This is a genomic window from Microcoleus sp. T3_D1, from assembly GCF_036700405.1.
In the GTDB taxonomy this organism is placed as follows: domain Bacteria; phylum Cyanobacteriota; class Cyanobacteriia; order Cyanobacteriales; family Microcoleaceae; genus Microcoleus.
This window is the reverse complement of sequence record NZ_JAUBOV010000049.1, coordinates 1-56,592: the sequence shown is the minus strand read 5'-3', so window position 1 is coordinate 56,592 and position 56,592 is coordinate 1. Positions and strand designations below refer to the sequence as shown.

Here is a 56,592-nt window from a genome sequence, read left to right as displayed (position 1 = left end):
TGATATTTAAAGCACAGGCAAGATGCCTGTTCCACAAAGATTGAATTTTCTTGTGGCACAGACATCTTGGCTGTTGACATTTAAAGCACAGGCAAGATGCCTGTGCCACAAAGATTGAATTTTCTTGTGGAACAGGCATCTTGCCTGTTCACAAAAGGTTTTGACACTAAGCGCTATAATCAAAAAGCTTTATTTTTAGTCCCTAACCCCCAACCATGAGAACTTACTACTGCGGCGAACTGCGAAGCGAACACATCGGAGAGACTGTCACCCTTTACGGCTGGGTGGATCGCCGCCGCGATCATGGCGGGGTGATTTTTCTGGATGTGCGCGATCGATCGGGTATCGTGCAAATTGTCAGCGATCCTGAACGTACCCCCGATTCCTATCACGGGGCTGAGGCTTTACGCAGCGAATACGTGGTTAAAATTACTGGGCGAGTCACCAACCGCCCCCAAGATTCCCTAAACCCGAAATTGCCTACGGGTGAGGTGGAAATTTATGCTGACGAAATTGAGTTGTTGAATGCGGTTCGCAAACAGTTACCGTTTCAGGTGGCGACGGCGGAAAATGAAAGTGTGCGGGAAGATTTGCGCCTGAAGTATCGCTATTTGGACTTGCGGCGCGATCGCATGAGTCGCAATTTGCAGCTTCGCCACCAAGTAGTCAAAGCTATGCGCCGCCACCTGGAAGATGTGGGAGGTTTTATTGAAGTTGAAACACCGATTTTAACGCGATCGACTCCTGAAGGTGCGAGAGATTATTTAGTTCCCAGCCGCGTCAATTTGGGCGAATGGTACGCTTTGCCGCAGTCGCCGCAGTTGTTCAAACAATTGTTAATGGTTTCGGGTTTGGACAGATATTATCAAATTGCCCGCTGTTTCCGCGATGAAGATTTGCGCGCCGACAGACAGCCGGAATTCACACAATTAGACATGGAAATGAGTTTCATGTCTTTAGAAGAAGTTCTCGAATTAAACGAAGGTTTAGTCTCGCACATTTTCCAAAGTGTCAAAGGCGTAGAATTGCCTCGTCCTTTTCCGCGCTTGACTTACGCTGAAGCAATGGATCGCTACGGTAGCGACAAACCAGACACTCGCTTCGGTTTGGAATTAGTCGATGTTTCCGATTTGATGAAAGATTCGGGATTTAAGGTATTTTCCGGGGCGGTTGCTGCGGGCGGAATTGTGAAAGTTTTGCCGATTCCGGGCGGGAATGATGCCATTTCTAATGTGCGAATTAAACCGGCCGGCGATTTGTTTAGGGAAGCCAGCGAAGCCGGTGCGAAGGGATTGGCTTACATCCGCGTGCGGGATAACGGCGAAATTGATACGATCGGCGCTATTAAGGATAATTTGACGGAAGCACAAAAACAGGAATTGCTCGATCGCACGGGCGCGCAACCAGGTCATTTGTTGTTATTCGCAGCGGCTGATGTGACAACTGTCAATAAGACTTTGGATAGATTGCGTTTGTTCGTCGGTAACGAATTGGGATTGATTGATAAAGACAAGATGAATCTGCTGTGGGTGACAGATTTCCCGATGTTTGAATGGAACGCTGACGAGAAGCGTTTGGAAGCATTGCACCACCCGTTTACTGCGCCGCATCCCGACGATATTAATGATTTGAAAACTGCGAGAGCTCAAGCTTACGATTTGGTGTTAAACGGTACAGAAATCGGCGGCGGTTCTCTGCGGATTTATCAGCGGGAAGTTCAGGAAAAGGTGTTTGAGGCGATCGGCTTATCGACTGAGGAAGCTTACAATAAGTTTGGCTTTTTGTTGGATGCGTTTGAGTATGGAACTCCGCCCCACGGAGGCATTGCTTACGGTTTGGATCGGTTGGTGATGCTGTTGGCTGGTGAGGAATCGATTCGCGATGTGATTGCGTTTCCGAAGACGCAGCAGGCTGGTTGTTTGCTGACGAATGCGCCGGCTGGGGTGGATGAGAAGCAGTTGAAGGAGTTGCAAGTGCGATCGACTTATACACCCAAGTCATAAGTATGTAAAATACCTTGACCATTCTCAATAATCCTTTCAGGGCGGGTTCGCGTGCCCACCGCACAATAAAATTCATCTGTTGTGGAACAGGCATCTTGCCTGTTCTTGAGAATGGTGCAAGATGTGTGATAAAATAGAGTTAGAACAAAAAAAAGTTTTCGTATTAACACTTTTTTTAACGGCTATGGCAATAATTATGATTCAAGTTGATGAAAATATTAAGACAGCTTTTGAAGAAGCTAGTCCTAAGACTCAGCAAGAGTTAAGTTCGATTATTCAATTGTTTTTTAGACAAAATTTACACAATAAAACATTAACGGAGGTGATGGCAGAAATTTCCGATCGGGCTATGCAGCGAGGCTTAACGCCTGAAATTTTACAAGACATTTTAGCAGATAATAATGACGAATAGATTTGTCATTGATACGAATGTTTTAATCAGTGCTTTACTGTTTAAAACCTCAGTCCCATTTCGGGCGATTGAGTTGGCAGAAACACAAGGAATAATTTTATATTCTGAAACGACTTTAAATGAATTAGAGCAAGTTTTGAATCGTAAAAAGTTTAACAAGTATCTTTCTTTGGAAGATCGGCAGTTATTTTTACTAAAATTTATCAGTTCATCCCAATTAGTTTCTATTACAGAAAACATCACTGTTTGTCGAGATGAAAAAGATAATAGGTTTTTAGAGTTGGCTGTTAGTGGTAATGCCAATGTAATTGTTACGGGTGATTTGGATTTATTGGTATTAACTCCTTTTCAAGGAGTCGAAATTGTTACTCCCGATATGTTTATTGAGAGATTTAGTTAATGCCATAATTATATGGCACGTCTTTAGACTAAAAACACTATAATTATCATAGATGTCCTTGCGTTTCCGAAGACGCAGCAGGCGGGTTGTTTGCTGACGAATGCGCCGGCTGATGTGGATGAGAAGCAGTTGAAGAAGTTGCAAGTGCGATCGACTTATACGCCCAAGTCATAATTATGAAACACCTTGACAATTTAACCATTCATAGGTTCCGAGGTCTGCGAGATTTGAACTTGCAGGGTTTGGGCCAAATTAACATATTGGTGGGCGGGAATAACTCAGGAAAAACCAGTGTTTTAGAGGCGATATCAACCTATTGTCGCCCCTTAGATATCGGAGAATGGCTGAAAACAGCAGAGCGTCGAGAAATCAAGGCTTCTCCCACGCTTCCATTAAATGCTTTCAAATGGTTATTTCCTCAAAAAAATGAAGTACCTAAACCCATTCTTTACGTAGGAGAAACCTATATTTCGGGGAATGGTAGCTTCCAAGTTGTAGAATCTAGAGCAATCTACAACGAGATGGAACTGCTATATCAATCAGAAAAAGATCTGGAAGATAGTGCTGAAGATTGGCTAGAATCTTATGACTATACTGAATATAAGAGTTCGCACGGTGCTGAAATAGAACTCAAAGCAATATTTCGCGATCCACCAGGAGGTGATGCACGTGTCTTGGGTCGTGAATTCTCAAAAAAAATTGAATTATGGTCTAATCAAAGGCTGAGTAGAGGTGATTTTCGCAAACATCACTTCTACCCAGAATTGCCAATTGATATGGTAACACCTGTTTCTCACAGGCAGGAAAAATTAGAGTCCTATCTTCTGTCACAGGCAATACTAAGGGGATTAAAAAATGAGGTAATTAAATTACTTCAGATTGTAGATGTAGAAATAATTGACTTGGAAATTTTGTCACTTGAAGAACCTCGCCCTAGTATCTATATCAACCATAAATTATTAGGATTTTCACCTTTAAGTGCTTTTGGTGATGGAGTGCGGCGTTTGCTATTCATTGCTTTATCTATGGCAAAAGTCCGAGGTGGAGTTTTACTAATTGATGAAATAGAAACAGCAATTCATACTGAAGCACTTCGCAGTTCCTTTGCTTCCATTGTGCAGTGGTGCAAGCTGATGGATGTGCAGTTATTTGCAACGACGCACAGTTTAGAAGCGATTGATGCGATGTTGGATGCTAGCGATGCGGAGACGGACTTAGTTCTTTATCGTTTAGAGAAACGCGAGTCACAAACTAAAGCAGTTAGAATAGAACGGGAAAGATTGCAAAGATTGCGGGAGGATTTGGGTCAGGAGGTGCGCGTGTGAAATACGCCATTATTGGAGTAGAAGGACCTCACGACCAGGCATTTACAGGCAAGGTTCTCAAGCTTTTGGGTTTTAAAGATTTTCGAGAAGAGTTGAAAGGATTAAAGTCCGATTTAGACCCCTTCTGGCGCAAATTTATTCCTGTTTATCCTAAAAAAGGAAATTTGTACAAACGTCTTGATATGCCTTATATTCTGTTTAATGATACTATCTCAGTCGCAATTTATGCAGGTGAAGGAAGCAATCTTGTGACCAATTTGGATGACATTTTATTCGCAAATTCTGAGTATCAAACAAATTTGGCAGCATTCGGGATAGTTGCCGATTGCGATAAATCAACTCCCGCTCAAGTTGTTGTAAAATATAGTAATTGCTTCCGAAAATACTTTCCTAATTTTCCCAACCAAGCAGGTGTTGTAGACGACATCAATATCCCCAGAACAGGAATTTATGTGTTGCCAGATAATGCTTCACAAGGTGTGCTTGATACTTTGCTGTGCAGTTGCGGAGAGATAGCTTATCCCGCGTACATGAAGAGAGCTAATTCTTATCTAGATTCTTATCTAGATGAGTTTTCCGATCAAGATGAATTTTCTCAAAAAGAGAGGAAATCTTTAAACTGGAAAAATTTCGATCGAGAAAAAGCTTTAGTTGCTACTGTTGTAAGTGTTCTCAAACCTGGAAAGACTAATACAACAAGTATTGCTGATAATAATTGGGTCAGCGAACAGACACAGCAGCAGGTTCCTGCTTTGGCAAATTTTATTGAGTTTTTGAGCCAACTTTTGGAAGTGAGTTAATGGACGATCGCACTTCACAACAAAAAAAGTGCGATCGCCCTCAACAATTACTCTTTCCAGTAACGGGTTAAAATCCGAATTACCTCACCCGCTATCGGCGATGGTAGAGGCGGGCTCCATTCCCCAACTTCTGCAAAACCTAAAACGTGCAACAGATTAACGATGCTGTCTACCGCTTTGGGAACGCCACACAACAGCAAACGAATCGGTTGCTTACCTTGAGGTACATCAGGAATTTCTTCCCGGAGCAGTTCAGGAACTGATTTTGGCTGTGATATCATACAGTTTCTCCTAAATATGGGAGTTCAAGCCCCCACCGAACGATCGTGAGTCTGAGCGGTGGGGGTTTGGTTTTGTGTTAACTCTAAAGTATCACGGTATGCACTCCGAGTCAACCCTTGAGGGTGAAATTGATACTGTAGAGGTCAAAAAAAGGTACAATAGGGCAGTAAAAGCACACATAACAGCCTTGCCCGCAAAACTCCCCAGAATAGTTGTATATCTTCCAGAAGAACTTAAAGCAGACCTAGAGCGGTTAGCCAAATCGCATCATCGGCCGGTCTCGAATATGGTATTGACATTAATTCAAGAAGCAGTCGATGAGGCTAAATCTGAGGGGAGAATTCAAAGCGACGATCGATCGCAGCAACAGAAAATCGACAGCGACGAGTAATATCATTTAAGGTTGTTTCGGAAGGATTTAACCGCAGAGGACGCAGAGAGCACAGAGGAAGAGAAGAGAGAAATGTCTATTTCCTGCTTCAGCTCGGTTGGTCAAATTCAGCAACCTGTTTTTGACCAATAGAGGTAATTGCTAAGACTAAAACACTTAACGTAAGGCCTAAAATCGCATAACTCGGTAGTGAAAAAATAGTTACTTTAAACAAATAAGGCAATTCCCCCCCCTTCCAGTTCCACCGCTTTCCTAGAAACACCAACAGCCCGCCATGAATCACAGCGGTTTGCACCATGACACAGCCAACGCCCAATAACCAAACCGACATTCTTTGCCTAGAGAAGGCACAATTTTTAATCTGAAAGCATAAATCATTCAGCAAAAAAACCACCGCCGGTGCTAACATCACAGAACTGGTGGGCTGAGAATAGTTGATAGCAATACTCAAAGTAGAAATTAGCACCATTTCAGATAAGTCAACTTTTTTTGACCAAGCATTGCGAGATTGTTTTTTGTAAAAATACCAACTCACTAAACCAACTAGCACCAAAATAATCAAGTCAGAAAATAGCTTCGCCACGAAGGGACTATCGGGGAAAAATCTCGGCCCCATAACCCTTAAATCAAGGCGACTCATAGAAATATAAGCATTATTCGATGGATCGTTGAGCCAGAGTGGAAATCCACGAGTCGCATCCTGTATAAATCCTGTTAAAGAATTGCCCGTTACAGCTAGACCTATAACTGCCAAAAAAGTTACCGTCACTATAGATATAAAAACTAGCTTAAACCGTCTTTTGATTAAAAAATAAGGAAGAAACAATATAACTAAAGTTGGTTTAAAAAGGGCAATTCCTAAGAAAATTCCTGCAATTACATCCCGATCGTTTCTAGCATAAATCAACATCCATAACAGCAGAACCGCAATAAAAGTTGCCACATTGCCAACTTGAAGATCGAAGACAAAACCGTAGAGGAATGCAACTGATATACTACAAATAGTCCGAAAAGCTCGTGAGTGCGACACCAACAAGATATTCGCTCCCCATAAAACAAAACCTGTGGCAATAAGATGCAGCCAAGTCCAGATTGTGAATGCAGTCTTCATCGGGAAATAGCCCAAAAACCACAGCAGAGGAATGATATTAGGTGGATAAACAAAAGATGGAATAAACCCACACACTTTTGTGATGCTACAGAAACCGATGTTAAACACCTCCACATTAAAGGGACTCAAATGCTGATGGGCTAATCTACTCGCTACATAAAACCACTTAAAATCCCAGTAAGGCGGATCGGGCCGAGTAGTCAGATTGTAAACCAACCAACCGCTATAACAGAGAAATCGGGTGAGAACTAATACAATAACTGCTTGCAAAATAAAGTTAACGATAGGTTGACGACAACACTGAGTCAACCTGTGGATCGAAGGATGTTTTAAAAACAAAGAATCTTGCCATGCTGTTTTTTCGGTATCTAATCGCCAATTAAATTTGAGAAACAAAGCAACTGCAATTATAATAATTATATTCCAGACTCCAAAGCTAATCATAGGTAATAATTTTATTAAAATTACTCTTTGATGATATCACAACCAGAAATTTGATCGTGTCCGATAGATCAACCATAATATCCCGGTCGGGGCGGGTTTTTGAGATAGTAAATTATTAACAGGTATTGTTGGTGAACCCGCCCCTACAAAAATCGCGGTTGCTCGACCGGACATGATATTATCAACTAAAAATCAGCCTTTGAACCTAGAATCTAGACGTTTATTCCTGGTTTCAACCTAACTCTCTTTTCTCTCTTTTCTCTGCGTCCTCTGCGCCCTCTGCGGTGAAAAAAAGAAATCTTATTCACAAACGAAATAACATTGCCATCCAAAAGCCCGATCGCACTTTAGCCCCTTATAACCCTGTTCACCCCCAAACATATGCGTTAACCTAGTTGACTACAACTTGTACCGCACTCCCCAACTAAATTCATGCTTCCCCGCATCCAAGAATTAGCCGCCACCCTAGCACCCCGCTTAATCGAAATACGCCGCCACATCCACTCCCACCCCGAACTCAGCGGCCAAGAATATCAAACCGCCGCCTACGTAGCCGGAGTTCTCGCATCCAGTGGAGTTCACGCCATCGAAGGAATCGGCAAAACAGGAGTGCTCGGCGAACTCAAAGGCAACAGCAGCGAGTCCCGGTGGCTGGCAATTCGCACCGATATGGACGCTTTGCCGATTCAAGAACGCACAAACTTAGAATTTGCCTCTCGCAACGAGGGAGTGATGCACGCCTGCGGCCACGACATCCACACCACCGTCGGTTTGGGCGCAGCAATGATATTGTCTCAGCTAGGGGAAAAATTGCCCGGTCACGTCCGCTTCTTGTTTCAGCCGGCAGAAGAGATTGCCCAAGGTGCTCAATGGATGATTAAAGACGGGGCGATGCAAGATGTTGACGGCATCCTCGGAGTGCACGTTTTCCCGACGATTCCCGGCGGTTGCGTCGGTATCCGCCACGGGGCACTGACGGCTGCGGCAGATGACCTAGAATTGATTGTGATGGGCGAATCCGGCCACGGTGCGCGCCCCCACGAGGCGATCGACGCAATTTGGATTGCTTCTCAGATAATTACCACTTTGCAGCAGGCAATTAGCCGCACGCAAAATCCTTTGAGGCCACTGGTTTTGACGATCGGGCAAATTAACGGCGGACGAGCGCCGAACGTGATTGCCGATCGAGTAAAATTATTGGGAACCGTGCGATCGCTGCATCCCGAAACCCACGAAAACCTGCCGGCTTGGATCGAACAAATTGTTTCCAGCGTTTGCGGGACTTACGGCGCTAAGTACGAACTCACCTACAAGCGCGGCGTGCCGGGAGTCCAAAACGACCCAAAACTCACGCAATTAGTCGAAACTGCGGCTTTAGAAGCTTTAGGTCGATCGCGCGTCCAGATTTTACCAGAACCATCCCTCGGCGCGGAAGATTTTTCGATGTACTTAGAACACGCACCGGGAACCATGTTTCGCTTAGGAGTGGGACTGACTGACAAACCGAACTATCCCCTCCATCACCCGCAATTTGAGGTCGATGAAGCAGCTATAGTTACGGGCGCTGTCACCTTAGCCTATGCCGCCTACCAATATTGGAAACACCAGTAACTATGTCAGGAGCGAAAATACACAAGCTTGTAGGATGCCTAATGGCATAACGATTTTAGATTTTAGATTTAGGTCTAGGGTGCGTCCGGGATAAAATTTGCTCGGTGTAAAGTTTATTTGCGCCTACCTACCTACTTAGGAGAATTCTGCCAATTAAACCAGCCTCTCTTTCGGAATCCCGCTCTAGCAGCCGCCAAATGTGCTAACGTACAATCAAAAATCCCCAAATTTCAACTATCGGGAGATAGATAACTGTGTCCGCTCAAGCACCTCCAACTCCCCATTACAAATGGTTTAGCTGCATATCTAGCACTGTTTTCAGCGCATTGTGCCTGTTGCCTCTTTTGGGCGCTGCGGGATACGCCCAAACTCCCCAAAATAGACCCATCAAAATCGGCGTAGTGCAGCGGTTTGGCACCAAAGCAACCGACAAACTGACGCTGAAAGCATTACCGGGCGACAGCTTAACTTTGCGTTACAAAACTCCTCAAGGCATAGAAACCAAAACTGCTGCTAGCGTCAAGTTAGAAATAGCCCCGAAACCTCTGGAATCGCCCTTAGTAGAAGAACGAGTTGTTCTGAGCTCCCACCGCAGTTTCGAGAGTGCAGAAGATAGCGCCAATCAGTGGCGCGCCCAGGGAATTGAGGTAGAAATTGCTCAACCTTTTCGCTGGCAAGTTTGGGCAAAAAGAGATGTTTACAACTCTCCTTTGGTGCGGCGCTGGCTGTTGCAAAGTTTGCAAGCTCAAGGGAACACAACAGCTTTTTTGGATTCCAAAGTTTTAAAACAAATACCCCAGGCATTTTGGGTTTTAAACGGCTTTCGTTTCAACCGCAATGAGTTGGATGTGACGGCCGGGAAAAATGTGATTGAGGTATTGGAACAAACCACCCAAGAGGCGACAGCTATTGAACCAGAAAAAGCAATTCAACAAACTCACCGTTATGGCGGCAGTTTGCACCTGCAAAAAAATGCTTACGGCACTTATACTTTGGTAAATAAAGTGCTGACCGAAACTTATTTGCGGGGTGTTGTTCCTCACGAAATTGGGGCTTTTTCGCCTTACGCTTCGATTGTCGCTCAAACTATTTTAGCGAGAACCTACGCCCTGAGAAATTTGCGCCGGTTTGCTGTGGATAATTATGAGTTGTGCGCTGATGTTAACTGTCAAGTTTATAAGGGTTTGACGGAGGTTTACCCGCAAAGTGATAAGGCGATCGCCCAAACGAGCGGTTTGGTGCTAACTTACGAAAATCAGCTAGTAGACGCGCTCTATTCCGCGTCTAGCGGCGGCGTGACAGCCTCTTTTAACGATGTGTGGGAGGGCGCGGAACGTCCATATTTGCGATCGATCGTCGATTCGCCTAATAATATTTGGGATTTGTCCAAGCAGAGTTTGTCTGACGAAAACAATTTCCGCCGCTTTATCAGTTTGCAAAAAGGGTTTAATGAGGAAAAACAAGACACTTTTCGGTGGCGCGAACCTGCTTCTTTGACAGCGATTGGTGGATTTCTCAAACAGTATCTTCAGAAGAAACAGCACCCGCTGGCTAATTTGAAAACTGTCACTCAGGTGGAAGTTGTGGAAAGGTCGCCCGCAGGTCGAGTTTTGAAAATGAAGGTTCAAACTGACTTGGGCCCTATCGATATCAACAAAGACGAGATTCGCAATGCTTTTTACCCGCCGATTAGCACGCTTTTTTACCTAGAACCAATTTACAATCCCGACAAAACTCTCAACGGTTATGCTTTTGTCGGAGGCGGTTTCGGGCACGGAGTGGGAATGAGTCAGACTGGTTCTTACAATTTGGCTAATTTGGGCTGGAATGGATCTCAAATTCTGGGCTTTTATTTTCCCGGCGCTCAAGTTGTGCCGCTCAGCGATAACATTACATTTTGGCAACCATAAAATTAAACTCCCAAAATTCAGTGAGGACTTGCGTAAAAACTATCGAATGCAAGCAGGAGCAATGCAATCTCAATCCCGGATTTTTCCGAATCTTTAGCGCAAGTCCTAAAATTTTGAGATTTTAGATTTTAGATTCTAGACAGGATTTTACGAGTTAACTAAAATCTGCTATCTAAAATCTAAAATTATTCGGTCAGCTATCGCCTCAAACTGCTATTAATCAATAGCTTGGAGTTAGAGCAGATGACTGACGGCCCCCTTTTTAGTACAGCTCTTCTTCTTTGTGAGTTTCTATCGTACAGTCAGACTGGGGATAGGCGACGCAGGTGAGGATCATTCCGGCCTCGATTTGGTCGTCGTCCAAGAAAGATTGGTCGGATTGGTCAATTGTGCCTGATATAAGTTTGCCGGCGCAGGTGGAGCAAGCTCCAGCGCGACAAGAGTAGGGGAGGTCTAGTCCTGCTTCTTCCGCAGCATCGAGAATGTAAGTATCGTCCTCAACGTCAATGGTCGTGTTAAGTCCTTCGGCTTCGCTGATGAGGGTAACTTTGTAAGTTGCCATGCACTAAATCCTCTCAAAAATTCAACAAGATTGATAATTTTTCCTAATGCAACCTTCAAGGCTCTATGAGCTTTGAGGTTAGGCATTAGGTTCGTTCCCTCTATGATAGTAGGGGATAGAAGCCCGGTTGCAACACTCATTTACAAAAAATTTGAATCGGATTAGTTATCACTTTTTTTAATTTCATCTTTATTACTTATACCTACTAAAGTCGGCGATTTAAATCATCGGCACTACACAAACAAAGTCCGCGCAACGCGAGACTAAATATCAGTCGTAAAACTTTTAGATTTTAGACTTGGGATTCTAGATTGGTTTCACAGTTAATCTAAAATCTGCCATCTAAAATCTAAAATTATTTGGTCAGCTATCTGCTCAAAGAGTTACGAATTTCTAGCTGGGAGTGACAGACTGATACTTTTAATCCAGACAATCTCCGACAACCTGCGAGAATCCAAATATAGCACACTCGTCAGACAGGTCGGAGAGTATGGTGGTATCCCACAAAGCTTTAAGGAAAATCCCTAAAGCGCTACTCAAACGGGGTGTTTTCTAACCACAGTTGGGGCCTTTAAAAATTTTAGAGCCACCTAACTTTTATGGCTCTCACCGTATTTTGCACAAATTTTGGAGGTGTATTCTTCACTGGTTTTGACCAACCTCGAACCGCAAGGATTACAGAGATGCTCTCACGCCAAAGCTTGAGAGAAGTGAGAGAAAGTCCAAGTCATCATTACTGATGGTGTTATGCAGGCTACTTCAGTCTACACCAATTGTCATGAGTATTAAGTAAAAGTCTAGGAAAATATCATCCTAGTAATTGCTCCTAGGGGATTGTTTCAGTCTTAGATACAGAAACCCGGTTTCTTAACATAATTGCCGTATTTCAGCTTAATTCTGGAAACGAGCAACCGGGTTTCTTAAGGTATCGCGCGGAGCGTCCTTTTTTAGTACAGCTCTTCTTCTTTGTGAGTTTCGATCGTACAGTCAGACTGGGGATAGGCGACGCAGGTGAGGACAAATCCGGCCTCTAGTTGGTCGTCATCTAAGAAAGATTGGTCGGATTGGTCAACTTTGCCTGCTGTGATTTTGCCGGCGCAGGTGGAGCAAGCTCCAGCGCGGCAAGAGTAGGGAAGGTCGAGTCCTGCTTCTTCAGCAGCATCAAGAATGTAAGTATCGTCATCAACGTCAATGGTCTGGTTAATTCCTTCGGCTTCGCTGATGAGGGTAACTTTGTAAGTCGCCATGCACTAATCCTCTCAAAAATTCAACAAGATTGATAATTTTTCCTAATGCAACCTTCAAGGCTCTATTAGCTTTGAGGTTAGCTCTTAGGTTTGTTCCCTCTATGATAGTAGGGGAAAGAAGCAAGGTTGCAACACTTATTTACAAAAAATTTGAATGGGATTAGTTATAACTTTTTCTAATTTCATCTTTATTACTTATACCTATGTTGGGTTCAGCCTTGTGATACTGTTGCCGCAAGACTTGCGCTAAACCACCGGGTTTCTAGGAAAAATCCTATTTTGAGCCCTACAGCACAAAAACCGGGTTGTTGGTATGCCGTGTGTCGATCGAGTTTCAGCAAGACTGGCTGCAAGGCAAGTCCCTGCCGGCGTTGAAATGTATAGTTAGAATCGCATCAAGACTTGGGTGTTGAAGGCTCGATCGAATAAATCGCACCACAACCACAGCTTAAAATCGGGGCGATAGAACCCTAAAGCCCTGCACCGCAAGTCTGTAACTATCTAAAATCTTAAATCTCAAATCCCATGACTAATATTGATACTCGCTTTGGTTTTTCGGTTAATTCTCCAATTCGCGTGGGGATTGTGGGTACTGGTTTTGCCGCTAAGTTGAGGGCGGAGACAATTCAAGCTGATGGGCGATCGAACTTGGTAGCAGTTGCGGGCCACTCCCCGGATAAAACCGCAGCATTTTGTCAAAGGTTCGGGGCAGAAGCTGCGGTTTCCTGGCGCAAGCTAGTAGAAAGAGACGATTTGGATTTGGTAATTGTGTGTACGGTGAACCAGGATCACGGGGCGATCGTCCTGGCCGCGCTCGAAAATGACAAGCACGTTGTGGTGGAATATCCTCTATCTTTAGACGTATCTGAAGCCGAAAGGGCGATCGAACTTGCCACCCAAAAGCAAAAACTCCTCCACATCGAACACATCGAACTGTTAGGCGGTTTGCACCAAGCCATCAAAGAATCTTTGCCATTAGTCGGTAAAGTTTTTTACGCCCGCTACATTACTATTACTCCTCAACATCCAGCGCCACAGCGGTGGACTTATCAACATTCCCTCTTTGGCTTTCCGTTAGTTGGTGCAATTTCGCGACTGCACCGATTTACCGATTTGTTCGGGGAAGTGGCAAGCGTTAACTGTCAAGCTCAATTTTGGGACAGTCAGCCGGATTTCTACAAAGCTTGTTTGTGCAATGCACAGTTGCGCTTTGCCAATGGCCTTGTCGCTGAAGCTGTTTATGGAAAAGGAGAGACTTTTTGGCAGTCGGAAAACATTTTCACCATCTACGGAGAAGCAGGAACGCTGGTTTTCACTCCCGAATCCGGTCAATTAATTCAGGGAGAAAATCGCCGGAACCTCAAAGTAGGAACGCGGCGCGGTTTGTTTGCCAAAGACACCGATATGGTGTTGGAATCTTTGTCAAAGGGTACACCTTTGTACGTGGATAAGGCTAGTAGCTTGTACGCTTTGAAGGTGGCCGATGCTGCGAGGCGATCGAGCGAGAGTCGGCAAAATGTGGTTCTTGTAAATTCGTAAAAAGCTAGCGAGAACAAGGTTATTTAATTGGCGGAATAATCCAATATAATTAAGATTTTGCACCCTTCTCAATTACCTATTTAGTAACGGGCCATAGAGCTTGTTACACAATAAAATTCCTTCTTTGTGGAACAGGGCCGAAAGCGTGTTATTGAGAAGGGTGCAAGATTTGAGATACAGCGGTTTCCGCTGTTATGAGGTACACTAAAATATCATTGTTGTAGTCAAACCTAATGCAAGCGTATTCTCTCGCTCTCCGGCAAAAAATAGTCAAGGCTCATGGGGCAGAAAAGATGTCAACCGAGGAAAGTAGCTACTAGATTTGGGGTCAGTAAAAGTTTAGTCCAAAACTGGTGAATCTTCAAAAAACCGAGGCTAATTTACAGCCGAAACAGAGAGGCAAACCGCAATTGAGTCATCTGACAAATGCCGAACTATTCGTCAAAGCACTGGTGGCCAACCATCCAGATGGCACTGGGGTAGAGTTGTGTGAAGTATTTGCTCATCAGACTGGAAATTGGGTGAGCAGAACGGCCATGTGTCGGTATTTGCAAAAGTTAGGATTAAATCGTAAAAAAAAGCATGGTATAGTAGCCACGCCGCAACAGAAAGAGTCCAAAAATTAAGAGTAGAATATTGAGAAACGATCAAACATATTGAGCCAGAAAACCTGGTATTTTCGGATGAAACTGGGAGTTTACGCTCGCTTTACCAGAACTCATGCCCGTTCGCAACCGGGGACAAGAGTATCCTTATTTAAACCATTTTATCGAGCCGCAAAGATTACAGCTATAGGTGCAATTAGTATCAACAAAATGCGGGCAGTAATTACAATAAATGATTTAATGGATGGAGCAGCATTAGCCGTATTCATTGATAAATCTTTGTGTCCTGAATTATGGGCAGGAGCAGTAGTAGTGAAGCATAATTTACCGCTGATAAACTAGCATCAATTGTACCATTGATTGAAGCTGTAGGCGCGAGTGTTATTTGTTTATCTCCTTACTATCGCCTAGTTTAACCCTATTGAACTCTGGTGGTCACCACTCAAATCTTTTTTGCGGAGATTCGCTCCAAATAACGCATCTATGATTGATACAATAATAGCAGTTGCCCTCAATTTAATAAATCCTCAACCTTTAATAAATTGGGAAAGCAAGCTGTTGCTATTGTACCTCATAACAGCGGGAAGCGCTGTATCTGGATGACACATTAGTGCGGTTTAGTCTAGTGTCCGGCGAGTAAAGAAAGCGATCGCCCAAACAAATCCTTTTTTAGGAAAAATGACCGCGATCGCCTATTTCCTCCCCATAGTTTCTCCCACTTAATTTAGGCAGACCAAGCTTCGCGAAAGTCAGCATAGAGGGTCAATCCACCATCAATATAGAGCGTTTGTCCCGTAATGTAAGCCGCTTCATCTGATGCGAGAAAGGCAACAGATGCCGCCATTTCCTCCGATGTGCCTGCCCGTCCCATTGGGATATGGCTTTCGACTACTGCCTTTTGTTCTGGATTGTCAGTCCAGCTTTCATTAATCGGTGTAATTGTTGCACCGGGCGCAATAGCATTGACGCGGATGCCTCGGTTTGCGTATTCCAACGCTAGGGTTTTAGTCAGATTTCCCATGCCGCCTTTGCTGATGGAATAGCTGATATACATCGGGCGGGGGATGATTTCATGCACACTGGAAATATTGATAATCACCCCAGGGCGCTGCTGCTCTAACAGATGCTTAATGGTTTCCCGCGCACAGAGATATGCACCTCGCAAATTGACGGCAATTATGCGATCGAATTCATCGGTTGGCACTTCATGGGATGCGCTTTCTGTTTGAATCCCAGCATTATTAATCAGGATATCCAGACTACCAAATTTATCAATAACAGTATTCACCATACGAAGGATGTCGTCTTCTTTGGAGACATCTCCCTGAACTAATAGCGTTTCAACCCCGCATTCCGATGCTTGTCCACAGGCTTTTTGCAGAGCTATTTCTTCAGTATCTTCTGCCTCTTCTAGGCTTTTGCGATAGTTAACGGCAATGTTGCAACCTTCTTGAGCGAGACGAATGGCGATCGCCTGCCCAATGCCTGAACTCGCTCCAGTAATGAGTGCGTTTTTTCCCTTTAAACCTTTCATAATTTCTCTCCCAGAGATTCAAAAAAAAATGTTGTAATCGAAACCTCAAGCCAACTAGCTTCAACATCAACCAGAAGGTTGTTGTGTCTTTCCCCCAGGTATTTTATCAATATCCAGGAGGCTGATTATTACGCCTGCGATCGGGATCGACAGAAAAACTCTGACCAATCCAGCGACTCGCAGCCCCACTAATAGCGCAAAGAACATAATGACTGGATTTATATTAATGGAGCCTTGCATAATACGGGGCATGAGTAAGTTTTCTTCAACCTGCTGTAAGACAATGCAACCCACTCAAACTTTCAAGCTGAGCAGAATTCCTTGAGGCAGAATAATCAGGCAGATGAGGCTAATCTCAATCGTTGCGCCAATACCGGGAATCAGGTCAAATGCGCCTGCCACTGCAGCCATGAGCCGTGCATAGGGAATATCCAGCCAAATAAACACCAGAAAGGTAGAAAGGCCGAAGAAGAGTGATAATAGCAACCTACCCCAAAAGAAACCCAAAAAATTCTTTTGAACTGCCCTGGTCAAATCATCGCGTAAGCCGGGTGGAAATAGCCTCATTATCAGATTCCATAGTAGTCTACCATCTAGCAGCGTAAAGAAGCCAACCACCGCAATCACAATCACATCTAGCAAGTTGAATAACACATTTTGCTGGAACAACCCCTGCCACTGATGCCGAGGGCTTGTTCGCGCAGTTGTGTCTCAAAGGTGCTGAAATCGACTGTAATATTGCGCTTTTGCAGAAACGATTGGAGTGTTTCCAACAGTGCGATCGCCGAGACTAAAAATTGAGGAGCCTGTTCCAATAACTGCTGTGCTTGGGAAATGATAGCTAGTCCTAACGTTGCCATTAACCCACCTAGAATCAACGAGGCAAGTAAAAACACCAGCACAACCGCTACTTAACGAGGGATGAAACGAGATACAAATTTGACTGGAGAGTTCAGCACAAAGGCGAGAATGGCTGCAAAAATAGAAACAATCAGAACCGTTTCAAAATAGGCCAACACCTGCACGATCGCCCAGCCAAGCGTCCATAGTAGCAGGTAGCGAATGAGTGGAGGATTGTTCAGGTGTTCCCACATCCGATTGGTGTTAATTTTTGGATTGTCAATTACAGCCTGTCAACCTCTCCACCCTTCTTCATCGGCCTGATTCATACCAATTTAATGTGAAGTTGCACATATCTCGCTCCCCCTCGCATACCCCCTACTCCCCCTGATTGTTGGGGGACGAAAGATCGGAATCTTGTCCCCCCTTTGTAGGGGCGGTGCCAAGAGTGCCCGCCCTCTTGGCTAGGGGGGATCGGATTCTACGGAGCCTCATAAAAAATTGGTATAAAGGTTTTGCTATACCTTATTGATTTGATTTATGCTTACCTAATTATTGAAGTTTCCCTACAATCAGACCGACAAGCACAATCAGACCTAATGCTCTACGAAAGTAATTAACTCCTTGAAATAATTCTTCCCAAGCCCAAGTAAACAAAGAGCCAAAGGCTACTAGCTCCAACCCTAAATTAATTTTACCTGTTGTAACAATGAGCGTTAATAAACTAGCTACAATCCCGACACTCAGTGGTAGATTTGGCATCTGAGCTATAACAATTTGGCCTTCGCTGTCGCGGAATGTGCGATCGAACAATGTGTTTTCCATGATTTTCTCGTGTCAATGTAATAAATAGAACCAGGTTAACATTCAATACTGCGGGCATTTTTGGCAACGATACTACAAGCTTTACAGGGCAAGGCTCATAAAAAAGTCAAATTAAATGCAAGTCAGGAGTGGAGATGACATTGATTTAATTATCTGCTGGGGCTCAAAGTATTTAGAAAATCAGCCATCCCGCCCTATAAAAAATGTCCGCACTCTTGAACAGTTAAAGATTTGAGTTAGGCTTGATAAAGTTGGGTTTTTTGATTTCTAATCATAAATTTATTCTGTTGATTTTTTCCCGCCTTCTAAAATTTTTTGCGTTGAATGGTTGTACGGTAGTTTTATAGTAAAATTAAAGAATTTAAATATCCTCTCTCGCTTGGCAGAGTTTAGATTAGAATATTATCTATAATTGGACAGACATAATCGTTTGTCTACTATCGCATCGAGAGCGCTCGACCTGATGCTCAAATCAAAGGTCAGCAATTCACAGCTCTAAACCTTTTCGTGAAGCAGGCTTTAATCTCAGTTAGCAGTGCAGTAATTTCTGTTTGCAGAGCTTGAATAGATTTTGTACCCGCTATTTCTGCTCGATCGCTCTGGGCATCCTGACTCACAAAAAATGTAGCCAGCGTTGCTCTCAAATAACCGCATAGCGCGATCGCACACAACGCCAGCAAAAAACAAAGCACCCGCCCTTGGGCTGTTTTCCGAAAGTCATCAGAGCCGATCGTGCTCATCAACATTCCCGTCAACCACAGCGCAGTGCCATAGTCATTAATGCCACCAGTACCATTAGGAAGTTCGCGCTCAAACGCATAAATTCCAGCCACTCAATTATGGGGACGATCGCTATCAGTTCAGAACCCGCATTTTGAAGCTAGTCCAGGCTTCCGGTGATTCAGCAGACGCACCATACAACCGCTATGTTTAAGCCGTCAAGATAGTAAAAAAGTCCTGCTTATTTACCATTTTTTTGACCAAATGGATCGAAACCAGCAACTTCTGCCAGCGTATAAAGTGGCCGGCCCTTCACCTCCTCATAAATCCGCCCTATATACTGGCCCAAAATCCCAATACTGACCAACTGCACCGCACCCAAAAAGAAAACCGCCATAATCACAATTGTCAAACCAGTTAATGCCGAGCCCGCAGAGAAAAGACGCCAATACAAAACCAAAAAAGCCATCAAAACAGACACGAAAGCCGAAAACAAACCCAAATAAATCGACAGTTGCAGAGGGACTTTTGAAAAAGATACTAAACCATTCATCGCCAAACTTAAAGATTTTCTGAAGGTATACTTAACCTCGCCTGCAAAGCGCGGATCGCGTTCAAACTTAACCGCCGTTTGTTTAAAACCAATCCAAGCCCGCAGTCCCCGAATGTAACGATTGCGTTCTGGCATGGCGTTGAGTACATCCACCACGCACCTATCCATCAAACAAAAATCTCCGGTATCTATCGGAATATCAACATCAGCAAGATGGCGCAAGATGCGATAATACATATAAGCCGGCAACCGCTTAAACCAACCTTCTTGACGGCGTTGAGTGCGTTGAGCGTAAACAACTTGATAGCCCTGCCGCCACTGTTCTACCATATCTATAATTAGCTCTGGCGGGTCTTGCAAATCGCCGTCCATGATGACTACAACTTGACCTCTAGAAAAGTTTAAACCTGCAGTTACAGCTATTTGATGACCGAAATTGCGGGCAAAACTGAGGTAACAAATTCGCGAGTCTTTTTCGTGCAATTCTCGCAAAAGTTCGAGAGAGCGATCGCGACTGCCATCATTGATTAAAATTAATTCTACTGGGCCGTCCATTCGATCCATCACGGCACTAATTCGCCGATACAATTCAGCGAGATTTTCTTCTTCGTTATAGATAGGAATTACCAAGGAATACTTAGGTGTATCGTTCATTGCAGTTTCTGTTTAAAAATCGGCTTGCTTTTCAACCGTTAAATCAAAAGTTTCTTTTTCCCCCAACACGCTGGCTGCTTCACGAGAGAGGTTCGACAGGTAATTTCCCTCTTTGAGCCAGACAACAGCAGCCCACAACATAGCCGCGTACCAAAACTTATCTATTTTCTTAAATCCGAAAAATAAAAGATACCATAAGACTGACGCACAGCGAAAACATCTGTTATCATAGATGTTTAGTTCAGACTATAAAAATAACAATCATAACCCATAGATTCAAAATTGCATGACAAATTCCAATTATCTTTGGCAAGCAAATCAAGACTTAAGCGAAGCTTGTCTGCAACATCCCTTTGTCAGAGGCATTGCTGACGGCAGCCTCCCCCAAAATAGTTTTGCATATTACGTTGCACAAGACGCATTTTTTCTGGGAGCCTTCGCTCGCGCTTACAGTATCGCTGCGGCAAAAGCACCCGACTGGGAGGGGTTTGAAATTCTCCACAATCTCGGCAGCGGTGTTTTAGAAGAACTTCGGTTGCATCAAGGATATGCAGACAAATGGGGTGTAAATTTGCAAGAGGCAAAACCGGGAATTGCTACCCGCCGCTACACAGATTTTTTATTAGCGACAGCCTGGGGAAGCGGTGTCGGTTTGACAGTAGCCGCGATGACTCCTTGCTTGCGGTTGTATGCTTTTTTGGGACAGCAGCTAGCTAAACCTAATATACCGGAACACGCCTTTAGCGACTGGATTTCCACCTATAGCAGCCCGGATTTTGAGATTTTAGCAAAACGGCTGGAAAGTTTAGTCGATCGCTACGCAGAAGCTACGCCGGAAGTAGAAGCAACCTATCACTACGCCATGTTGTGCGAAAGAGACTTTTTTCAGGCAGCTTGGGAAATAGAGTAAATTAAGTTTGGGCAAAAGATATTAAGAGCGATCGCCCCTAAGCTACCCACAGCCAACTAGCAAACCTCACGGAAAAGCGCAGCAGAAATATACCAAACAATCCCATCAACCCGTAACCCCAACGAGGTCTAGCCGCCAATAACAAGCCAACACCTATTGACAGCGGCACAATACCGTAAGCGTAGCGCTCTACAGACTGTAAAGCTCCCGAAGTAACCAGCAGGGCCAAAGAGCAAAAACCGAAGCAAAGGATGGTAATGCTCAACCTTTTTCGTAAATACCACAACAAATAGCAACCGCCAAAAACCATCCCAACTTTAGTAGCAGCGTACAAACTGAAACTGAAAAACTCCTTAAATATCTCCAACCAAGTAGGCTGAACCCATGCTTTTTGGATGTGAATAAATGCTAAAGGATCTTCCAAATTAATAGCACAGTATAAAATAAATGAAAAGAACCCGATCGCGCTAGCAAAACCAGCAGCATAAGCGAGGGGAGGTCTTTTTTCCCTCCAAGCTGTCAGCAAAAAAGTAGGTATCAGGGCTACTCCTGGCCCTCTAGTAGCAGTCGTCAAAGCTCCCCAAAAAGCCGCCCAAATATACTCGCCCCTCTCAAAAGCTCGTAAAGCCGATGCTGTCAGGAACAAAAACAATCCTTCTGTATACATGACAGTGCAAAATAGTGAGAACGGACACCAAGCTAACACAGCAGTTGTCCACTTCGCTGCACCAGCATCGTATCGCTCCTCTACCCAAAAGTACACCAGCACTAAGGCAGCCAAAAACGCCAAAGAGTTGATTAATACCCCTGCTGCGTCGGCTCGCATTCCGAGGGTCATCAGCCCCCGAATTAGTAAGGGAAAAAGCGGATAGAAGGCAACGGAGTGCTGCTGCCCGTCATTTGCATAGCTGTAGCCTAAATGAGCGATTTGGGTGTACCATTTACCGTCCCAGTGCGAAAACAGTTCCCAGCCGCTTTTGGGAAGGAAGCCACTGACTAAACCCAGAACCGGCCAATTGTACACTGGTGGCTCCTTGCAGACTAAAGGGGCAATTACCTGCATCCCGATCGCAATTATCGATCGGCTCAGAAACCACATAGCAATTACAAAAATTAACCCGTCCCGGCTTTTGGAGCGCTCCAGGCGCGGAATTACTTCTAGCCCTAAATCAGTATTTGTCATTGCTCAAACAGCGAAAGACTGTAGATTTAAAATTAAAGTATAGTCCGCTGCCGAGCGATCGCCAAATATATACGTAAGTACAGCCGTACTGCTAATTTTAACGTCCGAGTTTATTGGGAATCCCTTCGCAGCCGCCGGGAATAGTCTCTCTAGACTTCGATCCGCACCAAGCGCAGCAGTAATAGCGCTGATCCTCCGACAGCCGCTTGACACCGGTGAAATCAGCGCGTTCAACTACAGCGCCGGTATGTTCGCCCGTTTGATAGTTGGGAAATTCGGTACGGCTGCGGGGAGATGCAGTTTGTGCCGAGCCGTAGAATAGTGCGGCGGCTCTCATGTCGGCGCGAGCGAGATTGGCGTCGTACAATACAGCGCGCGAGAGGTTGGCTTTCACTAAATCGCACTTGCTGAGATTGGCGCGGACGAGGTTGGCTTCGCTCAAATCCGTCCACCGCAAATCAGTGCCAGCCAGGTCAGCACCCGCTAACATGACATTGAGATCGATAACGCGGATACCGTGATCTCTATCTTCAGCGTAGCCGCCGTCGCCGTCAAGGATGGGGCGGCCTAAAAGCCGATCGCGCTTCAGCGGAGTAACCAATCTCGACTGCGACAAAAACCGCAGAATTTTAGCTTTACCTTCAGCATCTACACTGCTCATAATCGCAGCGGTGCGGCCTTCTGCGATCGCCCTTTCCTGCGGCCAGTCTTCCAAAAACCCTTGTTCGTCAAGGGCTAAGTCCGAAACCCCTTGAAAATAAGCATCGATCGTTTGCTGCTGCGTAATTCGATTTTGCTGAATCGTCAAATCTTTCGAGATCACGTACTGCCGCCAAGCCACGTAAACGCCCAAAATAGCGATCAAAATTTGGCCCAAAGCGCCGATCAGCTCGCCGAGAGCGCCGATGGCGTCCCAGTTGATTTGGATGTTGCGGCTTCCCGGTTCAGTATTACTACCGCTAAGCATCAGCAAGCCCACAATCCCAGCTAAAAGCCCGAAGCAGGCGACGATCAGAGTGCGCCAAGTCGGCGGAATTACCTGCGCCCAGATTTTGCCCCAACTCGGCCACATCAGCCGCAGCGATATGCCGATCGCACCGACAGCGCCCATTAAGCCCAGCCAAATGTTGTCATTGGCGAGCCCAAAAATCATCGCTGCGATCAACCCCAGCGTCAGCACCGATCCCGACTTCTCAGTAGTCGTTTGTTCCGGCTGCTGCGGCAAAAACACCTTGCGAGTTGGAGGCGGCGGCACCGGTTTTTCGGGTTCAGCAGTAGCGACGATTGTCCCTGATTCTGGTGGCACAGTAGGGTTCGCACCGTTCTGACTTTCTACAGTCACGTTAGACTCAGGGCGATTGGGTTGAGAAGAGTTGTTTTCTGGTGTCATGCGTTGAGGCAAATTCTAATTTTAGCCGGTCACTAAAACGATTTTAACTAACCTAGCAGTATTCTAGATAATATTACAATATAAATCTCCACTAATTACCCTCAAAGAGGTAACATACTATGGCCCTGGTACTTCCCAATCTGCAAGCAAAACAAAGGGGTCAAGTTCTTACAACAATCGCCGTCACGAATCGCATCGATCTAGTTATGGCTGAACGGGGATTTATTTCTGCGGAGGAAGTTCGATCTGTTACCCTCGATAACGTTGTTGTCGATACCGGAGCAACTCTGCTTTCCTTGCCAACTCCCCTTATTAGCCAACTAGGTTTAAGACAAGTAGGAGAAAGAGATGTAGAAACATCGGCTGGCATCACAAAAAGTCGAATTTTGGCAGGCGCTCAAATTATTGTAGAGGGGAGAGAAGGCAGATTTGATGGTTTAGAATTGCCCGAAGGCGTTTCTGCTGTTTTGTTGGGCGTGATTCCAATGGAAGAATTAGGATTAGAACCAGATTTGAAAAATCAACGGCTGCGAGTATTGCCGATGAACAATCAGCAAACATATTTGATGGGTTAGTCGATCGGCGTTTACCGTAGCACAAACCTCTGGCCTGTGATTCCTATTATGTCCCGTCAATCGATTTTAGATTTTAGATTTTAGATTTTAGATTTTAGAATTGAAGCATTGACTTGCGCGAGATAAATACGTTCGGCAAGTTTCATCGGCTACAGGTTTTTTATTTCTGGGTACTGAGTCTGCGAAGGAATGAATCCGGGGGCTTATATCCTGGATATTTTCGGTCAATTAGCCGCCCTCAAAAATGTTTGTAATGAGGAATTTAGTCCTCAAAGTTATATGACGACTTTAGTCCTGACTACAAACTAATTTTATTTCGTTGGTAGTGAGGACATAATATCATGGGGTCTTAATTTTTATTAATACAAAGAAACTGGGTCTTTGGGTAGAGGTAAGTTTTGGGCGCTACATCTAGCGAGCCAAATAAGCCTTGAGCAAATACACGCCAACCGTCCCAAACATCAAAACAACTAACCCTAAAAGTAACTCCATACTCAACCTTTGAGCATTGCCCAAAGCGACAAGAATTTGCTGCCGCACCACAAACGCCAACAGCCAGCAAATCTCCGCCTTCAGCCAAACCAAAAGGCCTCGCCCCAACAGATATTGCCGGCGAGCGTTCTCAGAAGTAATCCGTACCGGATAATTAAAAGTATGCGGATAGCGCGATATCGCAGTTAAAACCGCAAAAATAATGGCAGCCACCGCCGGCCCGATCCAAATCGTCACCTTGTCGCCCCAACCATCAGCCAGCCCCCCCAAGCCGAAATGAATCGGAATTCGATCGGGCAAAACGGCCCAAAACTTGACGATGAGCAAAACAGCCAGCAAAATCGCGATCGCCGCTAAAAGCTCTACCGCCAGTAAAACGGGCGAAAGCCCCAGAGAAATAACCGGCCGTTGGTTTGGTGCGTTTCCAGTCATGGCTACTGAAAATTAGATTAATATTGACAATAATAGTATTGGTTCCAATTCCATTCCCCAACAGCTTTCGTTGGGGGTTTCCAAACATCCCGCGAGGTTCTATGACGGCTCAGGTCTTGATTGAAAAGAAAAAGTTAGAAAAACCGCCCCTAACAATACACACATTAGGCGATCGCGTCCTGCGGCAGCCAGCCAAGCGCGTCAAAAGCGTCGATGCAGAAATTCGGCAGCTAGTCCGAGAAATGCTGCAAACCATGTACAGTGCGGATGGCATCGGTTTGGCAGCCCCCCAAGTCGGAGTCAACAAACAAGTAATCGTCCTCGACTGCGACCCGGAAAACCCCGCCACACCCCCAATGGTTTTGATCAACCCCACCATCAAAAGTAGCAGCAGCGATATCTGCATCTTGCAAGAAGGGTGTTTGAGCATTCCGGGAGTTTATTTAGAAGTCAAACGCCCAGAAGTCATTGAAGTCTCCTACCGCGACGAATACGGCCGCCCACAAACCCTGATAGCAACAGACTTACTGTCGAGGGCAATTCAGCACGAAATGGATCACCTCAACGGAGTGCTGTTTGTAGACAGAGTAGAAAACAAGCTCGCACTGAATGAAGCATTAGTCAAGCAGAAATTTTCGCCAAAGGCAGTAAAATCAGTATGATGGCAGGAACTCCGAAAAGTGGTTTACTATTAGCTCTTTCGTGCATCACTGCGATCGCGGCAGTCGGCTCCATCTTTGAGCTGTCATCCGGAGAAGCTCAACTTGGCAATTTAGTCACGGGCATCATCCTCGCCCTGAGCGTACCGCTAACTGGCATATTTTTCTATGCTGCCGTTCAGGATGCCAGGGCCAATCTATAAGCAGAGTTATTAGTCATTAGTCATTAGTAATTAGTAATTAGTAATTAGTAATTAGTAATTAGTAATTAGTAATTAGTCAGCAGCTAACAACCAATAACTGTGGAATAAAGACTGCTCAAAAATAACATCAGCTAACAGCTCGCGAGCTCATGACCAATGACTAATGACTGATGACTAATGACTCATAACTCATGACTAATGAAATCGGATTTCTGCGACAAGTGCCAGCCAAAGACGCTGTGGGAACCCCAGCATCCAAATACCAACTTTCTGAAGATGGGGAATTGGTCATCGGACGCGATCGCAATTGTCAAATAACCTTAGAGTCGATCGCCCACGGCATGGTTTCCCGTCGCCACGCCATGATCCGTCCCCTAACTCAGGGTACTTTGACGAGATGGGAAATTTGCGACCTCAACAGCGCTAACGGAACTTATATCAACGGAAAAAAGCTCTCTGGCTGCCAAACTTTAGAAACAGGCGATCGCATCAGTCTCGGCCTTGACGGCCCTGAATTTATATTTGAATCTCCCGTAACCCCTTACCAAAATCAACCCGGATTAAGAGCACCACAAACGGGCAATTTTGCTGGTATCGAAAAAGACGCTCTCACTTTAACTCAATTATTCCCGATCGCCTCCACTGGCAAACAATTAAGCCAAAAAGCTTACTTATATCCAGGTATCGCCACAGTTATTGTTGTCGTGTCGATGTTTGTCGCGGTTGGAAATTCTGCAGCATTCAACTTGCTGCTGTCAGCTTACCTCGCCGGTGCGGCTTACTACTTTATCTATCAACTGTGCGGCAAACACAAGCCTTGGTGGGTATTGCTTGGTTCGGCTTTAGCTACAGTCCTGATTCTGAGCAGCCCCTTATTAATTGGATTTATATTCGTATTTAGAGAAGTTTTGCCCGGCCGCCTGCCAATCGAAGGCGAAACAATCAGTTTTTTGCCTTTTTTGACCAGAATGTTTTTCGGGGCGGGTCTGATGGAAGAATTGCTGAAAGCCGTGCCCGTTTTGGGAGCCATGTTGCTGGGAAATTGGCTGAAAAATCCGTGGCGCGATCGAATCGGCGTTTGGGAACCTTTAGACGGAATTCTGTTAGGAAGTGCCTCGGCAGTCGGCTTTACACTGTTAGAAACTCTGGGGCAGTACGTTCCCAATGTCATCCAAAATGTCACCCTGCAAGCAGGGCCCGACGCCGGACAATTAGTAGGATTGCAGTTGCTAATTCCCCGCATTTTGGGTTCCGCCGCCGGACACATGGCTTACAGTGGCTATTTGGGATATTTTATCGGTTTGAGTGCCCTCAAACCCAGGAAGCGCTGGCAAATTTTGGGCGTAGGTTATTTCAGCGCTTCCGCACTTCACGCTTTGTGGAATGCGTCGGGAGCCGCCAGCGTACTTTTGCTGGCGTTGGTGGGAGTTTTGTCCTATGCGTTTTTGGTAGCTGCGATTTTGAAAGCCAGAGCTCTGTCTCCGAATCGAGAGCAAAATTTTGCAACTCGAATATTTTATGAAAAGTGACTGCTGAGTGCTTAATTGTTGAGGTGCGATCGCGCTTCAAACTGCCATTTTTTTCTTGTGTTTTAACCAGGTTAAACCTGCCAATGCTAAAGCTGTGCCCCCAACGGCGATCGGTTCGGGAACTGGTTCGGCTGCGGTATCCACTAGAGTGTAAATTTTTTTGAAGTCAAAGATTGCCGAATGTAAATAACCGAACTAATACGGATGCGTCCTCTGTTGTATTTGTATAATTTATGACTTTCACTATTACTTTTGAACAGAAACCCGAAAAATGTTTGAGCGTAACCGCCAAATATTCCGACGGGTTTGTGTTGTTGGGATGCTGCAGGCGATCGTCCCGCTCTGTATACACACTTAATAAATTTTGTCAATACGCAATTTACCGACCTTTTGTCCCAGTATTCTGCCCTTGTGTATGATTCGCTTCTGCTTAATTCCCGGATGCGATAATCGCAACTGAACTTAGAAATTCTTCACAAATAGTTTGACTGTGGTACTATCTGGATGGCTGTGAGTAGCTGAGGGAAGCCAAGGGGCTTGATTCCTGTGGTGGTGGAGGAGAATCCAGGAGTGCTAGATAGGATGTCATTGGGATACGCAAACGTTTTCGCCCAGCGAAGTCAACCTGAACCCCTCCGCATTGGGGTGATTGGGGTTGGCAATATGGGCCAGCATCACACGCGAGTTCTGAGCTTGCTAAAAGATATCGAACTCGTGGGTGTTGCAGACATAAATGTAGAGCGGGGAATAGATGTAGCAAGCAAATACCGGGTTCGCTTCTTTGAAGACTACCGAGATTTGCTCGCCCACGTAGATGCAGTTTGCGTCGCCGTTCCAACTCGCCTGCATCACCCTGTGGGGATGTCTTGTCTCCAAGCGGGTGTTCACGTTTTAATTGAAAAGCCGATCGCGGCTAGCATTGCCGAAGCCGAATCTTTGGTCAACGCGGCTGCTGAGGCCCACCGGATTTTACAAGTGGGTCACATCGAGCGCTTCAATCCAGCTTTTCAGGAACTCGGCAAAGTGCTGAAAACTGAAGAGTTACTGGCATTGGAAGCTCACCGGATGAGTCCCTATTCCCAGCGGGCTAACGACGTATCGGTAGTTTTGGATTTAATGATCCACGACATCGACTTGCTCCTGGAATTGGCAGATTCCCAAGTGGTGAAGCTGACGGCCAGCGGCAGCAGGGCCTCAGATTCAGGTTATTTAGACTACGTGACAGCGACGTTGAACTTTGCTAACGGCATTGTGGCCACCCTGACTGCCAGTAAGGTGACGCACCGCAAACTCCGTTCAATCGTGGCTCACTGCAAGAATTCTCTGACAGAGGCAGATTTTCTCAACAACGAAATCTTGATTCACCGGCAAACAACCGCCAATTACGTGACGGATTACGGTCAGGTGCTTTACCGTCAAGATGGGTTGATCGAGAAAGTTTACACCAGCAATATTGAACCGCTCCACGCAGAATTGGAGCATTTTATTAATTGCGTGCGGGGTGGAAATCAGCCTTCTGTGGGAGGAGAACAAGCTCTCAAAGCTCTGCGGCTTGCGAGTTCGATCGAGCAAATGGCTCTCGACGGTCAAGCTTGGTATCCGAAAGAGCTAGAGTCTACTTTGCAAGTTAGCTAAATCGAGACAAATCTTGTCGTTTCCGGGTGCTTTTACAGTTTGGGTTTGTTGTTTGTTGAAGAGAATAACTGTTCCCATGCAACCGGATTCGATGTCAGCCGATTTGACATTTGAGACGGGGGCGCGAGCATTTCGGCGAGCGCGAGCATCGAGCCGCGCTCACTCGATTCGCGCGAGCGTCGAAGGATTTTAGACTTTAGATTGACTCTGCAGATGAATCTGGGGGCTTGAACTAAGGTTTAAATTTTTTTGCTCTCCACAACAGGAGTCGGGGGCAATTGTCCGTCTTGAGGTGAGGTTGATTAACAGTAAGACTTTTTCTGACATTTGCTAACAATCACTTACATTTGCCTTCTTGTCTTCATGTCATATAGAATGAATTTAGCCACTCAGATGTAGGTGAAAAACCTTGGTAGTACGCAACCGCTATATAAATAAGTTGCCTCTACATTATCAAAGCAAATAATCAGATTGGCTAAGAGCTGTAAGCGATAACCAAGCTGAAGGCAAGAATATAAGTGCTTGTAGAAATTTCTACGGGCATCGGTTGATACGCCTTTGTTGAGATATGATCTCAACTTATGTATTTGTTAGCAAATGTTAGCAAAAAAGTATCGGTTAGGATTTATCAGAAAATTGGGTTGAAAACCCTGTCCTTGTAGGACGGCTTTTTTCCATTGTTAAGTAAAATAACAAATCCATCTTAACAAATGAAGATGGTAGAATAACCAAATCAGACAAGATGTAAAAACCTACCCCCGGACTGGGGGAAAGTCTACGCCCAAAACATTTTTGAGGAGATATGACTACGCACTCTTTTTTGCCCAGAGTAGTCAGCCTGGGAACCCTAGCTATAGGGATATTAAGACGGAAATGTCTTAAGAATCCCCGTGCCTTAAGGCCGGAGAGTGTCAAGCCAAAAAAGAGCGACTATTTGACGACTGATGGTTTTGCTAACTAGCTGATTTCCTTGAGGACTCAGGTGAATGCTGTCTCGATACAAAGTTGGAAATTCGGCCGCACAATTGAAAATGGGAAGAAAATCTATGTAAGTAATTTTCTCTGTTTCTACGAGTTCGGCGAGACGCGCTCTAGCCTTGACTTCCCAGTCGCGAGGGCCCGGGCCGCCGAGTTCGCCCCGCTTGGGCGTGACGGCTAGCAAAAACTCGATGTTGGCGGATACAGCTATTTTCTGGATTTGGCTAATAGCCTCTAAGTTGCAGCCTACTACATCGCCGCTTGTGGCTCCGGGTGCGGCCAATTGAGGAGTCGGCACTGCAGGTAGCAGGTAGCGGCTCAATAACTCTAACGTAGCCGATCGGGGTTTGCGATCCGGGTAAGATCGATCGCGTCCCACAACCAGATCACAGGGAGCCGATGCAAACAAATCGTCCGTATTGAGCAGCAAAACCAAAGCCTTTGCCCCAAAAACACCGAACCGCTTGGCGTAAGCAAGTTGATTCCTCGGCCCCCAAGAATTGGCTGAGGCGTTGAGAACTTCAAAATTTAAATAGTTGACTTGTGAACATAATTGTGCATCGCTCGCCAGATTCTGTACTTGCAGTCTCAAATTCCGAGCCATAATTTCCGAGATCGTATCTGTCTGATGTGTCCACCAACCGCCGTTGGCGACAGAATCTCCCAACAGCAAGACGCGCAGAGTTTCTGGAGGGGCGATCGGGGCGATCGCTCCGCTACGCATCGAATACTCGTTAATCTCAATCCGGTTGCCCAAGCGGCGCACCTTCTGGTTGGGCGCCAACAAATAGCCGCACTCGGCATCGGCAATATAAATCAAGGGATTACCAAAACCCAGCAGCACCCGCAGCAGCACTTCGATTGCCGCCCCCAATGCTGCGGTGACAGCCAAAATTATGAGAACAACTTCCACCAGTCAACCTCGATAGAGAAGGAAAAACCCCTGCCGACACCAAGGTATAAAAAAGAATGCAACTGCAGTCAAGCTTTCAACCCCGATTGTAGTCAGTCGATTTGAGATTAAAGATTAAAGCATTGACTGCCATACAAAGACTAGACAAGTCTAGACATTTGTTTCTTACTTCATCGGGAGCATGGGAGCGGTTATCCCTCGGTAAGCTTTCACGATGAGGCCAAACGCGATAAATTTACTGCGGCGTTCAAATCCCTGTCCATCGAATGCCCGCAACTTCCGCAGTTATAAATTCTTTCTTTGAGCGGCATATCTTGGACGTGTCCGCAATTTGAACAGGTCTTGCTTGACGGAAACCAGCGACTAGCGATGATTATTTCACAACCAAACTTTTTCGCTTTATACTCCAACTGACGCTTGAATTCGTAAAACCCACAGTCAGCTATAACTTGAGCGAGTTTGTGGTTAGACAGCAAGCCAGAAACATTTAAATCTTCTACTACTATCGTTGCGTGGTTTTTGCATAAATAAGTAGTGATTTGATGAAGAGTGTTTTTTCTGAGATTTGCTATCTTAGCGTGATGTTTTGCGAGTTGAATTTTGGCTTGATACCTATTATTAGAACCTTTGGTCTTTCTGGATAGCTGCTTTGACAGCCTACGCAGCTTACTGAGATGGGTTTTATAGTGCTTTGGATTGGGGAATACTACGCCAGTTGAAAGTGTTGCTAATTCCTTAATCCCTAAATCAACTCCCACGACACCGTGTTGCTTCACAGTCGGTTCGTGTTCCTGTTCGTAAGCAAAAGCGATAAACCAACTGTCAGCAGTGCGCGAGATAGTGATTGATTTGCAGGTTGTGTGGGGCAATCCTTCATAAGTTTTTACCCAGCCGATTGTTGGCAGCTTTATAGATGTACCGCCCACGGCTATAGGCTTTCCACTCGCATCAATAGTGAAAGAATCGTGATGTCCCTTCTTCTTGAATTTGGGATAACCACCTTTTTTTGAGAAGAATCTCAAAAAGGAATCTCCTAGATTGTCGAAGGCATATTGGGTAATCTTTTGGCAAATGCCTGCCTCTTTAATCCATTCAAACTCAGGTTTTACGTGGTTGTTAAAGAATTTCTTGAGGAGGTATTTGTTGGGCTTCAGTCCATCTCGATAAAGGTCGCCCCAAGTCGCTAAGCCCCAATTGTAAGTAAACCTCGCTATTCCAGCGTGTTTGCTCATTATTGTTGCTTGACTTTTGCTGAGTTTTAACTTTGTCTTGATGGACAAAAGCATTGTTCGACCTCAACACTGTATTTCTTTGTTGCCTGAGTTTGACACATCTTGTGCAGGCTTGTCAATAGCCTTTTTTAAGTTATCTTTAATTTCTTTGGAGTAGTTTCGTAATCCGTACAGGCGACAGGAGAAGCAGTGAATTATGGCCATTAAATCTTCCACTAATTCCTGCTGCGGAGACAGTGACTCCTGATTAGCGACTACAATCTCACATCCAACTGATGCAGCAAGTTCCTGAACAAACTCAAAAGCGAAGCGACACATTCTATCCTTGTGTGCGATTACTATGGTTGATATTTCGCCTTTAAGCATTGACAGCATAATAGCTAGAAACTTTTTTCGTCTAAAGTTTAGTCCGCCGCCGATTTCTGATACCCAGTCATCGACGACCAACCCTCTACCCAGACAGAAAGCTTCCATTGCCAGCATTTGATTTTTTAGTTCGGGCTTTTGTCCGCCAGAAGAAACTCGACAGTAGACGATGACCTTCCTGTTAGCTTCTATGGGTCTGAGTCCGCTGGCTATTAGAAAATCGTCTTCTGTGTAGAATCGATGGCCTGACAAGGTGCGCTTGGCTGGTAGTTTCCCTGTTGCGTCCCAACGCTGGAGGGTTTTCACTGAAAGTCCAAGCTTTCTTGCAAATTCGTGGGGCTTAAACATAGTAGACTTGTCGTAGTTTGTCTACAAGTGTACCACCTTGTTTATTTAATTACTAGCTAGGGTCAAGCTCCACAGATGAATCTGGGAAATATCCCTAAAATCTAAACTTTTTTGCTTTCCAGGACTCCTGTCTACAAGCAAGTATCCGTCTTTGAGTGAGGTGAGGTCGCCTTTGTAAAATCTAAAATCTAAAATCTAAAATCTAAACTGTTATGGCTGCGGGCTTTGAGCAACTTGGCGACCCGATTAAGTCAACCGAATCGCCCCCGTCGATATAGAATTCTAGAATATACCGTGACTCATCCGCCGTCAGCAGTCAGTGAACTTGGTGGTTTCAGGAAAATCCGTGGACTTAAAACAAATATTCAAAACGCCGAATCCCATAATCGGTGTCGTACATTTACAGCCTTTGCCAACTTCTCCCCGCTGGGGCGGAAACCTCAAAGCTATTATCGGAAGAGCCGAGCAAGAGGCTACAGCGCTGGCTTCTGGTGGCGCAAACGGTATCATTGTCGAGAACTTTTTCGACGCTCCTTTTGCCAAAGACAGCGTAGATCCGGCTGTGGTAAGTGCCATGACGCTCGTAGTTGAGAGGCTAACAAATCTCGTGACGCTGCCGATCGGCGTTAACGTGCTGCGAAACGACGCCCACAGCGCGATCGCCATCGCCTCCTGCACAGGAGCTCAATTCATCCGCGTCAACGTCCTCAACGGCATCATGGCTACAGACCAAGGCTTAATTGAAGGCCAAGCTCACCAGCTACTGCGCTACCGCCGGGAATTGGGCAGCGATGTCAAAATATTAGCAGACGTGTTAGTCAAGCACGGGCGACCCCTAGGCAGCCCCAACTTGACCACAGCCGTCCAAGAGACGATCGGGCGAGCTTTAGCCGACGCCGTAATCCTTTCCGGCTGGACAACTGGTAGCCCTCCCAATCTCGAAGACTTAGAACTCGCGAGTGCAGCAGCAGCGGGAATTCCAGTTTTCATCGGCAGCGGCGCCTCGTGGGAAAACATTTCCACCCTCATGCAGGCCGCTGACGGCGTAATCGTATCGAGTTCCCTGAAGCGAAACGGCCGCATCGAGCAGCCCATCGATCCGATCCGCGTCAGTCAGTTTGTAGAAGCCGCCCGCCGCAGCTTGTCACAGAAAGAGCCCGAACAGGAAAATAGAGATGCTAATGGCTCAAGAGGGCCAACACCGGAACCGGGCAAAGTCACAAGTAAAACGTAAAATAGGAATTGTTGGCAGTAGTCAGTTGGCAGTAGTCAGTTGGCAGTAGTCAGTTGGCAGTAGTCAGTAGTCATCAGTTATCAGTTATCAGTCATTAGTTAACAATTAACAGTCAACAGTCAACAGTCAACAGTCAACAGTCATTAGTCAACAGTCATTAGTCAACAGTCAACAGTCAACAGTCAACAGTCAACAATTCCCAATTCCCAAATTACCAAATCAAAAAATGATTCGCCGACGTTCAACCCCTTGGATTCATCGCTGGTCTAGGACTGTGATGGCAGCGATCGCAGCCATAGGCGTCGTAGAAACGGCCTATCTCACGATCGCTAAATTCACGAATGGCTCGGTCATTTGTCCCACCAGCGGCTGCGATAAAGTTCTCAACAGTCCCTACGCTACAGTCTTTGGCACCGTGCCTTTAAGTTTGTTAGGCTGTCTCGCTTACCTGAGCATAGCAATCCTGGCATTGGCTCCCAAAGCTGTAAATCCCGCCACCAATAAAGGACTGCACTCTCAACTAGAAAAAAACACTTGGCAAGCGCTATTTATCATCACCGCTGCGATGGTAATTTTCAGCAGCTATTTGATGTATTTGATGGCTTTTGAAATTCAGGACCTGTGCATTTACTGCGTCACTTCTGCCTTATTTGCGCTGTCGCTGTTTGTGCTGGTGCTAGTCGGGCGCGAGTGGGAAGATATCGGACAGTTGGTGTTTACAGGCATTTTGGTGGCAATGGTGAGTTCGATCGGCGCCTTGGGACTTTATAACAGCGTCAAGTCACCTCCTCCTATTGTCTCTACCCCCGGAATTGCACCCCCTGCTGTCACTACCACCTCCGGCCCGGCACAAATTGCTTTGGCCCGCCACCTCCGACAAATCGGCGCTAAAGAGTACGGCGCTTACTGGTGTCCCCACTGCCACGACCAAAAAATGCTGTTCGGCAAAGAAGCAGCCAAAATAATTGATTATTTTGAATGCGATCCCAGGGGGCAAAATTCCCGCGCCCAAATTTGCCAAGCTGCTGCGGCGAATGTTAAAGGTTTCCCGACTTGGGAGATTAATGGTCAGTTTTATGCAGGGACACAATCTTTGGATAAACTCGCTGATTTATCGGGTTACACGGGCTCCCGCAACTTTCAAAACTAACAGGAAAGTGGGGGATTATAGATGACAGATTTTAGATTGATGGGCAGGAAATATCCTGGTTTTTAACTTAGTTTAGCGTGGGTTCGTGCTGCGAAATCAATCTAAAATCTTGCATTTATTATATCAATAAAAAAATAGTAAAAATTAGTTAAGCTGTCACGCATTTAAATTGCATATTCAGGGCGGGCTCTTAGGCCCAACCCCTACTCCCCACAAGACTTAGATTATTTTTTGACATTCAATTTAAATGCACAACAGCTTAGAACGAAAAAGTTTAAAACAAGTTGTGGGTTTTTAGTATTTAGATCGGCGAATAACTACTAAAACTTTTACAGAAAAATGCAATAAACCGGGTTTCTGCTTCCAGAATGATTGTTGAAATGACATATTTTGGTTGCGAAACCCGGTTTCTGCTGTTGCAGCCCGATCGCACCGAAAAACCAAAAAATTCGATAATCTAAAATCTAAAATCTAAAATCGACTCGCCCGCACCGAAAAACCAAAAAATTAGATAATCTAAAATCTAAAATCGATTCGCCCCCACCGAAAAACCAAAAAATTAGATAATCTAAAATCTAAAATCGACTCGCCCCCACCCAAAAACCAAAAAATTGGATAATCTAAAATCTAAAATCTAAAATCTAAAATCGACTCGCCCCGAAGATGTAAAACCTATAGGTAGTAGTAGTTTAGATGCTCAAAGGGCGAGGCCCAAATCCCCAAAATATGCTAAAAACTATCAAAAAATGGGTCGATCGAGAACGCCGAGTATTGATTACTGCGAGTGCGGTTGCTAGTACGGTGATTGTAATGCGCTGGTTCGGATTTTTGCAGGTGTGGGAATGGGCTGCTTTCGACCACTTTGTGCGCTGGCGGCCGGCCGAACCCATTGACTCGCGCATCGTCATTGTAGAAATTAAGGAAGCTGACTTGCAAAAATACGGCTACCCAATTTCGGATGCTGCCTTGGCCCAATTGCTGCAAAAATTGCACGCTGGCAAGCCGCGGGCGATCGGCCTCGACATTTACCGAGATTTGCCAACTCAACCGGGTAACGCCGAATTGCTCAAAACTTTTAAAACTATTCCCAACTTAATCGGCATTGAGTTGATGGCAGACGAAACTAGGTTAGGAGTTCGCCCGCCTCCGGTACTTGACAAGCTCGATCGAATCGGTTTCAACAACGTTGTCATCGACGCTGACTCAAAAGTGCGGCGAACTTTGCTCTACGCTTGGCCCGGAGACGGCAAAACTCATCAAAGTTTCGCACTCAGACTGGCTTTGCTTTACCTCAAAAGCGAAGGGATTTCCCCTCAACGAGCCAGAGTCAATCCTAAATACTTGCAGTTAGGCAAGGGGGTTTTTCGGCCTTTTCAACCGAATGATGGTGCTTACGTTCGATCGGACAGCCGTGGCTATCAAATTTTGACCAACCTGCGCGGCCCGCGAGGCAGTTTTCGCACTGCATCGATGGGCGATGTGCTTTCTGGCAAAGTACCTGCTGATTTTGTACGATCGCGCGTTGTCTTGATCGGCTCAAATGCCCCCAGCCTCAAAGACTTTTACCAAAATTCTTACAGTTCCGGTTGGTTTAGTCCTCCCCAGCAAATACCGGGAGTCGAGCTTCAGGCTCATTTCTTGAGCCAAATTTTGAGTGCAGCCCTCGACGGGCGCGGCGGTATCAATGTCTGGCCAGAGGCTGCGGAGTTGCTGTGGATTTTACTGTGGTCTTGGGCGGGTGCAAATGTGAGTTGGAATTTGCGATCGCTTGGTCGATCGGCTTATTGTTTATTAAGTATCTGTATAGGTCTGAGTGCCAGTTTATACTTAGCATTCTTAGCAGGTTGGTGGCTACCGTTAATTCCTCCAATCCTCAGTCTTGTGGGTTCTGGTGCTGCTGTTGTGGGTTATCTGGCTCACTTGCAAGAAGAATTAAAACGGTCTAAAGAATTTTTACAATCGCTAATCGATACAATTCCCGACCCCATTTTTGTCAAAGATCGAAATCACCGCTGCGTAGTTTTGAATCAGGCATATTGTCGGTTTATTGGCTATCCTTTAGAAATTTTAAATTGCCGAACCGATTACGATTTATTTCCCCAAGCCGAAGCCGAGATATTTTGGCAGCAAAACGAATTAGTATTTCAAACTCACCAGCCGCGAGAAAATGAAGAATATTTTACTGACGCTAACGGAATTACGCATCTGATTGCGACTAAAAGATCCCTGCATAAAGATGCTGCCGGCAACCTATTTTTAGTCGGAGCAATCAGAGATATTACCGAGCGCCAACTTCGGCAAAATGCCCTCGAACAAAAAAATGCTGATCTCAGCCACCAAGCTTATCACGATGCTCTTACCGGTTTGCCCAACCGCCCAATGTTCTACGAATGCTTGCATTCCTCTCTAGAAATAGCCTCCAGCAATCAGGAATTGGTAGCTTTACTGTTTTTAGATTTAGATGGATTTAAATCAATCAACGACACTCTCGGACACAATGTGGGCGATTTACTCTTAAAAACAGTTGCCAGTCGGCTCAAAAAATGCTTGCGGGGCAGCGATACCATCTCGCGGTTGGGCGGCGACGAGTTCACAGTCATTCTGCCCGCAGTTCCCGGCCGCGACGAAGCTGCGAAAGTAGCTGAAAAAATTTGCGACGCCATCATGCAGCCTTTTATTTTAGAAGAACATACAGTTTCTGTAACTACAAGTATTGGCATTAGTTTATATCCCATTGACGGTCAAGAGCCAGATATTTTAGTTAAGAATGCCGATGTTGCGATGTATCGTGCTAAGGAACGCGGGAAAAATCAATATCACTTTTATTAATTAAGATTAGTTAAAAACATAATACAACTGTAGGTAAAGTCCCCACCCCTATCTGGATAAGTCATTTATAATTTTTCAATTTTTTTATCTAAAATCTCAATAGTTCGGACAAAATTTGAGCCATTTTTAGACCTCAAACCTTAATGGGGCTGTGAGGGAGATATTATTTCAGGCGTCCCCTGTGCAGCTAACTTAAAAAACTAGCTCGCTCCTTAAACTGTAAGCCCTCTAAGCTTTTTGAAACCGTTCAAAAAAATGTCCAAAGTAGTGAAATCTAAAATCACATAATTTTAAAGCATCTCATCTGTCATCTGTCATTAGATAGATTTAGCCAAAGATAAAACTTATGAGAGCAACTTGCCGTCTCATCAAAATGTTACAAAATATTAAAATAAATCACAACCTGAAACCAAATTCAAGTCGCCAAAAAGCCTTAATATAAAAAAACTTATGTAAATTTACTAAAATTAATTAAAGTAAATGTAAAGATATCAGTGGAAATACGGAAATTGATAGATATAATAGGTGGTACGGACGTGCATCTACTCCAGTGATTTAAATAAGGCTGTGAATACTATGCGTACTTGGATTCAGCTCACAACAACGGCAACCCTGGCTGCCTGCCTGCAAGTGAATACAGTCGGCCCCGCAAATGCGGCTCGACTTGCCAGCAACTCAACTAGCAACTTAACAAAAGCCCGTAGCGCGGGCAATATCCCGACGGCATCGACCCCCAGAGTTTGGACAGTTACACCAACCTCTAGGTTGGGAAATCCCCAACAATACGAACCAGACCCGAACGGGAGCCCCAAAAGTGACGGTACGGGAACGCGCTGACCCCAAATTTTCAATCAATTTTCAATCTTCAATTCGCGGAGATTTGTACCAATTAAATTGGTTAATTAAAGTATGGCTGCACCAATCCGGATCGGTGAGGGGATAGTCCACTCGGTAATGACCGCCGCGACTTTCGGTGCGAAACGCAGCACTTTTGACAATTAAATAGCCGATATCCAATAAATTCCCAACTTCTCCCCAATTTCGCAAAATTGAGCTATTCTGGGCCTCAGCAGGGGAAAAATCAATAATTTGTCCGGGCCGCAAATTATTAAGCGTTTGACTCAAAGGCAACGAAGCAAATTCTTGCCGCCAAATCTCAAGTTGGACGATCGCCCTTTCCAAATCCCGCTGTCCTCGGCAAATTCCCGCACTCTGCCACACCAAATTCCGCAATTCGACCCGCAACTTTTCGATCGCCTCAATATCCTGTTCAGAAATCGATTTTTCCAAAATTTCCCCCGCCTCGAACCGATCGGCGAATGCCTCGGGCCTTCCACCTTCTAGCTGCAAAAGTCCCATCTGCGCCCCAAAAACCAGACATTCCAGCAGCGAATTGCTCGCCAACCGATTAGCGCCGTGTACCCCCGTGCTCGCAGTTTCTCCCACCGCGTACAAACCCGGAATCGAAGTTTGGTTAAACTTGTCAGCGACAATTCCTCCCATCCAGTAATGGGCCGCAGGCGTCACCGGCACCGGTTCGGAAAAAATATCAATTCCCCAGTCAGCGCACACTTGAATAATATTGGGAAACCTGTAGCGCAGTCGATCGACCGCAATCGGGCGCAAATCCAGCCAAACATGAGGTTCCCCCGTCTTCTGCAAGTGGCGGAAAATAGCGCGGCTGACAACATCCCTAGGGGCGAGTTCCCCGCTGGGGTGAGAGTCAAAAGCAAAGCGATATCCCTTACTGTCAACCAAATGAGCTCCTTCTCCCCGCACCGCTTCGCTAATGAGAAACCTCGGCGCGCCCGCTGTGCTCAGCGCCGTCGGGTGAAACTGCACAAATTCTAAATCTCGCAGCAGCGCCCCGGCGCGCCACGCAATTGCCACCCCGTCCCCGGTACTTACCGACGGATTGGTCGTTTGAGCAAAAACCTGTCCCCCGCCGCCTGTCGCCAGCACCACCGCTTTGGCCCGCAGCCACTTGACTTGTGATCCGCAAATCGAGCTAATCCCCTGACAGCGCCCGGTTTTGTCTAGCCACAGACTCAAAGCAAAGGCAGGAGATACGAGTTGAATGTTTTTGCGGCTTAATACTTTTGCTGTCAGCGTACTGATAACGGCTTTGCCCGTAGTGTCGGCGGCGTGGAGCACTCGGCGGCGGGAGTGGGCTGCTTCTAGGGTGAGGGCTAAATCTGGGCCGGTGCGATCGAATGCAACGCCCATTTTCACCAGGGAGTCAATGCAAGCACCAGCTTCCTCGACTAAAAATTTCACCGCATCCAAATCGCAAAGACCTGCTCCCGCAGCCAGTGTATCCTGAACGTGCAGCGCTGCGGAATCTTCAGGGGCGATCGCCGCGGCAATCCCTCCTTGAGCCCAATCGCTGGCAGAAACAGGCAGGGTATTTTTATTGATCAAGCCCACCTGCAAATGTTCTGGCAGGCAAAGTGCCGTGTACAAACCGGCCGCGCCAGCACCTATTACCAATACGTCAAATTTGTCAGTCATAAGTCTGCCGCCAGTCGATTTTAGATTTTAGATTTTAGATTTTAGATTTTAGAATTGAGTCTACAGATGAATCTGGGGACTTGAACTAATGTCAGTCAAGGGATTTTAGATTTTAGATTTTAGATTTTAGATTTTAGATGAATCAGGGGAACCCGCTGATTTCAATCTAGCGAATTTTGGTCGGCTTTTGCCGAATGGTGGTTGAAAGTAAGTCTTGATAAATTAAAGGCAGAAGTCATCAGCCTAAGAGAAAAAAAATCTTTTCTTTCGGCCGAATCCCTTCTGCCCAATGACTTCTGCCTTCAAATGAGGCCCGCTGCTACCTAGTCGTAGAGACCGTTATTCAACCTGGTGTCTCCTTCAATAAAGACTGATTCGACATCAGTTACGGTGAATTTGTCCAAGTTAGCTTGCAGCACTTTTTTCTGAGCTTCCGTCAAGTCTGAAATGTTGAGTACGTCCTCAACTTTTTCGTAAGGAGCGTTCTTAATAATTAGTCCAGCTAAAGTGGGATACAACCCTCGATATTGGCGAAAGTCCCGGACGGCGCTGTTGTTCAAATCAAGTTTTTTGCCGTATTCTGTGGCAAGCTTCTCATCGGCGCGATTGGTTCTAGCCGGAGCTTCAACAGCTAGGAGCGAGGATGATGGCAAGACGATACGGCTTAATGACGCCGCGATCGCGCTTTGGTCTCCAGCCCATGCAAAGCAGCCCAGCACTAAGCCCAATACTGCCAATAGACGACCCAATCGTTTCATGAAGTTTTGTCTCCCAATTTCATACACAGCATTTATGTAGAGACTACCATTTTGCTTATGCAGTTTTTCAGACAAATCCGCAGCAGGCAGATATCTGTTATAAAATTTACCTTTAGGTATTGACAACTCTGAGGACATATGATATAATCTGCTTTTTAAGCATCGCAGGCAAGTTTATCAAAGGCACTCCAAATTAAAAACTCGGACTGCCATTTTAAAGGGTTAATTTTTGCCCTGCACCCAATTTTCTAGCTATCAAGAACTCTTTCCTTTCGTTTTGAGAAAAGCGTTCAAGTCAGCATAAGTACCGCCGTAAGCCACGCTGGGATGGTCGTAACCCTTCAAAGCAACGGTGTGCTGCTCGAAAGCGCCCTGGGCCCCCAATTGCGTCAGGTATTTGTAGGTAGTTTCTCCCACAGCGATATCCTTACCGATTTGCTTAGTGCAAGATTCAAGGCGAAATGCTGCGTTTACAGTATCTCCCAAGGCGGTATAGTCCGATCGATCGCTGCTGCCAGAATTCCCCACCATTGCATAACCGGTATTGATGCCGGCCCCGACTCGCAAAGGAAAAGGCAGGGGGTAACGGCTGCTGAGTTCGTCTGTGGCCTTGTGCAGTTCGCTCAAAGCTTGGCAAATCCGCATCATTTCCTCGGTACTGACACCGCTGGTTTTGTGGAACCAGACTGCCATGATGGCATCACCGATGTATTTGTCCACCCAACTGCCGTGTTCGCGAATGATCTGTCCTGCTTTGCGGAACCAATTGCCGATGACTTCCGAGAGGAGGGTTTCGTCTAGCTGCCTAGTCAAAACTGTAAAGTCTCGGATGTCCATTACCATGACGCTAATCAGGCTACGCACCGTCAAAGTCGCCGTAAAATCTTCAGAGTCTGTCTCGTGTATTGGAGCGTGTCGGTGGCCGGCGCTTGGGTTGTAGAAGTCCAATTCGGTTTGACCGAAAATAATCCGATCGCCATTTCGGAGAGTGACAGGAATACTGACCCGCCGCCCGTTGACAAAGGAACCATTGCGGCTGCCCAAGTCGATTAGGTAGAACTCTCCTGTCTCCATTTGCTGTAACATCGCGTGATTGCGGGAAATCCAGCGATCTGTCAGTACAAAATTATTGTCATCGCTCCGCCCTACTGTCCAGCAATTGCTGCCGGAGAGCGGCAAGTAGCGATTGCCGCCTTCTGTGCGAAGTACCATATGTGGATTGGGTTGCACTCGTCACAACAGTCCTAGAAACGACACAAAATTAACCGATTTGAGATTTGAGACTTCAGATTTTAGATTTTTTAGTCCATCATCGATGCACCTAGCCCCTGCGGGAGTGGTCAACCATAAATTCGATCGAGCGAGCGAAGGTATTTATGATTCGATCTACCAAAGCAGCCCGTAAAAACAGACTGTCTACCAAGATTGTACCTGATAATACTGCCTGCCCCGGAGGGGAGACAACTTTTATTTATTTTGATGGGCCCGAAAAAAGTGGGAAAATGCCTCTCTGGCTAGGCGGCTAGCCTGTACACACAAGTCCGAAATCTTTCAACACCATTCCTGAAACCCAAGTTTCGCATGAATCTCAGAAAGCAAGCTTATTTTCCTGAATTTTAAGTTATTGATTCGGGAAAACCAGAAATCAAGATTCTAGGAAACAGGGTTTCTACAAAATGGGTCAGCGAGCAACTTGTCTGTACAGGGTAGAGCTAGGCGGGGGGTAGGGGGTGTGGGCTGCTATGCAGATCCAGAGTTCTGTGCACTACTCCCTATGGTGTAAGCTTCCAATTTCAACCGGAACAGCCGATCGTACCGAAGATTTCCTTGCAACCATCAGACTTACATTCCATCCCTGGGCAGTAGTGCTAGTTCCTAACGCTAATAATCCAAGCCCTTCATCGCCAATAATGATAGCAGAATTCACATCTCTATCGTGCTTAGTTTTGGAGTTGGAACAAGTCCAGCGAGGCACTTCCAACGGAAGGCTACCCACCTGATTCAGACCTACGTGGCAACTCTTACTCGATCGTGCAAAAAACCGACCAATGTCTAGGTAAGTTTTACCGTCTCTTTCAGCCTTGTATTTCAATTGTCCGGTCAAATTTGACCATCCGCACTCGCTAATTACTTTGGCTAGGCAGTGAATTTTTACCAACTTACGGACTGCCATATTCTCAACAACGATGACTTGGTTTTCCTGCACCAATTTGGGAGAGAGTTTTTCCTGAAAATTATCACGAGCGTTTGCCATGTTTTCGTGAAACCTGGCACTATACGGGTTTTATGGCGATAATTTGAATCTTGATGTTTGCGAGATAGTTTATGCGGCTTACGGTTTATATTTTGAGATGGTGTGGTTGATTTTAGCAAAAACCATCCCCAGCTTTCCTAGAACCTTGAGGAATTTATCACCAACAAATTGTACTTTTTGTGGTAACTGAATTGATTGCTTGTCATGCGTTGACTAGAACTTCGGGAAAGATGCCCGTAATTCAAAGAAGTTGATGAATCTTCTTGATAGGTTTAGTGACATCAAATGATGCTGTTTTGGCCGTCTTAGATGAAACTATTCACCCCTTGACAATTAACAGATTTCGACCGAAGCACATTTTCTTGACAGGGGCAACGGGTTTTGTTGGTGCTTTTCTATTGCACGAATTGTTGCTGCATAATCCCCAAGCGACTATTTATTGTTTAGTTCGTGCTGATAATTTGGAATCCGCGACCTCTCGACTGCGTAGCACTCTGCAAAATTACGAAATTTGGGAAGAAGAATTTAGTAGGAGAATTCTCCCCATAGTTGGAGATTTATCACAGCCATCTTTGGGACTGTCCACACCCCATTTTAGTGAATTAGCAGATGTCATTGATGTGATTTATCACTGTGGTGCTTATGTCAATTTGGTTTATCCCTACAGTGCGTTACGGGATGCAAATGTGGGCGGAACAAAGGAGATATTGCGTCTAGCCACCCTGACTAAAATTACACCTGTCCACTATATTTCTACTCTGGATATCTTTCAATCGTCGAACTATGATGGTATGAAATTAATTGCCGAAACAGACGATTTACTTAGTGCTGAAGGATATTCAGATGGTTATGCTCAAAGTAAATGGGCGGCAGAAAAATTAGTTATGGCTGCCCGCGATCGCGGTTTACCAGTTTCCATCTATCGCTTGGGAATGGTGACCGGTCATAGCAAAACAGGTGCTTTTCAACTCAGCAATACGATTTGTTTGATAATCAAGGGATTGATTCAATTAGGGTATGGCCCTGAATTAGATATCAAGATGAGTCTCGCTCCTGTGGATTATATTGTTCAGGCGATTCGGTATTTATCGCATCAACCCGAGTCTCTTAACAAGACATTTCATGTATTAAGCCCCCATGTATTATCGATGAAACAACTTATCTTGAATCTTAACACCCTGGGTTATGCCCTCCCTTCTATTCCTTACCCGCAGTGGCAGGCAAAACTACTCAATATGTCTCCCGATAATGCTTTAACTCCGATGGCTTCTCTATTTCTAAAAAAAATATCTAATAGCCCAAAAACTTTTATCGAGACAACATCTTTTGTCTGTCAAAAGTTTGATGACCGCAACACTCAGGATGGACTGGTCGGTACTGATATTCTCTGTCCTCCCATTAATGATTCCGTATTAAAGGCTTATTTATCCTATTTCCATCGTCAAGGTTTTTTGTGATATAGTAAAACTAAATGATTTGTCCCACCCTTGTAGGGTAGTGATCCGTGCGTAGCCTATCGATCGGGTTAACAACAGGGGAATTACCCTACCCAAAGTTACAGAATTAATTGAAAAATGCTATATAATAGTTATTTTACCTAATTTAATTTTTGGTTATGTAGAGGATAATAATGAAGAGAAATTGGCTCGCGAACTTAAAATTGTCTGACTCTCTCCTCTCCCCAACTCGCCACAACAGAAATAGACCCCCAGAGTCGCTGACCAAACAAACACTCTTGAAGATAGCTTTGGGTATGGGGATGGTTGTTATCGCCTCCACAGCTATTAGCTATTTCCAAATAATCTCACGAATTACTGCTAATTCCCTCACGCAGTTAGAGCAATACATAAAATTACGAGCCACACGCGAAAGAGCAATATTTATATTAGCTGAAGAGAACCATGAGTTACTCAAGCAAGCTTTATTAGAGCAACTAAAAGCAGAAGCAAATCGCGATCCTGAAGCTGAATTCGATGAAAATTTTGTTAGATATTCAGATGGCTCAATTCGCAATCTTCCTGACCTATTTCAAATAGAAAAAACTGCGGGAGTATTCCTAGGAAAAAATGTCAATGTTGATACTGAAATGCAGCGAAGAATAGTTGCTTTCTATAAAACAATAAATGCTTATGGCCCAGCATGGCGCCATCGCTTTGCTAACACCTATACGCAAATTCCTGAGAATGGTCTGATCATTTATATGCACCAGTATCCCTGGGCGCTTAAAGCACCTTCTAGGGACTCGTTCCGCGTCACAGATGATGAGTCATTCCAAATTACCCGCCCTATCTACAATCCAGAACGCAAAACAGTCTGGACAGGCATTTATTACGACCAAGTAGCTGTAGCTTGGATGGCATCCTGTGTGACACCATTAGATGTAGATGGCAAGCATATTGCTACAATCGGGCATGATATTTTAATAGAGGATTTGCAGAAACGGACTATTAATGAAGGACTCAAAGGCACATACAACATGATTTTTCGAGCCGATGGGCGGCTAGTAGCTCACCCAGAACTTATGCAAAGTATTCAAAAGGGAAATGGACAATTCTCCATCGCCCAATCAGGAGATCCTCATCTGCGGCAAATTTATGAATTAGTCATGAATCATAAACAGGAAAATATGATTATTGACAATCCTGACTATGATGAATACTTGGGTATTACTAGAATTGATGAGCCAAATTGGTACTTGGTCACAGTTTTCCCCAAATCTCTGCTAACCCAAGAAGCCTTAGCTACTGCTCGCATGATTCTAGTGCTAGGGCTAAGTGCATTACTGATTGAAATTATTATTGTGTTCTTAATTTTACGGCGAGAAATTTCTACACCCCTCAATAAATTAATCGCTGCAACGGAGAGTATTGCTGCGGGAAATCTTGATATTCAAGTTAATGTCAACCGCCAAAATGAATTGGGTCGTTTGGGATATGTATTTAACAAAATGGCTCAGCAAGTCCGCGAATCTTTTGCCGCGCTTGCGAAAACTAATGAGGAATTGGAACTGCGAGTTGAAGATAGAACTGTAGAGCTTAAACAAGCGAAAGAAGTTGCCGATACAGCTAACCGTGCTAAGAGCGAGTTTCTGGCTAATATGAGCCACGAACTGCGGACACCTCTCAATGGTATCTTAGGATATGCCCAAATTCTCCAGCGCTCGAAACACATAGTTGAGTCAGATAAAAAAGGAATTAATATTATTAACCAATGTGGCTCTCACCTACTGACTCTGATTAACGATATCCTTGATTTTTCTAAAATCGAGGCCCGAAAAATGGAAATATATCCTACAGATTTTCATTTGCCCGCTTTTCTGCAAGCAGTCGTTGAAATTTGTCGAATTAGGGCAGATCAAAAGGGAATTGATTTTATCTATACCATCGAAGGTCAACTCCCCGTTGGCATTTTTGCGGATGAAAAACGCTTGCGACAGGTATTGATTAACTTATTAGGCAATGCTATTAAGTTTACGGAACAAGGTAGCGTGCAATTTATAATTAAATCAAAACTCTTGGAAGATGAGGTCAGGGAACGACCTTTATATCGAATTATGTTTCAAGTGGAAGATACTGGAATTGGGATAGCGAGCGATCATGTTAAAAATATCTTTTTGCCCTTTGAGCAGTCTGGTAATATGAAGAAGCAATCAGAAGGGACTGGACTAGGATTAGCTATCAGCAAAAACATTATTGATATGATGGGCAGTACGTTGGAAGTTGAAAGTGAATTAGGCAAAGGTAGTGTTTTCTGGTTTGAGATAGATTTACCCGAAGCTAAGGAATGGGCAAAAAATTCTAAAACTTCTGAGCAGGGCCTTATTATTGGTTTTAAGGGCGATAAGCCCAAAGTTCTAGTAGTAGATGACCGTTGGGAAAACCGTTCTGTTATTGTCAATTTACTCAGCCCTATTGGATTTATAGTTTATGAGGCTGAAAATGGCCAAAAAGGACTTGATAAAATTGCTGATGTTCAACCAAATCTGGTGATTACTGATATTGTTATGCCGATAATGGATGGCTATGAAATGGTTAAAAGTTTGCGACAATTACCATCATTTGCTAATTTATCAGTGATCGTGTCTTCAGCCAGTGTGTTCGAGTCCGATCTGCAAAAAAGTATAGAGATTGGAGCTAATGAATTTTTGCCCAAACCTATCGAAGCTGATAGCCTGTTAAATACGCTCAAATCTCTACTGAAATTAGAATGGATATATGAAGAGAAATTACAACCGCCAAGCACAAGAGAATTGACCAAAGAAGTGGTTGAGATTGTGCCACCTTCGCATGAGGACTTGCTAATATTGTATAATCTTAGTCGTAAGGGATTGATTAACGATTTACTACAAGAGTTGACGAGGATTGAACTGATAGACAAGGAGTTTATCCCTTTTATTCAACATCTGCGCGAATTTGCTAAAGCTTTCAAGCTAAAACAGGTGCGAACTTACATAGAGCAATACCTAAATACTCCCTAGCCCCAAAAAAGTTGTAAATTTATGTATCCCATCCCCAGTAAGTTATGTATGACTGAAAAGTCAGAAAATCAATCTATTTTGATTGTAGATGATAATCCCAATAACCTAGAAGTTCTAGCCCACATATTGACCGACGTGGGTTATCAAGTTTCCGTTGCTCTTGATGGTGAAACTGCGATTGAACAAGTAGAATATCATCCGCCCGAACTAATTTTATTAGATATAATGATGCCGCCCGGTATTGATGGATTTGAGACTTGTCGGCGATTGAAAGCCAATCCCTTAACCTGCGAAATTCCCATAATTTTTTTAAGTGCTTTATCTGATTCACATAATAAAGTCAATGGATTATCTGTAGGAGCCGTAGATTATATTTCTAAGCCTTTCCAAAGTGAAGAAGTTTTAGCGAGGATTAGAATTCATTTAAAATTATATCATCTAACTAAAAAACTCGAACAACAGAAGCAACTGCTAGAAGAAAAAGTGGAATTACGCACTGTAGAATTATTAGCAGCTAAAGAAGCAGCCGAAGCAGCCAACATTGCCAAAAGCCAGTTTCTCGCTAACATGAGCCATGAGCTCCGCACCCCTCTCAATGCGATTATTGGCTATAGCGAAATGTTGCAAGAAGAAGCCGAAGATTTAGATCAAAAATTTTTTATCCCCGACCTGAAAAAAATCAACGGTGCAGGCACACATTTACTTGGACTAATTAACGACATTCTTGACTTGTCGAAAATTGAATCGGGGAAGGTTGAAATTTACTTAGAAACCGTTGATATCTCAGATTTAATTAGGGAAGTCATCACGATGATTAAGCCACTGGTGGAGAAGAATGCTAATGTATTGGTAGTTAACTGTGAACCCAATTTGGGAGATATGAAAACTGACTTAACTAAGGTACGTCAGAGCTTATTTAATCTGCTTAGTAATGCCAGCAAATTTACAAAAAAAGGCATAATTACTATTAAGGTAGAAAAAAGATATAGAAAATCTGGAATAGCCGATGGAGAAGAACAGAAATCAGCCATTCCCTATATTTTATTTAAGATAAGTGATACTGGCGTTGGCATAGCTCCAGAACGAATGGAAAAACTGTTTCAACCATTCACCCAGGCTGATGCTTCAACTACACGAGAGTATGGGGGGACTGGATTAGGGTTAGCAATTACTAGAAATTTGTCTCGGATTATGGGTGGAGATACGTTGGTTGAAAGCGAGGTGGGTAAGGGTTCTACTTTTACTCTTATACTGCCTGCAGAAGTGATACTCCCCAAGTAAAACCCGTGTTCATAATTGCACTGTAAAAAACAATTTTTAGAAAAGTGCCTATTTTACATCCGCCCATTTTTATGACGGTCGGCGATTTTTAAGAAATCGGGCAAAAGAGCAAGAAGCTGTGGCGTGTCAAAGTTTATTCCAGCAGAAACGTTTTGAATAATATTAATAATTTTTTAGCATACCCCGAATCGGACTGATTAAGTTCTGTTGTTCTGAGATTAACTGGTGGTAAGGAGCCTAGGGAACCACTAAGAGTAAAAATCCTCTATGCTAGAGTAAGCTGCTAAATGCCCTATATCTCGCTTTTGACCGAAAGCATCCAGGATACCAGCCCCCGGATTCATTCCGAAAGCAGACTCAGGACCGGTGAAATAAAAAACCTGTATCCGATGAAACTTGCCCCCCGAATTTCTCTCGCGCAAGTCAATGCTTCAATTCTAAAATCTAAAATCTAAAATCTAAAATCTAAAATCGATTGACGGCTTAGTTGAGGCAATCGTTGCGACATTTATGATGATTTATCAAATTTTTAAAACGAATTTTATTTATTGTTACCGTCTTGTGATAGCTGAGAGATTGGTTATTTCTGGCCTGTCCAACTCCTTCTCCAGCTAGGAGTGAAGACCACAAACAGGACGGCAAAAAATAACCCTGGCTTTCATTCCACCGCTAAGATGAGTACAGTTATAGCGGGGGACTTCCCGCCGAGTAAGTTAAATTGGAAGAGAATTGTATGTTGTCGAAAAGAATTTTACCTTGTCTGGATGTGAAAGCCGGTCGCGTGGTCAAAGGTGTGAATTTTGTCAACCTTAAGGATGCTGGCGATCCGGTAGAAATGGCTCAGGTTTACAATGATGCGGGTGCTGACGAGTTGGTGTTTCTGGACATTACGGCGACTCACGAAGACCGGAATATTATGATCGATGTGGTGTACCGCACGGCCGATCGAGTATTTATCCCTTTGACGGTGGGCGGCGGCATCCAATCCTTAGACACAATTAAAAGTTTGTTGAGGGCGGGCGCTGATAAGGTGAGTATTAATTCGGCGGCGGTGCGCGATCCGAGTTTAATTGACAAAGCTAGCGATCGATTTGGCAATCAGTGCATTGTAGTGGCGATCGACGCTCGCAAACGGCAAGACGCAGATAATCCTGGTTGGGACGTGTACGTGCGCGGAGGGCGAGAAAATACCGGCAAAGATGCGATCGCCTGGGCCAAGGAAGCCGAACAGCGTGGCGCCGGCGAAATTCTGGTGACAAGCATGGACTCGGACGGCACTCAAGCCGGTTACGATTTGGAATTAACTCGAAGCATTGCCGAAATTGTCGAAATTCCCGTCATTGCTTCCGGCGGCGCCGGCAACTGCCACCACATCTACGAAGCCGTGACACAGGGCAAAGCAGAAGCAGCCCTGCTGGCTTCCCTGCTGCATTACGGGCAACTCAGTGTAGGAGAAATTAAAACTTATCTAGCAAAATGTCAAGTTCCCGTGCGACAGCAGCAGCCATTAGTTATTAGTCATTAGTCAGTAGATAGTCGGGCGCATCTTAATATCTTGCAACATTTTCAACAAATCGCTCTGGGGGTTGACTCACGGGCCCTCTCACATTGCAAACAGGTTAAATAAACCCGCCGCCACCCCACGATCGAACCAGTTACTGAGATTTATACCGCTATGTGAGGCGCATCCGAAGGCACTTATAGAGAATTTTTTTGATTCTCCACAAGTGCCTTCTACATAAATGTCTTGGGGCGATCGACTCCTGTCAACTAGAAATATTCCCTGAGAAGGATTTCAAATCCCAGCTTTTTCAGCTAAATATAATATGTTAGCTCAATTTGAAAGAAAGCAACGGTTGCTCTTCTCAAACTTGAGTTAAAGATTGTGCAGAATTTGAGTGAGCTTCAGCCTGTTAACAATCTTAGCGATCAAAACTTCTAAAAACGGAGAAATTTTGTATGTCTTTTATCAGCTTTAACTTCCCTGCCAAGCGTTTAGTCCGCAGTTTAATAGCTGTTTGTTTTTGTGCTTTGATGTTTGTTTCTAATGCTTTCCCCGCTTTTGCCGTTACTAGCAGCCCCACCAAAGGTGAAGACCAACTTTTAGGGATTGAAAAAGAATCTCAAGAAGCTGTACTGAAAAAACCAATGTCCTTGGAAGAAACTCAAGAAAAAGCCAGCAAAGGGCCTAACGAAGTTCAGGGAGACGCTGACATTGAAAAAATGAAAAATCCTTCCAATACACAAGCTACATCCTTTGAGCAACAAGTCAAAAAAGCTGTCAACAAAATTAAAGACTAACTCAGCGCGCAGTAGTCAGCGGACAGTTGTCAGTTTGACACTCCCCTGCCTAAAGGCGAGGGGATTCTTAATTCAGCGACTGACCTTTAAGTGTTACGTCCTTTCGGCAATACTCAAACCTTTTAACCGTGGGAATTCCACCAATTAACGAGCCTGATTCGCAGCCACCCCAGAGGGTCTATCTCCAAAAGCTTACTAGGATACTGACAAGCGAGTTTGGGTGTGCCCCACCCTACTTAACAAGACTAGAATAGTTTGTTTTTCTGGTTTTGAGACTGTGTTAAGCCTCTAGCTGTTTAAAGAGTTTTCGCCGCTCTTTGCCCCCCGGTTTATGCCTAAAAGTGTGTCTCATGTCCCGTTTCACGATGGCAAAGGAGTTTAACCTCGACTATTGCAGTATACCACGATTACTGGAATTGCCAGAAGTTTTAGGAATAAATTAAAGCCGTCCTAAAAGGACGGGGTTTTAGACCCAACTCCTTTGATAAAAGATTAGGGACACGGCGTGGTGCCGTGTCCCTAGATTTTTTTTTGTAGAGACACCGCACCCCGCCACCTCCTTTGAAAGGCAGTATCCAATCTAAATTTAGCTTTAGTTTTCAGAATTCGTCTTAGATGGAATAAAAAAGTGGAAAGGACTTGGCATCTTTCGGCTTTACGAACACTCTTTGCTGGGGCTGCAAGTGCAAGCTATCGAATCTTTCTCTAGTCAAATTAGCGTTTACTACTTGACCGTCATCTAAGGTTAATTCTACCTGTATTTCCCATCCCAAATGAATCAAGCGACTGATTCTTGCAGGCACTGTTGCACTATTTTCTGTAGTTTCAATTACTACGTCGTGAGGGCGCAAGAAAATCTCTGGGTTGGCTGAGTCAAAGCCGTTGTCTTGAAACATTCTTGAACTGCTGGGCAATACATTGACTGGACCGATAAAACTCATTACGAAAGCACTAGCGGGATGGTCGTAAATTTCTGCGGGTGTGCCAACTTGTTCGATTTTACCTTTATTCATTACTGTAATTCGATCGGCAACTTCCATCGCTTCTTCTTGATCGTGCGTCACAAAGACTGTGGTAACGTGAACTTCGTCGTGCAGTCGCCGCAACCAAGCGCGCAAATCTTTGCGAACTTTGGCATCGAGAGCTCCAAAAGGTTCGTCTAGCAGTAACACTTTCGGTTCCACAGCCAGGGCTCTGGCGAGGGCCACCCGCTGCCGCTGGCCCCCTGAAAGTTGCGACGGGTATCTATCGCCCAATCCTGCCAATTGCACTAAATTCAACAATTCTTCTACCCGCGATTTGACTTTCGCGGGCGGTGTTTTCTGAATTTGCAGCCCGAAAGCGATGTTTTTTCGCACTGTCATGTGCTTGAATAGCGCGTAGTGCTGAAACACGAACCCAATTTTGCGGTCTTGGACGCTAGTATTGGTCGCATCTTGGCCAGTCAGCCAGATTTTGCCAGAGTCGGGCATTTCTAAACCGGCAATCAGTCGCAGCAGTGTAGACTTGCCGGAACCAGACGGGCCCAGCAATGCGACTAGGGAACCCGATTCAATTTCTAAGCTGACTCGATCGAGTGCTTGGAAACTGCCAAACTGTTTTGATATGTTTTCTACAACGATGGCCATAGGTAGGAAGAAGGAAGAGGTTCGAGGTTCGAGGTTCGAGGTTCGAGGTTCGAGGTTCGAGGCAGGATACAGGAAGCAAGAGGCAAGAGGCAAGAGGGAAAAATGTTAATCTCCGGTTTGTGGATAGGTTAATGTAAGTTTTTTTATAGCACGATCGCACATCAGTTTGTTAATTTTAGGGTTTTGGCGATCGGTCAGTCGATTTTAGATTTTAGATTTTAGATTTTAGATTTTAGATTGGCGTTGCATATTGCGGGCTGATTTTGATTGTTTTGTGGGATGGGCCCATGAGCCCGTCCTGTGTATTTTCATAGCAGGCGGGACGCCTAACCCTACTCCCCACAAGAATCATCCTCAAATTATGCAACGGCTTTAGATTTACTTGCAGCTTTGAATCTGGAAGATGCAACTTTGGTCTAAAATTTTGGGCTCTCCAGAAAAGGAGTCGGGGCTTTGTATCGGTTTTTGGGCGGTGTCAAACAGCCGAAAATTAACAAAAATGCACCTCAAAAAAAAAACAACACAATTCTTTGCTACCAAAGTTGGCGTTTGGTACTACAATGCAGCAAAAGTTCAAGCGTTTTTGACTTCAACGGCTGAGGGGATAAAGGAAAATGGGAGATGTTGGACGTGTGCCTGTAGGAATTATCGGCGCTTCAGGGTACGGCGGCGTGCAACTTGTGCGACTGCTGGCGGATCACCCGGCGGCTGAAGTAGTTTATTTGGGCGGGGATAGCAGTGCAGGAAAACCTTATTCCAGCCTTTATCCGCACCTGACTAACTGCATTGATTTGACAGTCGAGGCGATCGACCTAGACAAAATAGCGGCAAAATGCGAAGTTGTGTTTCTGTCGCTGCCGAACGGTTTAGCTTGCAAAATGGCACCGACGCTGATAGAAAAAGGCTGCAAAGTCTTGGATTTGTCGGCGGACTACAGATTTGAAAATCTGGAAACTTACAAAGCTTGGTACGGCGGCGATCGATCGGACTCGGAACTGGCTGCAACGGCTGTTTACGGTTTGCCAGAATTGTATCGCGATCGAATTAAAGACGCTCAGTTAGTAGGCTGTGCCGGCTGCTACGTCACTGCTAGTTTGTTAGCCCTGGCACCTTTGCTCAAACAAGGCCTCATCGTGCCAGAAACAGCAATTATCGACGCCAAATCCGGTGCTTCGGGAGGGGGCCGGAAAGCCGAAGTTAATCTCTTGTTGGCTGAAGCAGAGGGTTCTCTGGGTGCTTACGGCGTTGGCCGCCACCGCCACACGCCAGAAATCGAGCAAATTTGCAGCGATTTAGCGGGACACGATATTAAAGTTCAGTTTACTCCCCACCTAATTCCGATGGTGCGGGGCATTCTGGCGACTGTGTACGCAACTTTGCGCGATCCGGGTTTGGTGCGGGAAGATTTAATCACAATTTTCAGCGCTTTTTACCGCAATAGTCCTTGGGTAAAAGTGTTACCGGCTGGAGTTTATCCGCAAACAAAATGGGCTTGCGGTACGAATCTTTGTTTTATCGGTGTGGAAGTCGATCCGCGTACTGACAGGGTGATTGTGCTGTCGGCGATCGACAATTTAATTAAGGGACAAGCCGGCCAAGGCATCCAGTGCATGAACTTGATGATGGGTTGGGAAGAAACTTTGGGTTTGCCACAATTGGCTTTCTATCCTTAATTATTGGGCATGGGGCATGGGGCATGGGGCATGGGCAATTGTTAATTGGTAATGGGTGGGGCGGGTTTACGAGATTGTTGGTTTTAGGCAATTATTTCTGGTAAAACCCGCCCCTACAGGATGCCCAATTCCCGATGCCCGATGCCCAATTCCCGATGCCCGATGCCCAATTCCCGATGCCCGATGCCCAATTCCCGATGCCCGATGCCCGATGCCCGATGCCCGATTCCCAAGTGTTATTTTGGCCCGTAACCGATCGAGCCTGCATAAATTGCCCGATCGCCCAATTCATCCTCAATCCGTAACAAACGGTTGTATTTGGCAACTCGTTCGCTGCGACACAAAGAACCAGTCTTGATTTGGCCGGCGCGAGTCGCTACGGCTAAATCGGCAATGGTGGTATCTTCAGTTTCACCGGAACGGTGGCTGATGATCGATCGATAGCTGTTCCGTTTGCCCAGGTCGATCGTATCCAAAGTCTCTGTCAAAGAACCAATTTGATTCAGCTTAATCAAAATCGAATTGCTAGCTTTCAAATCAATTCCTTTTTGCAGCCGCGTGCGATTAGTAACAAACAAATCGTCACCAACCAATTGAACTTTGCTGCCCATTTTCTGCGTCAGCGCTACCCAACTTTCCCAATCGTCTTCATGCAAACCATCTTCAATGGAAACAATGGGATATTGACTCACCAAACCATCCAAATAATCGATTAATTCTGCAGGCGAATGAGCAACACCGTCGTAAGTGTACTGCCCATCTTTGTAAAATTCGCTAGCAGCAACATCCAAAGCTAAAGCAACTTGTTCACCTGGTTTATAGCCAGCTTTTTCAATAGCTGCAATCAACAAATCCAAAGCTGCTTGATTGGATTTAAGATTAGGCGCAAAACCGCCTTCATCACCCACACCAGTCAGCAAACCCTCAGCTTTTAAGACTTTACTCAAGGATTCAAAGACCTCTGCACCCCAGCGTAAAGCTTCTTTAAAAGATGGTGCACCCACAGGGACAATCATAAATTCTTGAATGTCCACATTATTGTTAGCGTGAGATCCCCCGTTGATCACGTTCATCAAAGGCACGGGTAAAACGTTCGCCAAGGGCCCGCCCAAGTAGCGGTAAAGGGGGAGTCCTAAAGTCTCGGCGGCCGCCTTTGCTGTGGCTAAGGAGACTCCGAGAATGGCATTTGCGCCGAGGTGGGATTTGTTGGGAGAACCGTCCAAGTCAATCATGGTTTTGTCTACCAGCGCTTGGTCGATCGCATCTAGATTAGCCAAAGCGGGGGCAATTTTGTGCTCGACGTTAGCGACGGCTTTTAGGACTCCTTTGCCACCATAACGGCTTTTGTCGTCGTCGCGGAGTTCGTGGGCTTCAAAAGAGCCTGTAGATGCGCCGCTGGGGACTTGGGCGAGCCCCACAACACCGTTAGCTAGGTAAACTTCAGCTTCAATGGTGGGGCGGCCACGGGAGTCGAGGATTTCTCTGGCTTGAATAGATTCGATCGCAGTGTCTAGCATATTAATTATTCCCGACTTAACTCAAGGTTTCATGACAATTAGCAGCCTCTGGGTTTTCCCACGCTTACTGCTGACGGGTAATAGATTACGCGATCCCCAGAATTATTGGTACACAGTTCAAAATATTTGCGGATTTGGACGAGCAGATTGGTGTCAATGGGAGCATCTCAATGAAAGCAGCCCTCCGCTAGAAATTGGAGCCAGGAGCCAGGAGTCAGGAGTCAGGAGGAAAGAAGAAGAAGGAAGAAGGAAGGAGGAAGAAGGAAGGAGCCATAATAAGTGTTTTTACGTGCGATTCGTTTAACCTAAATGGGTAGAAATACTCAGGGACGGTTAGCCTAACCAATTGGTTAGGACAACTAAATA

52 protein-coding genes and 1 pseudogene are annotated in these 56,592 nt (G+C 45.1%); 28 read left to right on the top strand and 25 right to left on the bottom strand.

The features are described from left to right. Positions 1–215 precede the first annotated feature (215 nt). The 5 genes from aspS (at position 216) to QT992_RS21315 (ending at position 4,940) form a co-directional block, all read left to right on the top strand. The gene (gene aspS / locus QT992_RS21335; protein WP_333337562.1) at positions 216–2,003 is read left to right on the top strand and encodes an aspartate--tRNA ligase; all 1,788 of its coding nucleotides are present in this window, start codon (positions 216–218) and stop codon (positions 2,001–2,003) included. A 121-nt stretch (positions 2,004–2,124) separates the two neighbouring features. After that, positions 2,125–2,415: a hypothetical protein gene (locus QT992_RS21330; RefSeq protein WP_333314376.1), complete on the top strand. Its 291-nt coding sequence runs from the start codon at positions 2,125–2,127 to the stop codon at positions 2,413–2,415. Continuing rightward, complete coding sequence (locus tag QT992_RS21325) at positions 2,405–2,815, top strand: putative toxin-antitoxin system toxin component, PIN family (RefSeq protein ID WP_333337559.1); 411 nt, start codon at positions 2,405–2,407, stop codon at positions 2,813–2,815. The genes QT992_RS21330 and QT992_RS21325 overlap by 11 nt, the downstream gene beginning before the upstream one ends. A 176-nt stretch (positions 2,816–2,991) precedes the next feature. Then, entirely contained in the window at positions 2,992–4,140 is a 1,149-nt protein-coding gene (locus tag QT992_RS21320) for an AAA family ATPase (RefSeq protein ID WP_333337556.1), read from the top strand. Next, on the top strand, positions 4,137–4,940 hold the full coding sequence (locus tag QT992_RS21315) for a DUF3226 domain-containing protein (RefSeq protein WP_333337553.1): 804 nt from the start codon (positions 4,137–4,139) through the stop codon (positions 4,938–4,940). The genes QT992_RS21320 and QT992_RS21315 overlap by 4 nt, the downstream gene beginning before the upstream one ends. A 47-nt stretch (positions 4,941–4,987) precedes the next feature. Here QT992_RS21315 and QT992_RS21310 read toward each other — a convergent pair whose 3' ends face one another. Next, entirely contained in the window at positions 4,988–5,221 is a 234-nt protein-coding gene (locus QT992_RS21310; protein WP_190663608.1) for a hypothetical protein, read from the bottom strand. Positions 5,222–5,295: 74 nt separating this feature from the next. On the opposite strand from QT992_RS21310, the gene QT992_RS21305 reads away from it, so the two are divergent. Continuing rightward, a complete protein-coding gene (locus QT992_RS21305) occupies positions 5,296–5,613 on the top strand; it encodes a ribbon-helix-helix domain-containing protein (RefSeq protein WP_333314371.1) in 318 nt (105 codons plus the stop codon). Positions 5,614–5,701: 88 nt separating this feature from the next. Here the strand turns inward: QT992_RS21305 and QT992_RS21300 are convergent, their stop codons facing one another. After that, a complete protein-coding gene (locus QT992_RS21300) occupies positions 5,702–7,168 on the bottom strand; it encodes a glycosyltransferase family 87 protein (RefSeq protein WP_333337550.1) in 1,467 nt (488 codons plus the stop codon). A 432-nt stretch (positions 7,169–7,600) separates the two neighbouring features. Here QT992_RS21300 and QT992_RS21295 point away from each other — a divergent pair, with 432 nt between their 5' ends. Together QT992_RS21295 and QT992_RS21290 are read left to right on the top strand one after the other, a co-directional pair. Further along, the gene (locus QT992_RS21295) at positions 7,601–8,779 is read left to right on the top strand and encodes a M20 family metallopeptidase (protein ID WP_333314368.1); all 1,179 of its coding nucleotides are present in this window, start codon (positions 7,601–7,603) and stop codon (positions 8,777–8,779) included. Between the two features lie 254 nt (positions 8,780–9,033). After that, complete coding sequence (locus QT992_RS21290) at positions 9,034–10,689, top strand: SpoIID/LytB domain-containing protein (RefSeq protein ID WP_333314367.1); 1,656 nt, start codon at positions 9,034–9,036, stop codon at positions 10,687–10,689. Positions 10,690–10,951: 262 nt separating this feature from the next. Here the strand turns inward: QT992_RS21290 and QT992_RS21285 are convergent, their stop codons facing one another. Both QT992_RS21285 and QT992_RS21280 read right to left on the bottom strand, forming a co-directional pair. Then, complete coding sequence (locus QT992_RS21285) at positions 10,952–11,251, bottom strand: ferredoxin (RefSeq protein WP_333314365.1); 300 nt, start codon at positions 11,249–11,251, stop codon at positions 10,952–10,954. A 947-nt stretch (positions 11,252–12,198) separates the two neighbouring features. Continuing rightward, the gene (locus QT992_RS21280; RefSeq protein ID WP_333109642.1) at positions 12,199–12,498 is read right to left on the bottom strand and encodes a ferredoxin; all 300 of its coding nucleotides are present in this window, start codon (positions 12,496–12,498) and stop codon (positions 12,199–12,201) included. 525 nt (positions 12,499–13,023) lie between these two features. Here QT992_RS21280 and QT992_RS21275 point away from each other — a divergent pair. The 3 genes from QT992_RS21275 (at position 13,024) to QT992_RS21265 (ending at position 14,984) form a co-directional block, all read left to right on the top strand. Further along, on the top strand, positions 13,024–14,037 hold the full coding sequence (locus tag QT992_RS21275) for a Gfo/Idh/MocA family oxidoreductase (RefSeq protein WP_333314363.1): 1,014 nt from the start codon (positions 13,024–13,026) through the stop codon (positions 14,035–14,037). A 353-nt stretch (positions 14,038–14,390) separates the two neighbouring features. Beyond that, a complete protein-coding gene (locus QT992_RS21270; RefSeq protein ID WP_333377661.1) occupies positions 14,391–14,663 on the top strand; it encodes a hypothetical protein in 273 nt (90 codons plus the stop codon). A gap of 57 nt (positions 14,664–14,720) precedes the next feature. Next, complete coding sequence (locus tag QT992_RS21265; RefSeq protein ID WP_333337540.1) at positions 14,721–14,984, top strand: hypothetical protein; 264 nt, start codon at positions 14,721–14,723, stop codon at positions 14,982–14,984. Positions 14,985–15,366: 382 nt separating this feature from the next. On the opposite strand, the gene QT992_RS21260 is transcribed toward QT992_RS21265, so the two are convergent. The 8 genes and pseudogenes from QT992_RS21260 to QT992_RS21225 all read right to left on the bottom strand — a co-directional run bounded on the left by QT992_RS21260 (position 15,367) and on the right by QT992_RS21225 (position 19,909). Continuing rightward, complete coding sequence (locus QT992_RS21260; RefSeq protein WP_333314358.1) at positions 15,367–16,176, bottom strand: glucose 1-dehydrogenase; 810 nt, start codon at positions 16,174–16,176, stop codon at positions 15,367–15,369. Positions 16,177–16,242: 66 nt separating this feature from the next. Next, positions 16,243–16,794: pseudogene (locus QT992_RS21255) on the bottom strand (AI-2E family transporter). Positions 16,795–16,811: 17 nt separating this feature from the next. Beyond that, the gene (locus QT992_RS21250) at positions 16,812–17,036 is read right to left on the bottom strand and encodes a hypothetical protein (RefSeq protein ID WP_333314357.1); all 225 of its coding nucleotides are present in this window, start codon (positions 17,034–17,036) and stop codon (positions 16,812–16,814) included. A gap of 51 nt (positions 17,037–17,087) precedes the next feature. Further along, on the bottom strand, positions 17,088–17,270 hold the full coding sequence (locus QT992_RS21245; RefSeq protein WP_333314355.1) for a hypothetical protein: 183 nt from the start codon (positions 17,268–17,270) through the stop codon (positions 17,088–17,090). 298 nt (positions 17,271–17,568) lie between these two features. Further along, entirely contained in the window at positions 17,569–17,841 is a 273-nt protein-coding gene (locus QT992_RS21240; protein ID WP_333314354.1) for a hypothetical protein, read from the bottom strand. Between the two features lie 479 nt (positions 17,842–18,320). Then, complete coding sequence (locus QT992_RS21235; RefSeq protein ID WP_333314353.1) at positions 18,321–18,674, bottom strand: ion channel; 354 nt, start codon at positions 18,672–18,674, stop codon at positions 18,321–18,323. A 128-nt stretch (positions 18,675–18,802) separates the two neighbouring features. After that, positions 18,803–19,768, bottom strand: a complete 966-nt coding sequence (locus tag QT992_RS21230) for a glycosyltransferase family 2 protein (RefSeq protein WP_333314351.1) — start codon at positions 19,766–19,768, stop codon at positions 18,803–18,805. A 12-nt stretch (positions 19,769–19,780) separates the two neighbouring features. Next, positions 19,781–19,909, bottom strand: a complete 129-nt coding sequence (locus QT992_RS21225; protein WP_333314349.1) for a hypothetical protein — start codon at positions 19,907–19,909, stop codon at positions 19,781–19,783. A 145-nt stretch (positions 19,910–20,054) separates the two neighbouring features. Here QT992_RS21225 and QT992_RS21220 point away from each other — a divergent pair, with 145 nt between their 5' ends. After that, entirely contained in the window at positions 20,055–20,678 is a 624-nt protein-coding gene (locus QT992_RS21220; RefSeq protein WP_333287755.1) for a TenA family protein, read from the top strand. Positions 20,679–20,715: 37 nt separating this feature from the next. Here QT992_RS21220 and QT992_RS21215 read toward each other — a convergent pair whose 3' ends face one another. Together QT992_RS21215 and QT992_RS21210 are read right to left on the bottom strand one after the other, a co-directional pair. Then, positions 20,716–21,861 carry a mannosyltransferase family protein gene (locus tag QT992_RS21215; RefSeq protein WP_333377657.1) on the bottom strand — a complete coding sequence of 382 codons (1,146 nt, stop codon included), beginning with the start codon at positions 21,859–21,861 and terminating at the stop codon, positions 20,716–20,718. Positions 21,862–21,958: 97 nt separating this feature from the next. Then, positions 21,959–23,251: a pentapeptide repeat-containing protein gene (locus QT992_RS21210; protein WP_333314347.1), complete on the bottom strand. Its 1,293-nt coding sequence runs from the start codon at positions 23,249–23,251 to the stop codon at positions 21,959–21,961. 119 nt (positions 23,252–23,370) lie between these two features. Here QT992_RS21210 and QT992_RS21205 point away from each other — a divergent pair, with 119 nt between their 5' ends. After that, positions 23,371–23,826, top strand: a complete 456-nt coding sequence (locus QT992_RS21205) for an aspartyl protease (protein ID WP_333314345.1) — start codon at positions 23,371–23,373, stop codon at positions 23,824–23,826. A gap of 411 nt (positions 23,827–24,237) precedes the next feature. On the opposite strand, the gene QT992_RS21200 is transcribed toward QT992_RS21205, so the two are convergent. After that, entirely contained in the window at positions 24,238–24,750 is a 513-nt protein-coding gene (locus QT992_RS21200) for a DUF1648 domain-containing protein (protein WP_333314343.1), read from the bottom strand. 101 nt (positions 24,751–24,851) lie between these two features. Here QT992_RS21200 and def point away from each other — a divergent pair, with 101 nt between their 5' ends. The 3 genes from def to QT992_RS21185 all read left to right on the top strand — a co-directional run bounded on the left by def (position 24,852) and on the right by QT992_RS21185 (position 27,141). Beyond that, positions 24,852–25,412 carry a peptide deformylase gene (def, locus tag QT992_RS21195; protein WP_333164427.1) on the top strand — a complete coding sequence of 187 codons (561 nt, stop codon included), beginning with the start codon at positions 24,852–24,854 and terminating at the stop codon, positions 25,410–25,412. Beyond that, a complete protein-coding gene (locus tag QT992_RS21190; RefSeq protein WP_199292547.1) occupies positions 25,412–25,612 on the top strand; it encodes a hypothetical protein in 201 nt (66 codons plus the stop codon). The genes def and QT992_RS21190 overlap by 1 nt, the downstream gene beginning before the upstream one ends. 191 nt (positions 25,613–25,803) lie before the next feature. Then, positions 25,804–27,141, top strand: a complete 1,338-nt coding sequence (locus QT992_RS21185; protein ID WP_333377654.1) for a PrsW family glutamic-type intramembrane protease — start codon at positions 25,804–25,806, stop codon at positions 27,139–27,141. A 36-nt stretch (positions 27,142–27,177) separates the two neighbouring features. Here the strand turns inward: QT992_RS21185 and QT992_RS33700 are convergent, their stop codons facing one another. After that, positions 27,178–27,285: a PEP-CTERM sorting domain-containing protein gene (locus QT992_RS33700; RefSeq protein WP_333314339.1), complete on the bottom strand. Its 108-nt coding sequence runs from the start codon at positions 27,283–27,285 to the stop codon at positions 27,178–27,180. 438 nt (positions 27,286–27,723) lie between these two features. On the opposite strand from QT992_RS33700, the gene QT992_RS21180 reads away from it, so the two are divergent. Further along, complete coding sequence (locus tag QT992_RS21180; protein ID WP_015178266.1) at positions 27,724–28,776, top strand: Gfo/Idh/MocA family protein; 1,053 nt, start codon at positions 27,724–27,726, stop codon at positions 28,774–28,776. An 895-nt stretch (positions 28,777–29,671) separates the two neighbouring features. Here the strand turns inward: QT992_RS21180 and QT992_RS21175 are convergent. The 3 genes from QT992_RS21175 to QT992_RS21165 all read right to left on the bottom strand — a co-directional run bounded on the left by QT992_RS21175 (position 29,672) and on the right by QT992_RS21165 (position 32,613). Next, positions 29,672–30,667: a GDSL-type esterase/lipase family protein gene (locus QT992_RS21175; protein WP_333337522.1), complete on the bottom strand. Its 996-nt coding sequence runs from the start codon at positions 30,665–30,667 to the stop codon at positions 29,672–29,674. Between the two features lie 209 nt (positions 30,668–30,876). After that, complete coding sequence (locus QT992_RS21170) at positions 30,877–31,953, bottom strand: RNA-guided endonuclease TnpB family protein (protein ID WP_333337519.1); 1,077 nt, start codon at positions 31,951–31,953, stop codon at positions 30,877–30,879. A gap of 9 nt (positions 31,954–31,962) precedes the next feature. Then, the gene (locus tag QT992_RS21165) at positions 31,963–32,613 is read right to left on the bottom strand and encodes an IS607 family transposase (RefSeq protein WP_333337516.1); all 651 of its coding nucleotides are present in this window, start codon (positions 32,611–32,613) and stop codon (positions 31,963–31,965) included. Positions 32,614–32,959: 346 nt separating this feature from the next. Here QT992_RS21165 and btpA point away from each other — a divergent pair, with 346 nt between their 5' ends. The 4 genes from btpA to QT992_RS21145 all read left to right on the top strand — a co-directional run bounded on the left by btpA (position 32,960) and on the right by QT992_RS21145 (position 38,663). Further along, a complete protein-coding gene (gene btpA, locus QT992_RS21160) occupies positions 32,960–33,847 on the top strand; it encodes a photosystem I biogenesis protein BtpA (RefSeq protein ID WP_333057464.1) in 888 nt (295 codons plus the stop codon). 226 nt (positions 33,848–34,073) lie between these two features. Further along, complete coding sequence (locus tag QT992_RS21155; protein ID WP_333337513.1) at positions 34,074–34,997, top strand: vitamin K epoxide reductase family protein; 924 nt, start codon at positions 34,074–34,076, stop codon at positions 34,995–34,997. 693 nt (positions 34,998–35,690) lie between these two features. Beyond that, complete coding sequence (locus QT992_RS21150) at positions 35,691–37,826, top strand: CHASE2 domain-containing protein (protein ID WP_445305328.1); 2,136 nt, start codon at positions 35,691–35,693, stop codon at positions 37,824–37,826. A gap of 567 nt (positions 37,827–38,393) precedes the next feature. Next, positions 38,394–38,663 (top strand): hypothetical protein, encoded by a 270-nt coding sequence (locus tag QT992_RS21145; RefSeq protein ID WP_333314332.1) that lies wholly within the window; start codon positions 38,394–38,396, stop codon positions 38,661–38,663. A 21-nt stretch (positions 38,664–38,684) separates the two neighbouring features. On the opposite strand, the gene nadB is transcribed toward QT992_RS21145, so the two are convergent. From nadB to QT992_RS21125, 4 genes are all read right to left on the bottom strand, one after another. Further along, positions 38,685–40,337, bottom strand: a complete 1,653-nt coding sequence (gene nadB / locus QT992_RS21140; protein ID WP_333337506.1) for an L-aspartate oxidase — start codon at positions 40,335–40,337, stop codon at positions 38,685–38,687. Positions 40,338–40,660: 323 nt separating this feature from the next. After that, entirely contained in the window at positions 40,661–41,095 is a 435-nt protein-coding gene (gene psbU, locus QT992_RS21135; protein WP_333314329.1) for a photosystem II complex extrinsic protein PsbU, read from the bottom strand. 255 nt (positions 41,096–41,350) lie between these two features. Then, entirely contained in the window at positions 41,351–42,307 is a 957-nt protein-coding gene (locus QT992_RS21130; RefSeq protein WP_333337504.1) for an adenylate/guanylate cyclase domain-containing protein, read from the bottom strand. A gap of 553 nt (positions 42,308–42,860) precedes the next feature. Next, on the bottom strand, positions 42,861–43,349 hold the full coding sequence (locus QT992_RS21125) for a zinc ribbon domain-containing protein (protein WP_333337502.1): 489 nt from the start codon (positions 43,347–43,349) through the stop codon (positions 42,861–42,863). Between the two features lie 362 nt (positions 43,350–43,711). Here QT992_RS21125 and QT992_RS21120 point away from each other — a divergent pair, with 362 nt between their 5' ends. The 5 genes from QT992_RS21120 (at position 43,712) to QT992_RS21100 (ending at position 51,408) form a co-directional block, all read left to right on the top strand. After that, the gene (locus tag QT992_RS21120; protein WP_333337499.1) at positions 43,712–44,806 is read left to right on the top strand and encodes a thioester reductase domain-containing protein; all 1,095 of its coding nucleotides are present in this window, start codon (positions 43,712–43,714) and stop codon (positions 44,804–44,806) included. 203 nt (positions 44,807–45,009) lie between these two features. Continuing rightward, entirely contained in the window at positions 45,010–47,826 is a 2,817-nt protein-coding gene (locus QT992_RS21115) for an ATP-binding protein (RefSeq protein WP_333337497.1), read from the top strand. A 48-nt stretch (positions 47,827–47,874) separates the two neighbouring features. Continuing rightward, a complete protein-coding gene (locus tag QT992_RS21110; protein WP_333314323.1) occupies positions 47,875–49,107 on the top strand; it encodes a response regulator in 1,233 nt (410 codons plus the stop codon). A gap of 733 nt (positions 49,108–49,840) precedes the next feature. Beyond that, positions 49,841–50,632 (top strand): imidazole glycerol phosphate synthase subunit HisF, encoded by a 792-nt coding sequence (hisF, locus tag QT992_RS21105; RefSeq protein ID WP_333314322.1) that lies wholly within the window; start codon positions 49,841–49,843, stop codon positions 50,630–50,632. Between the two features lie 434 nt (positions 50,633–51,066). Continuing rightward, positions 51,067–51,408, top strand: coding sequence for a low temperature-induced protein (locus QT992_RS21100; RefSeq protein WP_333314320.1), 342 nt, complete (start codon positions 51,067–51,069; stop codon positions 51,406–51,408). A gap of 611 nt (positions 51,409–52,019) precedes the next feature. Here the strand turns inward: QT992_RS21100 and QT992_RS21095 are convergent. Continuing rightward, positions 52,020–53,036, bottom strand: coding sequence for a sulfate/molybdate ABC transporter ATP-binding protein (locus tag QT992_RS21095; protein WP_333337494.1), 1,017 nt, complete (start codon positions 53,034–53,036; stop codon positions 52,020–52,022). Between the two features lie 614 nt (positions 53,037–53,650). On the opposite strand from QT992_RS21095, the gene argC reads away from it, so the two are divergent. Continuing rightward, the gene (argC, locus tag QT992_RS21090) at positions 53,651–54,709 is read left to right on the top strand and encodes an N-acetyl-gamma-glutamyl-phosphate reductase (protein WP_333337491.1); all 1,059 of its coding nucleotides are present in this window, start codon (positions 53,651–53,653) and stop codon (positions 54,707–54,709) included. A 236-nt stretch (positions 54,710–54,945) separates the two neighbouring features. Here argC and eno read toward each other — a convergent pair whose 3' ends face one another. Further along, complete coding sequence (eno, locus tag QT992_RS21085; RefSeq protein WP_445300389.1) at positions 54,946–56,226, bottom strand: phosphopyruvate hydratase; 1,281 nt, start codon at positions 56,224–56,226, stop codon at positions 54,946–54,948. Here eno and QT992_RS21080 point away from each other — a divergent pair. Next, complete coding sequence (locus tag QT992_RS21080) at positions 56,216–56,530, top strand: hypothetical protein (protein WP_333337486.1); 315 nt, start codon at positions 56,216–56,218, stop codon at positions 56,528–56,530. The genes eno and QT992_RS21080 overlap by 11 nt on opposite strands. The last annotated feature ends 62 nt before the right edge of the window (positions 56,531–56,592 follow it).

Excerpts from the sequence above, each read along its gene's own strand:
- aspS (WP_333337562.1), top strand. The coding sequence starts at position 216 with ATGAGAACTTACTACTGCGGCGAACTGCGAAGCGAACACATCGGAGAG.
- QT992_RS21330 (WP_333314376.1), top strand. The coding sequence starts at position 2,125 with ATGTGTGATAAAATAGAGTTAGAACAAAAAAAAGTTTTCGTATTAACA.
- QT992_RS21325 (WP_333337559.1), top strand. The coding sequence starts at position 2,405 with ATGACGAATAGATTTGTCATTGATACGAATGTTTTAATCAGTGCTTTA.
- QT992_RS21320 (WP_333337556.1), top strand. The coding sequence starts at position 2,992 with ATGAAACACCTTGACAATTTAACCATTCATAGGTTCCGAGGTCTGCGA.
- QT992_RS21310 (WP_190663608.1), bottom strand. The coding sequence starts at position 5,221 with ATGATATCACAGCCAAAATCAGTTCCTGAACTGCTCCGGGAAGAAATT.
- QT992_RS21300 (WP_333337550.1), bottom strand. The coding sequence starts at position 7,168 with ATGATTAGCTTTGGAGTCTGGAATATAATTATTATAATTGCAGTTGCT.
- QT992_RS21295 (WP_333314368.1), top strand. The coding sequence starts at position 7,601 with ATGCTTCCCCGCATCCAAGAATTAGCCGCCACCCTAGCACCCCGCTTA.
- QT992_RS21285 (WP_333314365.1), bottom strand. The coding sequence starts at position 11,251 with ATGGCAACTTACAAAGTTACCCTCATCAGCGAAGCCGAAGGACTTAAC.
- QT992_RS21280 (WP_333109642.1), bottom strand. The coding sequence starts at position 12,498 with ATGGCGACTTACAAAGTTACCCTCATCAGCGAAGCCGAAGGAATTAAC.
- QT992_RS21275 (WP_333314363.1), top strand. The coding sequence starts at position 13,024 with ATGACTAATATTGATACTCGCTTTGGTTTTTCGGTTAATTCTCCAATT.
- QT992_RS21265 (WP_333337540.1), top strand. The coding sequence starts at position 14,721 with ATGAAACTGGGAGTTTACGCTCGCTTTACCAGAACTCATGCCCGTTCG.
- QT992_RS21260 (WP_333314358.1), bottom strand. The coding sequence starts at position 16,176 with ATGAAAGGTTTAAAGGGAAAAAACGCACTCATTACTGGAGCGAGTTCA.
- QT992_RS21250 (WP_333314357.1), bottom strand. The coding sequence starts at position 17,036 with ATGGCAACGTTAGGACTAGCTATCATTTCCCAAGCACAGCAGTTATTG.
- QT992_RS21245 (WP_333314355.1), bottom strand. The coding sequence starts at position 17,270 with ATGTGGGAACACCTGAACAATCCTCCACTCATTCGCTACCTGCTACTA.
- QT992_RS21240 (WP_333314354.1), bottom strand. The coding sequence starts at position 17,841 with ATGGAAAACACATTGTTCGATCGCACATTCCGCGACAGCGAAGGCCAA.
- QT992_RS21230 (WP_333314351.1), bottom strand. The coding sequence starts at position 19,768 with ATGAACGATACACCTAAGTATTCCTTGGTAATTCCTATCTATAACGAA.
- QT992_RS21225 (WP_333314349.1), bottom strand. The coding sequence starts at position 19,909 with ATGTTGTGGGCTGCTGTTGTCTGGCTCAAAGAGGGAAATTACCTGTCG.
- QT992_RS21220 (WP_333287755.1), top strand. The coding sequence starts at position 20,055 with ATGACAAATTCCAATTATCTTTGGCAAGCAAATCAAGACTTAAGCGAA.
- QT992_RS21215 (WP_333377657.1), bottom strand. The coding sequence starts at position 21,861 with ATGACAAATACTGATTTAGGGCTAGAAGTAATTCCGCGCCTGGAGCGC.
- QT992_RS21210 (WP_333314347.1), bottom strand. The coding sequence starts at position 23,251 with ATGACACCAGAAAACAACTCTTCTCAACCCAATCGCCCTGAGTCTAAC.
- QT992_RS21205 (WP_333314345.1), top strand. The coding sequence starts at position 23,371 with ATGGCCCTGGTACTTCCCAATCTGCAAGCAAAACAAAGGGGTCAAGTT.
- QT992_RS21200 (WP_333314343.1), bottom strand. The coding sequence starts at position 24,750 with ATGACTGGAAACGCACCAAACCAACGGCCGGTTATTTCTCTGGGGCTT.
- def (WP_333164427.1), top strand. The coding sequence starts at position 24,852 with ATGACGGCTCAGGTCTTGATTGAAAAGAAAAAGTTAGAAAAACCGCCC.
- QT992_RS21190 (WP_199292547.1), top strand. The coding sequence starts at position 25,412 with ATGGCAGGAACTCCGAAAAGTGGTTTACTATTAGCTCTTTCGTGCATC.
- QT992_RS21185 (WP_333377654.1), top strand. The coding sequence starts at position 25,804 with ATGACTAATGAAATCGGATTTCTGCGACAAGTGCCAGCCAAAGACGCT.
- QT992_RS21180 (WP_015178266.1), top strand. The coding sequence starts at position 27,724 with ATGTCATTGGGATACGCAAACGTTTTCGCCCAGCGAAGTCAACCTGAA.
- QT992_RS21170 (WP_333337519.1), bottom strand. The coding sequence starts at position 31,953 with ATGCTTTTGTCCATCAAGACAAAGTTAAAACTCAGCAAAAGTCAAGCA.
- QT992_RS21165 (WP_333337516.1), bottom strand. The coding sequence starts at position 32,613 with ATGTTTAAGCCCCACGAATTTGCAAGAAAGCTTGGACTTTCAGTGAAA.
- QT992_RS21155 (WP_333337513.1), top strand. The coding sequence starts at position 34,074 with ATGATTCGCCGACGTTCAACCCCTTGGATTCATCGCTGGTCTAGGACT.
- QT992_RS21150 (WP_445305328.1), top strand. The coding sequence starts at position 35,691 with ATGCTCAAAGGGCGAGGCCCAAATCCCCAAAATATGCTAAAAACTATC.
- nadB (WP_333337506.1), bottom strand. The coding sequence starts at position 40,337 with ATGACTGACAAATTTGACGTATTGGTAATAGGTGCTGGCGCGGCCGGT.
- psbU (WP_333314329.1), bottom strand. The coding sequence starts at position 41,095 with ATGAAACGATTGGGTCGTCTATTGGCAGTATTGGGCTTAGTGCTGGGC.
- QT992_RS21130 (WP_333337504.1), bottom strand. The coding sequence starts at position 42,307 with ATGGTACTTCGCACAGAAGGCGGCAATCGCTACTTGCCGCTCTCCGGC.
- QT992_RS21125 (WP_333337502.1), bottom strand. The coding sequence starts at position 43,349 with ATGGCAAACGCTCGTGATAATTTTCAGGAAAAACTCTCTCCCAAATTG.
- QT992_RS21110 (WP_333314323.1), top strand. The coding sequence starts at position 47,875 with ATGACTGAAAAGTCAGAAAATCAATCTATTTTGATTGTAGATGATAAT.
- hisF (WP_333314322.1), top strand. The coding sequence starts at position 49,841 with ATGTTGTCGAAAAGAATTTTACCTTGTCTGGATGTGAAAGCCGGTCGC.
- QT992_RS21100 (WP_333314320.1), top strand. The coding sequence starts at position 51,067 with ATGTCTTTTATCAGCTTTAACTTCCCTGCCAAGCGTTTAGTCCGCAGT.
- QT992_RS21095 (WP_333337494.1), bottom strand. The coding sequence starts at position 53,036 with ATGGCCATCGTTGTAGAAAACATATCAAAACAGTTTGGCAGTTTCCAA.
- argC (WP_333337491.1), top strand. The coding sequence starts at position 53,651 with ATGGGAGATGTTGGACGTGTGCCTGTAGGAATTATCGGCGCTTCAGGG.
- eno (WP_445300389.1), bottom strand. The coding sequence starts at position 56,226 with ATGCTAGACACTGCGATCGAATCTATTCAAGCCAGAGAAATCCTCGAC.